We start from the raw sequence: 56,640 nt of genomic DNA on the forward strand, positions 1-56,640 counted from the left end.
GGTGAGATTGCCCGCCATCGCGTTGACGGAGTCGGTCAGGTCGGCCCAGGTGCCGGACACCCCCGGTACCTCGGCCTGGCCGCCGAGCGTCCCCTCGGTGCCCACCTCCCGCGCCACCCGGGTCACTTCCGAGGTGAAGACGGACAGCTGGTCGACCATGCCGTTGAAGACCTTGGCGATGTCGCCCATCAGCCCGTCGACGTCGTCGGGCAGCCGCGTACCGAAGTCGCCGTCCCGGACCGCCGTCAGACCGACCAGGAGTCTCTTCAGCTCCTGGTCGGCCGGGACCGGGTCCACGGCCTCGGTCGTGTTGCTGGTCATCCGTCCCCTCGTTCCCAAGTCACAGCGGTCCGCCCCACGGTGTCGTCGCAGTCCACGAGGACTGAAGCGGTGTGAGAAATACGCCGCAGATTAACCCACGCCGACACGCGGCGACACAGCATCCCGCCAACGAAAGGTCACACGGAAACCCCACGTCAGGCACTGTGTGTAGAGAGCGTGAATCCGGGTACACGGAACGGTTTTCCGGTGACCCGGCGAAGGGTGCCGGCGTCGTGCGGGTGAGGTTTCACCGGTCTCACAGACCGGCCGAAAACCGTCCCTTGCGGGCGGCGGCATGCGGGCGGCGGCATGCGGGAGGCGCCGGCGGGTGGGCACCGCTCTGCAGGGCGGGGGCCGGCCGGGGCGGACGTCCACGTCTGCGACGCGGGGGTGGGGGCGGCGTGCACGGCCACGGCGAGGTCGCCGTCGGACGGCGACAGGCGGGGGACAGGGCGATCGGCGTGCTGGTGCCGCTGCGCGCCGTGCCTGCCGAGGGGCCCGGGGGCCGAGGCGGCGCCCGGGGTCACCAGGGCAGGAAGACGTGCACGTCCTTGCCGTGGTCGTTCGTCACCACGCTGACCTGGGTGCACAGCGTCTGCACCAGGTACCAGCCGATGCCGCCGCCCCCGTGTCGGGGGTGGAAGGGGCGCGGAGTCGGCGGTGTGGTGCTGGTGTCGTGCAGGACGACGTGCACTCCGTCGAAGGTCCGCCGCAGGTGCAGCTCGAAGGGGCCCGGGGCGTACTGCACCGCGTTGGCGGCCAGCTCTGTGACGATCAACACGATGTCGTGCCAGCACTCCTCGGCGGAGGGCGGCTGGATCCTGGCCAGGGCACGGAGGAAGTCCTCAGCGGCCAGCCGGGCCCCCGTCACGTCCCGTGGCTCTCCCTCGAAACGTGTCGTGCGGTTCGGCATATCTCGGGTGGTCAGCGCATTGTCCCAACGCGGCTCGGTTGCCATGTCCCATCCACTACCCGGCGACAGCAGGGCGGTCGTCCCTTCTTGTGAGCATGTCGTTGACATCTGGAGGGTTCCCAGGGGTCAGGAAGGTACGCGTCTCGATCCCATCCGCACCATCGAAAACATATTCGTTTCCCCATGGAATGCGGACCCCCTCCGGGGGCACCCGGACGGCCGTACGGCACCAACACCCCTGACTCCAGGAGAAACTGATGACGAGTTACGGCAGTTCCCCTGCCGCGTCCTCCGGTTCGCGCACCAACGGCCTGGCGATCGCCGGGCTCGTCTGCGGCATCCTCGGCGTGTTCTTCGCCAGCGTGATCCTCGGCCCGCTCGCGATCGTGTTCGGAGCCGTCGGCCTGCGTCAGGCGCCCGCGAAGGGCGGCGGCGGCATGGCCAAGGCCGGCGTGGTGCTCGGCATCATCGACCTGATCATCTTCGTGGTGCTGATCTCCCTGGCCGCGTCCCACGGCGGCTTCAGCTGGTACGTCGGCAGCTGACGGCCGCGCCCCACTGTCAGGACCGGTGACCTCGTACGTCACCGGGACACGCGTCAGCGGAGCACGCGTCACCGGAACACATCGTCGGAGTCGTCCCAGCCGGGCGGCTCCGGCGTGTGGTGCCGCACCGGGCGTGAGCGGGCCGCGTACATCGCGTCGATCTCCGCGGCGTACGCCCGCACGATCGCGTCCCGGCGCAGCTTCAGCGACGGCGTCAGCAGCCCGCTCGCCTGGTCGAACGGCTCCGGCAGGATGCGGAAGACGCGCACCGACTCCGACCGCGACACCGCGCTGTTGGCCGCGGCCACCGCCCGCCCGATCTCCTCACGCAGCGCGTTCTCCTCGCGCGCCTCCCGCATCGGATGGCTGCCCGGCAGCGTCAGCGAGCGCCTCCAGTGCGCCAGGAACTCCGGGTCCAGGGTGATCAGCGCGCCCACGCACGGACGGTTGTCGCCCACGACGACGGCCTGATGGACCAGGGGGTGCAGCCGCAGCCGCTGCTCCAGGAAGGCCGGCGCCACGCTCTTGCCGCCGCTGGTGATGATCACGTCCTTCTTCCGGCCGGTGATGGTCAGATACCCCTCCTCGTCCAGGTGGCCGAGGTCGCCGGTGGCCAGCCAGCCGCCGCGCAGCACGGCCCGGCTGGCGTCCCGGTGGCCGACGTACCCCTGGAACACCGACGGCCCGCGCACCAGGATCTCGCCGTCCCCGGCGATCCGGATCTCCATGCCGGGCAGGGCCTGCCCGACCGTCCCCGCCTTCTCCCGGCCCAGCGGCTGCATCGTGATCCCGCCGCCGGTCTCGGTCAGCCCGTACCCGTCGTGCACATAGATGCCGATGCCCTCGTAGAACAGGGACAGCTCGCGGTGCAGCGGTGAACCGCCGGACGTCGCCCGCGTCACCCGGCCGCCCAGCGCGGCCCGCAGCCGGCGGTACACCGTCCGCTCGTACCGGGCGTGCTGCAGCCGCAGCTCGAAGCCGGGCCCCGGCCCGCGGCCCGTGCGCTGCCGCTCGCACGCCGCCGCGAAATCCCGCGCCGTCTGCGCCGCCCGCTCGAACACGGCGCCGCGCCCGGCCCGCTGGGCGGTGCGCAGGAACGTCTTGTACACCTTCTCGAACACCGACGGCACCGCGTAGAAGTACGTCGGCCGCAGGGTGCGCAGCGCCGAGGACAGCGCCTCCTCGCTCATGTCCGGCTCGTGCCCCATCAGCACCCCGCCGCGCAGGCACAGGCCCTGGATCATCAGGCCGTACACATGGGAGAACGGCAGGAAGGCGAGGACTGAGGGCCGCTGCCCCGCAGGCGCCGCCGTGTGCCCCCAGCCCGCCAGCAGGGTGTCACAGGGGTGCGCCAGCGCCCGGTGGCTCAGCGCGCACCCCATGGGCCGGCCCGAGGTGCCGGAGGTGTAGGCGACGACCGCGGTGGAGTCGGGCAGTACCAGCCGGCGCAGCGAGTCCACCGTGGTCGTCGCGACCGGGTCGCCACGCCGGGCGAGCTGCCCGAGCGCCCCCGCGTCCAGCTGCCACACGTGCCGCAGCCGCGGCAGCGAGGCGCACACCGAGCCGACCGTCATCACGCTCGGCTCGTCCTCGACGACCACGCCCACGCAGCCGGCGTCGCGCAGGATGAACGCCACCTGGTCCCGGGAGGCCGTCGTGTGCACCGGCACCACCTCGGCGCCCACCGCCCACAGCGCGTGGCACAGCACGGTCCACTCGTAGCGGGTGCGCGCCATGATCGCGACGCGGTCGCCCGGCCGGATCCCGGAGGCCACCAGGCCCCGGGCGAGCCCCAGCACCTGGTCGCGCAGTTCCACGGCGGTGACCTCGTCCCAGCCGCCGCCGGCGTTGCGGCGCGCCAGCACGGACCGTACCGGGTCACGGTCGGCGGCGGCGAAGACACTGTCGGCCAGCCCGCCGGTCAGCGGGGCGGCGGGCGGGGGAGCGAGGGCGGGCTCGGGCATGCGCGGCTCCAGGGGATGCGCGGGCGGCTCTGCCGCTGACCTGGGGGACCACCCAGGCCGACGGTGGTGGGACTCTAGCCCCGCCCGGCCGCGCGCGGTGCCCGCTTCGCGGAAGTGATGCCGCTCCGTTGATCTCGCCCGCTACGGGGGACTCGGAGCGCATGAGTTTCACGAATCCCGACCCCGAACCGGAACGCACCACCGGCCTGGAACCGGGCGGCGGCGCCCCCCCGGGCGAGACCCCGCCCGCGGAGAGCAGCCTGCCCGAGGCCGGCCCCCGCGAGGTCCACAACCCGCCCAAGGGCTGGGGGAAGACCCCGCTGGTGCTGATCATCGTCCTCGCGGTGCTGGTGGCGGCCTTCTTCCTGGCCTACGCCATCTCCCTGGCGCTGTGAGCGACGGCGCGGATCCCGGCCGGGCGACCGTGCCGCCGGGACCTCAGGCCTGCGTGCGGGACCTCAGGCCTGCGTGTGCCGTACGCATTCCGCGACCACGTCCCGCAGACTGCCGGTGCGCTCCAGCAAGGCGCGCTGGATCCGGGCGCCGTTGCCGTCGCGCAGCAGCCGGACGCACGACGCGCGGGCGCACTCGAGGTCCCCGCTGTCGGCGAGGGCCTCCTCGACATGGTCCAGCAGGGCCCGCACGACCTCCTCGGCGGGCGCCGGACGCATGGTCGCCGGGTGCAGCAGCTCACCGTCGATCCCGGAGCGCGCGGCCCGCCAGGCCGCCAGCCGCAGCAGGCTCACGCCGTGCCCGGCCGGCTCCACCCCCGCCCGCCACTCCCGTGCCGCGGTCTCCACCAGCCCCCGCACCAGCGTGGCGACCAGCACCGCCGTGTCCGCGTGCAGACACACGTCCGAGACCCGGACCTCCACCGTCGGGTAGCTCTCCGAGAGCCGGGCGTCGAAGTAGACCATCGCCTTGTCGAGGATCACCCCGGTCGCGACCATGTCGTCCACCCGCTGCCGGTACCCCGCCACCGACCCGAACAGCTCGGTCGGCCCCGCCGAGGGCCAGCGCCCCCACACCCGGCTGCGATAACTGCGGTAGCCCGAGTCCAGGCCCTGCCAGAAGGGCGAGTTGGAGCTCAGCGCGGACAGCACCGGCAGCCAGGGCCGGATCCGATCGAGGACGGCCACGCCCTCCTCGTCGGATTCCACCGACACATGGACGTGGCACCCGCACACCAGCTGCTCCCGGGTGGCGATGCCGTACTGCTCGGCCATCCACTGGTAGCGCTCGTTCATCCCGATCGACGGGCTGACGGGCAGGGGCGACGTGGCCAGCGCCGCGACGGTGCAGCCGATGCTCTCGGCGTGCCGGGCCGCTTCCTTGCGGCACCGCACGATCTCCTCGTGGAGATCCGCCATCCCGGACTGCGGCCGGGTGGCGAACTCCAGCATCTGGTCGTACAGCTCCTTCTCGAAGACCTCCTGACCGGCGTCCTCGTGCTCCGCGCGGGCCAGAGCTGCCGCGGACAGAGCCTTCGGATCACCGGTCTCCGGGTCGACGAGGAGCAGTTCCTCCTCCACACCGACTGTGCGCACCTTCAGGCCGCCCTTCCTGGCCGAACCGCTACGGGACGCACAGTCGGGTTCCCCGTGATCGTCAGATGGAACGCGGAGGATACGACGACATCCACACCGTCGCCAGCGGAGGCAGCGTGAGCCGGATCCTGCCGTCCTCCGGCTTGACCGGGTCCGGGAGCGTGACGTCGCTGCCGCCGTACTTCGCCGCGTCGGTGTTGAGGACCTCCTGCCAGGCCGTGACGTCGTCGCCGACGTGCAGGACGTAGTCGTGGCGGACGACGGGCGAGAAGTTGGACACCGCCAGCAGCGGAGCGCCCTCGGCGTCGTGCCGCACGAACGCGAACACGTTGTCGTCGGCGGCGTCGCACGCCACCCAGCGGAAACCGGCCGGGTCCGTGTCCCGCTGCCACAGCGCCGGCGTGGACAGGTACAGGGTGTTCAGATCCCGCACCAGCTCCTGCACCCCGCGGTGGTCCCCCGCCGCCATGTGGCCGGGGTCCATCAGCCACCACTCCGGACCGTGCTCCACGTTCCATTCGCCGCCCTGGGCGAACTCCTGCCCCATGAAGAGCAGTTGCTTGCCCGGGTGCGCCCACATGAAGCCCAGGTAGGCACGGTGGTTGGCGCGGCGCTGCCACCAGTCGCCCGGCATCTTCGACGCCAGGGCCTGCTTGCCGTGCACCACCTCGTCGTGGCTGATCGGCAGGACGTAGTTCTCGCTGTAGGCGTACACCATCGAGAACGTCATCTCGTGATGGTGGTACTTGCGGTGGATCGGCTCCTTGCTCATGTACTGCAGGGAGTCGTGCATCCAGCCCATGTTCCACTTCAGCCCGAAGCCCAGGCCGCCGCTGTCCGTGGGCCGGGTCACGCCGTCCCAGGCCGTGGACTCCTCCGCGATCGTCACGATCCCCGGGCAGCGCCGGTAGACCGTGGCGTTCATCTCCTGCAGGAACGCCTTGGCGGCCAGGTCCTCGTTGCCGCCGAAGATGTTCGGCGTCCACTGGCCTTCCTCGCGCGAGTAGTCCAGGTAGAGCATCGAGGCGACGGCGTCCACGCGCAGGCCGTCGATGTGGAACTCCTCGCACCAGTACACCGCGTTGGCGACCAGGAAGTTGCGCACCTCCGTACGGCCGTAGTCGAACTCGTACGTCCCCCAGTCCGGGTGCTCCGCCCGCTGGTCGTCCCCGGGTTCGTACAGCGGGTCCCCGTCGAAGCGGGCCAGCGCCCAGTCGTCCTTCGGGAAGTGCGCCGGCACCCAGTCCATGATCACGCCGATGCCGGCCCGGTGGCAGGCGTCGACGAAGTAGCGGAAGTCGTCCGGGGTGCCCAGCCGCGGCATCGGCGCGTAGTACGACGTGACCTGGTAGCCCCAGGACCCGCTGAACGGGTGCCCGGCGACCGGCATCAGTTCCACATGCGTGAAGCCCATGTCCCGCACGTACGCCGGCAGTTCCTCGGCCAGCTCGCGGTAGGTCAGGCCCGGACGCCAGGACGGCAGGTGGACCTCGTAGACCGAGAACGGCGCCTGGTGCACCGGCACGTCACCGCGGTGCGCCATCCAGTCCGCGTCGGCCCACTCGTGACGCGACGCCGTGACGATCGACGCCGTGTCCGGCGGCACCTCCGTGCACCGCGCCATCGGGTCCGCCTTGAGGAACCGGTGGCCGTGGCGCGAGGTGATCTCGAACTTGTACCGGGTGCCCTCGCCGACGCCGGGCAGGAACAGCTCCCACACCCCGGACGCGCCCAGCGAGCGCATCGGGAACTGGGTGCCGTCCCAGTAGGTGAAGTCCGCGGCGACCCGCACGCCCTGCGCGTTCGGCGCCCACACCGTGAACCGGGTGCCGGTCACGCCCTCGTGGGTCATCGGCTCCGCGCCGAGCGCCTTCCACAGCTGCTCGTGCCGGCCCTCCCGGATCAGGTGCAGGTCGAACTCGCCGAGCGCCGGCAGGAACCGGTACGGGTCGTCCACCACGTACTCGGCGTCCTCGTAGGCCACCGCCAGCTTGTAGGCCGGGATCTTCTTCAGCGGCAGCACGGCCGAGAACAGGCCGTCACCGTCCGAGGTCAGCGGATGCCGCTTGCGGCCGGCCACCACGGTGACCGCGCGGGCGAAGGGGCGCAGCGCCCGGAAGAGCACCCCGCCGGGTACGGGGTGGGCGCCCAGCAGGGCGTGCGGATCGTGATGGGCACCCGCCAGCAGCCTGCCCCGGTCGGCCGGGTCCAGGTCGGTGGCCGCTGTGCGGGCCGGGCCCGACGGCTCGGGGAGTGAGGTGTCGCGGAGCGCCACGGGTCAGTCTCCTCTCACGGCGAGTCGTTCGATCGCCGCCATGGGTACGGGAAGCCAGGCAGGACGGTGCTTGGCCTCGTAGAGCACTTCGTACACAGCCCTGTCGGTCTCGTAGGCGCGCAGCAGGGCGTGTTTCTTGCGTGGGTCCCAGCCCGCCCGCGCGGCATAGCCCGCGCAGTAGGCCTCCCGGCAGCGGCGCGCCCACTCGGGCCGCCACGGCCGGCGCTGGCGGGCCGCGTAGTCGAAGGAGCGCAGCATGCCGGCGATGTCCCGCACCGGTGAATGCGTGCTGCGCCGCTCGGCCAGCGGCCGCGACGGTTCGCCCTCGAAGTCGATGACGAACCACTCCCGTCCGGCGCGCAGCACCTGGCCCAGGTGCAGGTCGCCGTGGATGCGCTGGGCCGGGGGCCCCGGGTCGCAGGCCACGAGCGCGCCGAAGGCCGCCCGCAGTCCCGGCACGTGCGGGCGCAGCGCCTTCACCTGGTGGGCGGCGGCGTCCAGCCGCTCGGTCATCGCCGCCGCCAGCCGGGCGTTCTCCGCGTGGCCCCCGGCCGGGAAGGCCGCGGCCAGCGCGAGGTGCACCTCGGCGGTGGCGGCGCCCAGCGCGCTCGCCTCAGCCGTGAAGTCCTCTCCGCGGGAGAGGGCCTGCAGGGCCAGCGTCCAGCCGTCGGACGCGTTCGGCAGGAACGGCTGCAGCACGCCCAGCGTCGCCTCCTGGGGCTGGCTGGTGCGCACCCAGGCCACGGGGGCCGGCACCCGCGCACAGCCCTCCCGGGCGAGCGCCAGCGGCACCTCCAGATCCGGGTTGATGCCGGGCTGGATCCGCCGGAACAGTTTCAGGATGAACGCGTCGCCGTACACCAGCGACGTGTTGGACTGCTCGGCGTCCAGCAGCCGGGGCGCGAGACCGGACGGGATCGGCACCGACGGATCGGAGTCGAACAGCAGCGGCCCGAGCGTCCCGGTGTGCCGCATCCGCTCCAGCAGCAGATGCGCCGAGCGCGGGTCCAGCAGCGCGTCGTAGACCGTGAGACCGGCCATCGGGCCGCTCTCCGCCCGCCCGATCAGCGCCTTGCCCAGCCGGGGCGAGAGATGCTCCTGGAAGCCGAGCAGCAACTGGTAGCAGTCGCCGCCGGCCGGGGCCACCGTTCCGCCGGGCGCGGGCACACCGGCGTGCGGCGGAGGCGACCCGGCGTGCGCGGCATGGATGAGCACATGCAGACAGCCCGGGAACAGCTCGGTCATCGACAGCAGACGCAGATCCGTGACCGGCCGGTCCTTCCCGGCGAACCAGCGTTGCCGCGGCAGCCACTCGCGCAGCAGACCCGCGAGCGAGTCCAGATGCAGAGCGACGCCGGCAGTGCTCGGCTGGAGGGATGCGGTCTTCGGCATGGTGACGCGTCCTTTCCTCGGCGCGCTACTGTCGGCGGCCGATGCGGGATGCGACTCGGGCGAGCCGGAACCAGTAGAAGCCGTGGCCTGCGATGGTGAGCAGGTAGGGCAGCTCTCCGATGGCAGGGAAGCGCACCCCGCCGAAGAGTTCGACCGGATGGCGGCCGTTGTAGGCCCGCAGGTCCAGCTCGGTGGGCTGGGCGAAGCGGGAGAAGTTGTGCACGCACAGCACGAGGTCGTCCTCGTACTCGCGCAGGAACGCCAGCACCGCCGGGTTCGACGAGGTCAGCTCCGTGTAGGTGCCCAGTCCGAAGGCGGGGTTCTGCTTGCGGATCTCGATCATCCGGCGCGTCCAGTGCAGCAGCGAGGAGGGCGACGCCATGGACGCCTCGACGTTGGTGACCTGGTAGCCGTAGACCGGGTCCATGATCGTGGGCAGATAGAGCCGCCCGGGGTCGGCCGTGGAGAAGCCGGCGTTGCGGTCCGGGGTCCACTGCATGGGGGTGCGCACCGCGTCGCGGTCACCGAGCCAGATGTTGTCGCCCATGCCGATCTCGTCGCCGTAGTAGATGATCGGCGATCCGGGCAGGGACAGCAGCAGCGCGGTGAAGAGTTCGATGGTGTTGCGGTCGTTGTCCAGCAGGGGCGCGAGCCGGCGGCGGATGCCGATGTTGGCGCGCATCCGCGGGTCCTTGGCGTACTCGGCCCACATGTAGTCGCGCTCTTCGTCCGTGACCATCTCGAGCGTCAGCTCGTCGTGGTTGCGCAGGAAGATGCCCCACTGGCAGCCGGACGGGATCGGCGGGGTCTTCGCGAGGATCTCGGAGACCGGGTAGCGGGATTCCCGTCGCACGGCCATGAAGATGCGCGGCATGACCGGGAAGTGGAAGGCCATGTGGCACTCGTCGCCGCCGGCGGAGTAGTCGCCGAAGTAGTCGACCACGTCCTCCGGCCACTGGTTGGCCTCCGCCAGCAGCACGGTGTCCGGGTACATGAGGTCGATCTCGCGGCGCACCCGCTTCAGGAACTCATGGGTTGCCGGAAGGTTTTCGCAGTTGCTGCCTTCCTCCGCGTACAGGTACGGCACCGCGTCCAGCCGGAAGCCGTCGATGCCGAGGTCCAGCCAGAACCGCAGCGCGGCCAGGATCTCCTCCTGCACCGCCGGGTTCTCGTAGTTGAGGTCGGGCTGGTGGGAGAAGAACCGGTGGAAGTAGTACTGCTTGCGCACCGGATCGAAGGTCCAGTTCGAGACCTCGGTGTCGACGAAGATGATCCGGGCGTCCGCGTATCCCTTGTCGTCGTCGGCCCACATGTAGAAGTCCCCGTACGGCCCGTCGGGGTTGTTGCGCGACTCCTGGAACCACGGGTGCTGGTCGCTGGTGTGGTTCATGACGAAGTCGATGATCACGCGCATGCCGCGCTGGTGGGCGGCGTCGACGAACTCCACGAAGTCCGCCAGGTCGCCGAACTCGGGCAGTACCGAGGTGTAGTCGGCGACGTCGTAGCCGCCGTCCCGCAGCGGTGACTTGAAGAAGGGCGGCAGCCACAGGCAGTCGACGCCCAGCCACTGCAGATAGTCGAGTTTGGCGGTGAGTCCCTTGAGGTCGCCGACGCCGTCGCCGTTGCTGTCCTGGAAGGAGCGGACGAGGACCTCGTAGAAGACGGCGCGCTTGAACCAGTCGGGGTCCCGGTCCTTGGCCGGGGTGTCCTCGAAGGTGTCCGGGACGGGCGAGTTGACGGACATGGGGCTGATCGACCTCCGTTGCGTGGGGTGACTCACCGGACGTGGAACACGTGGGCCGGCGTCCGACCGGGGTCGAGGCGCACGTAGTTGGCGCCGGACCAGCGGTAGTCAGCACCGGTCAGTTCGTCGTGCACGGTCGTCTCGGCGTGCCAGTCCAGGCCGAGGTGCGGCATGTCCAACGAGACCGTGGCCTCCTGGGTGTGGTGCGGGTCGAGGTTCGCCACCACCAGAACCGTGTCGTCGCCCTCGCGCTTGCTGTAGGCGATGACCGCGTCGTTGTCGGTGGTGTGGAAACGGAGGTTGCGGAGCCGGCGGAGCGCCGGGTGGCCGCGCCGGATCTCGTTGAGGCGGGTGATCAGCGGGGCGATGGTGCGGCCCTCGCGCTCGGCGGCCCCCCAGTCACGCGCGACGAGCTGGTACTTCTCCGAGTCGAGGTACTCCTCGCTGCCCGGCTTCAGCGGCGTGTTCTCGCACAGCTCGTAGCCGGAGTAGACGCCCCAGGTGGGGGAGAGGGTCGCGGCGAGGACGGCACGCACCTCGAAGGCGGCCCGTCCGCCGTGCTGGAGGTAGCCGGGCAGGATGTCCGGGGTGTTGGCGAAGAAGTTCGGCCGCATGTAGGAAGCCGCCTCGCCGGACAGCTCCGTGAGGTACTCCGTCAGCTCCTGCTTGCTGTTGCGCCAGGTGAAGTACGTGTACGACTGCTGGAAACCGATCTGACCGAGGGTGTGCATCATGGCCGGGCGGGTGAACGCCTCGGCCAGGAAGATCACGTCCGGGTCGGAGGCGTTGACGTCCGCGATGACCCGCTCCCAGAAGACCACCGGCTTGGTGTGCGGGTTGTCGACGCGGAAGATCCGCACCCCGTGCTCCATCCAGTGCCGCAGGACGCGGACCGTCTCCGTGACCAGGCCGTCCATGTCCTGGTCGAAGGCGATCGGATAGATGTCCTGGTACTTCTTCGGCGGGTTCTCGGCGTAGGCGATCGTCCCGTCGGGCCGGTGGTGGAACCACTCCGGGTACTTGTGCACCCACGGGTGGTCGGGGGAGCACTGGAGCGCGAAGTCGAGGGCGATCTCCAGGCCATGGGAGCGCGCCTGCCCCACGAACCAGTCGAAGTCCTCGATCGTCCCCAGCTGCGGGTGGACGGCGTCGTGCCCGCCCTCCGGTGAACCGATCGCCCAGGGCACGCCCACGTCGTCGGTACCGGCGGTCAGGGTGTTGTTCTTCCCCTTGCGGAAGGTCGTGCCGATCGGATGGATCGGCGGCAGATAGACGACGTCGAAGCCCATCGCGGCGATCTTCGGCAGCCGCCGGGCGGCGGTGCGGAAGGTGCCGTGCGGCTGCTCCGGCGTGCCCTCCGAGCGCGGGAAGAACTCGTACCAGGACCCGAACAGCGCCCGCTCCCGCTCCACCAGCAGCGGCATGGCCTTGGACGCGGTGACCAGTTCCCGCAGCGGATGGCGGGCCAGCACCTCGTCCACCTCCGGCGCCAGGGCCGCGGCGTAACGCTCCTGCACCGGCAGCGAGTCGTCGAGGAGGGTCTTCGCGGTCTGCCGCAGCAGGACGCGCGCCGGGCCGCGCGGTGCCCGGGCCGCCGCCCGCTCGTACAGCTGGCCGCCCTCCTCCAGCACCAGGCCCGTGTCGATGTCCGCCGGGATCTTGATCGCCGCGTGCCGGCGCCAGGTGGTGACCGGATCGCTCCACGCCTCCACGGTGTACGTCCAGTGGCCCTCCGCGTCCGGCGTCACCTCGGCGCCCCAGCGGTCGCTGCCCTCGGCCAGTTCACGCATGGGTGTCCACGGCCCCTTGCGGCCGTCGGGACCGCGCAGGACGACGTTCGCGGCGACCGCGTCGTGCCCCTCGCGGAACACGGTCGCGGTCACCTGGAACGTCTCGCCCACGACGGCCTTCGCCGGTCGCCTGCCGCACTCCACGCGCGGATGGACATCCCGCACGGGGATACGGCCGATGGGCCTGGTGGACTTCATCGTGAACCTCCTGCGTGCTCGAAGCCGGGCCGTGGCCCGGCTGGTGGATGTCCAAGCTGCACCGGAGGAGGGCTAGTGCTCCGCCGGGAAACGCCGGGCGGAGCGTGATCCACTCCTGCGCGCCACGTTTTTCGTCCGTCGTCGCGGGGCGCCCTGCCACAGGGAGGTGGCCGCGTCCGACCGCAGATACCGTTCGGCTGCGTCGGCGGCCTCCCGGGCGCAACGCTTGCCCATCAGCACGCACAGGGTGTATCCGGTGTCCTCGAAGGTGGCCCTGACCGCGCTGTCGGCCGGGGAGGCGAGCATGGCCCGCTCCCACGCGCGGTAACGCTGCAGATGCCTGGCGACTTCGGCTTTCGCGGGTAGCAGCATGGCGCTGTTCACCTTCCAGGAGTGCGAGAGGTATGACGCCCGACGGACGGGCCGGCCGCGTACGCAGAGGGGCATCAGCCGAAAAACCTCTCGTGGCCTTCACTTATGGTGCACGCGCGATGACCTACCGTCCTGTTGGATCTTGGCCGTGGTGCGCTCGTGTTGCACGAATGGCGTATCACCCTCAGTGTGGGAGGTGACTCAGAAGCGAACATCGCTCACGCTTCGTGTTCGGGGTTCCGCCCGCCAGGGCGTTGGGAGCCTGAGCGTCGCCGGTGAGGAGCCAACGACGATGAAGACCGCAGTGCCCTGCTACTACCACCTCGACGTGGAAGTCAGCCCGGAACGGGTCGGACAGGTCAGGCGCATTCTGGCCGCGCACCTGAAGTACTGGGACCTGGAGAACCTGGTCGAGCCCGTGTGCCGCAGCACCGAGATGCTGCTGCAGGCCATCGACGAACACGCCACCGACAAGAACACCTCCATCGAGCTGTGGTGGAACGGTCAGCACCTGATCACCGCCATCGGGGAGAACGACTGCGACCTGCGCCCGGACCAGGACCTGCGCAGCTGCCTGGAGCGCCTCGCGGCGAGCAGCGACGGGTGGGGGTGCTGCGCCACCGACACCGGCAGCAAGGTCATCTGGTTCTCGCAGCGGGCCCGCGTCGGCGACCGCGAGCCCCTCATCCCGACCACACCGTTCCCGGCCCTGCGCGAGATGCTCCAGGTGCCGCGTGCGCTCAGGACCGTCGCCCTGGCGGGCGAACCGGTGGGCGACGTACTGGAGGCGAGCCGGTGACGACCACCGACCCGAAGAAGAAGGCAGGGGTGCCCGTCTGGAGCGGGCACCCCTACCCGCTGGGTGCCGTCCATGACGGCCAGGGCACCAACTTCGCGCTGTTCAGCGAGGTCGCCGAGCGCGTCGAACTGATCCTCGTCGACGACCGCGGCGCCCACCGCACCGTCCCGCTGACCGAGGCGGACGGCTTCGTCTGGCACGGCTACCTCCCGGGCGTCGGCCCCGGCCAGCGCTACGGCTACCGGGTGCACGGGCCGTGGGCGCCCGCCATGGGCCACCGCTGCAACCCCGCGAAGCTGCTCCTCGACCCGTACGCACGTGCGGTCGACGGCCAGATCGACAACCATCCCTCGCTGTACGAGCGCAACCCCCAGGGCCCCGACCCGGCCGACAGCGCCGGGCACACCATGCTCGGCGTGGTCACCGACCCGTACTTCGACTGGGGCGACGACCGGCCGCCGCGCACCCCCTACGCCGACAGCGTGATCTACGAGGCGCACGTGCGCGGCCTGACCCGCACCCACCCGGACGTGCCGCCCGAGCTGCGCGGCACCTACGCCGGCCTCGCCCACCCGGCCGTCCTCGACCACCTGACCTCGCTAGGGGTGACCGCGGTGGAGCTGATGCCGGTCCACCAGTTCGTCCAGGACGGCGTGCTGCAGGACAAGGGCCTGGCCAACTACTGGGGCTACAACACCATCGGCTTCTTCGCCCCGCACAACGCCTACGCCGCCCACGGCAGCCGGGGCCAGCAGGTCGCGGAGTTCAAGTCGATGGTCAAGGCGATGCACGAGGCCGGCCTCGAGGTGATCCTCGACGTCGTCTACAACCACACGGCCGAGGGCAACGAGAAGGGCCCGACCCTGTCCTTCCGCGGCATCGACAACGCCTCGTACTACCGCCTGGTGGACGGCGACTTCGCGCACTACTACGACACCACCGGCACCGGCAACAGCCTGCTGATGCGCCACCCGTACGTGCTGCAGCTGATCATGGACTCGCTGCGGTACTGGGTGACAGAGATGCACGTCGACGGGTTCCGCTTCGACCTCGCGGCCACACTGGCGAGGCAGTTCCACGAGGTGGACCGGCTCTCGGCCTTCTTCGACCTCATCCAGCAGGACCCGGTGATCAGCAGGGTGAAGCTGATCGCCGAGCCCTGGGACGTCGGCGAGGGCGGCTACCAGGTCGGCAACTTCCCGCCGCTGTGGTCGGAGTGGAACGGCAAGTACCGCGACACGGTACGCGACTTCTGGCGCACCGAGCCCGGCTCACTCGGCGAGTTCGCCTCCCGCCTGACCGGCTCCTCCGACCTCTACCAGCACAACCGGCGCCGCCCGCGCGCCAGCGTCAACTTCGTCACCGCGCACGACGGGTTCACCCTGCGCGACCTGGTCTCCTACAACGACAAGCACAACGAGGCCAACGGCGAGGGCAACCGCGACGGCGAGAGCCACAACCGCTCCTGGAACTGCGGCACCGAGGGCGAGACCGCCAACCCCGCCGTCCTGGAACTGCGCGCCCGCCAGCAGCGCAACCTGCTCGCCACCCTGCTGCTGTCCCAGGGCATCCCGATGCTGTCCCACGGCGACGAACTCGGACGCACCCAGCGCGGCAACAACAACGCCTACTGCCAGGACAACGACATCTCCTGGATCGACTGGCGGCTGACCGACGAACAGCGCGACCTGGCCGGCTTCACGCGCCGCCTCATCCAGCTGCGCGCCGAGCACCCGGTCCTGCGCCGCCGCCGCTTCTTCCGCGGCGAGACCGCGACCAACGCCGACCAGCCCCTGCCCGACCTGGTCTGGCTGCTGCCGGACGCCCAGGAGATGACCGACGAGGAGTGGCAGCGCTCCGACGCCCACTGCATCGGCGTGTTCCTCAACGGCGACGCCATCGCCGAACCGGACCGCTACGGCCGCCCGGTCGTCGACGACTCCTTCCTCCTCCTGCTCAACAGCTACTGGGAGCCAGTGGTCTTCACCCTCCCCGACCCCCCGTACGGCGACCGCTGGACGGCCCGCATCGACACCGCGGAACCGGACGGCACGCCCGACGAAACCGAGTACAAGGCGGCGACGGACGTCACGGTCGCCCCCCGCAGCCTGGTCGTCCTCTCCCGCCCGTCCCGGGGCCGGAGGAACCCGGCGCCGCCGCGCGAACGCTCCTGACCGCACAAGGCGCCGCCGCCCCCCACCAAGGGGAGCGGCGGCGCCTCGCGTGCCGGGGGGCGACGTCCTCAGCGCAGCGAAGCCCCGCGGGAGGTGATCGTGAACTGAGCGCCGTCGGGATCCCGCAGCACGGCCTCGTCCGCGCCCTTGCCCAGCACGCTCCCCCCGTGCTGCTCCGCGGTCAACGCGCACGCCGTCACGTCGGCGACGGCGAAGTGGACCTGCCAGTGCGGCCGGATCGTCGGATCGGGCGCCGCCTCCAGCGCACCCGACTCGATGCGCGCCACGATCTCCCCCTCGCTGCGCAGCACCACCTCGTCACCCTCGTACCCCACCTCGCAGCAGCCGGGCAGCCGGGACGCCCAGTCGAGGATCTCGCCGTAGAAGATCGCCGCGTCGAACGCGTCGCGGGTGTGCAGCCGGATGAAGGCCGGCGAGGCCTGCCGCCAGCTCTCCCAGTTGGTGAAGAGCTCGCCCTCCCAGATCCCGAACGTCGCGCCGTCCCGGTCCGCGATCAGCGCGGCCCGTCCCGGCGGCAGCGAGATCGGCCCGACGGCCACCGTCCCGCCCCGCTCGCGCGCCCGTGACACGGCCTCGTCGGCGCTCGGCACCGCGAAGTACGGCGTCCACGCCACCGCCATCTGCCACATCGTGGCGACCGCGGCGATCCCGGCGACCGGCACGTCGTCGGCCAGCGCGATGCGGAACCGGTCACCCAGCTTCCCCTTGCGCCACTTCCACCCCAGCACCGCGGAGTAGAAGTCCTGGGTGGTCTCCAGATCACGGCTGGTCAGGCTCACCCAGCAGGGCGCGCCGAAGACGTGGTGGGACGAGACGACCTCGGTCGCTCGCGGGGACGGTGGGGAGGGTGGCGTGTCGTGGTTCATGGCGCTCGCGTCCTGATCTCTTCGGCCGGTCGGCCACCGGTCCACCTCCAGTGTCCGGCCGGACCCCTGCGGGCCGCCTGTCGAATACCCCCGGTGGCGGCGGGCGGCCCCCGGGGGCAACGTTGGAGAGGTGGCACGAGTACCGCGGGACCCGGACGACGAAACCGGTCGGCTCTTCGAGCTCCAGGAAGAAGTGGATCAGCTCAAGGAAGCGGTCACCTCGCACGCGGTGGTCGACCAGGCGATCGGAATGATCGTGGCACTCGGCCGGATGACACCCGATCAGGGCTGGCAGGTCCTGAAGGAGGTCTCCCAGCACACCAACATCAAGCTCCGCAACGTCGCGGAGCTGATAGTGATTTGGGCCCGCACCGGGGAGATGCCGCCACAGATCCGTGCGGAGCTCGAGGACGCCATGGACCGCCACGGCCCCACGCAGATCCCGGGGACGCCACCGACCGGGTGACGCCCCCGTCTCCGGAATCCGGAATACCGCGGAGTCTCCGGATCACCGCGGACCGCTGCCCCGGCCCGCGTCCGCTGGTCACTGACGCTCGGCGAGGATCTCCTCACGCAGCTGGGCGAAGCAGCCGCTGAGCAGCCGCGAGACGTGCATCTGGGAGATGCCCAGCTGCTCGGCGATCCGGCTCTGCGTCATCCCCTGGAAGAACCGCAGGTAGAGGATGGTCCGCTCGCGCTCCGGGAGGGCCTGCAGGCAGGGCTTGACCGCCTCGCGGTCCACGACGGTGTCGAAGCCGGGGTCCGGGCCGCCGAGCGCGTCGCCGAGGGCGTAGCCGTCGGTGCCGGGCATCTCAGCCTCCAGCGACAGCGCGGAGAAGCACTCCAGCGCCTCCATGCCGGTCCGTACCTCCTGCTCGGTGAGCTGGGCGTACGCGGCGATCTCGGCGATGGTGGGCTGCCGCCCCGGGATGGTCTGGCCGAGTTCCTTGACCGCGCGCCGGACGCGGTTGCGCAGGTCCTGGACCCGGCGCGGCACGTGCAGCGTCCACATGTGGTCACGGAAGTGCCGCTTGATCTCACCGGTGATCGTCGGCACGGCGTACGCCTCGAAGGCTCCGCCGCGGTCCGGGTCGAAGTGGTCGACGGCCTTCACGAGCCCGAGGGCGGCGACCTGGTAGAGGTCCTCGAGGGACTCCCCGCGGCCGCGGAAACGTACGGCGATCCGCTCGGCCATGGGCAGCCACTGGCGGACCAGCTCGTCGCGCAGAGCCTTGCGCTCGGCGCCGTCGGGCAGCGTCGCCAGGCGGGCGAAATCGGCGGCGGTGTCGGGGGCGTCGTCGTGCGGATGCTGCTGCGTCCTGATGGCGGTACGCATCGATGCGCGCCTCCCTCAGCGGATGCTGGGTGGACAGACACCGTGGGACGGGCGCGCGGACCGGACATGGAGGGCGTCGGGTCCGGTACACCGGGCCCACGGAGGTGCCTCCTGTCCGAAGCACTGAGATGCAGATTCCCTGCTTCCATCCGGGTGAAACCCGATACGCGGAGAACATCACGATTTGCGACTGGTCGAGGCCGCTGCGTGAATCCGGGAACGCCGTATTTCTTGACCTGCCCTTGGCCCGGAATACCTCTGACACAGAGCTAATCTGGGGAGTGTGGACCAGGACCCCCTCCCGGAGGAACTCGCCGGCGCCCTCGTGGGGGTGCACCGGCTGACCCGTCGCCGCCTGCGTGCCGGACTGACCGCCCCACGGCTGCGCGGCGCCGAGGTCGAACTGCTGCGACTGGTCGAGGCCCGACCCGGCATCGGCATCTCCGAGGCGGCCAAGGAGCTCTGCCTCGCGGGCAATTCCGTCTCCACACTGGTCAACCACCTGGTCCGGGACGGCTACCTGGTCCGCGAGACCGATCCCGCCGACCGGCGCGCCGCCCGTCTGCTGCCGACCGACGCCGCGCTCAAGCGGCTGCGGGACTGGCAGGAGCGCCGCGCCGCTCTGCTGGACCGCCACCTCGCCGAGCTGCCCGAGGCCGACCGGGAGGCGCTGCGCGCCGCGGTACCGGCCCTGCGCCGGCTGGCCGAGAGTCTGAGGCAGGAGGGGGAGACCCCATGACCGACCCCGCGACCCGTCCCACGACCGTGACCGGCCCCCCGGCCGATCCCGCCCCCGACGCCGTGACCTGCACCGGCCTGGTCCACGCCTTCGGTGCGACGAAGGCGGTCGACGGGCTCGACCTGACCGTCCGGCAGGGCGAGGTCTTCGGTCTGCTCGGGCCGAACGGCGCCGGCAAGACCACCGCGATCCGCTGCCTGACCACCCTGCTCCCCGTCCCGCCGGACACGATCCGCGTCTTCGGCCACGACGCGGCCCGCGCGCAAATGGCGGTACGGCGCCTGCTCGGTTACGTGCCGCAGCAGCTGTCCGCCGACGCGAGCCTGACCGGCCGCGAGAACGTCGCCCTGTTCGCCCGCGTCTTCGACGTGCCGCGCCGTGAACGCGCCGCCCGGGTCACCCAGGCGCTCACCGCCGTCGACCTCGCCGACGCCGCCGACCGACTCGCCGGGACGTACTCCGGCGGCATGGTCCGCCGCCTCGAACTCGCCCAGGCCCTCGTCAGCGCGCCCCGCCTGCTCATCCTCGACGAGCCGACCATCGGCCTGGACCCCATCGCCCGTACCGGCGTGTGGGAGCACATCAACGCCGTACGGGCCGCCACCGGCATGACGGTCCTGGTGACCACGCACTACATGGACGAGGCCGATCAGTACTGCGACCGGGTCGGCCTGATGCACCGCGGCCGCATCCGGGCCCTCGGCACCCCCGCCGAACTGCGCGCCGGGCTCGCCGCACGGCGCGGCACGGCGACCCCGGCCACGCTGGAGGACGTCTTCCGCGACGTCGCCGGCAGCGGCCTCGACGACACCTCAGGAGACTTCCGCGATGTCCGATCGACCCGCCGCACCGCACGCCGCGTCGGCTGACCCCGCGCTCGGCCTCCTGCTGCGCCCGCCAGCGCCGAGGGCGCCCTGGCGGCTGGTGCCCGCGCGGGTGTTCGCGATGTGCGCGGTCGAACTGCAGAAGCTGCGCCACGACCGCACCGAGCTGTACACCCGGGCCGTGCAGCCCGCCCTGTGGCTGCTGATCTTCGGTCAGACCTTCACCCGCATCCGGGCGATCCCGACCGGCGGCATTCCCTACGTCGACTACCTGGCGCCCGGCATCATCGCCCAGTCCGCGATGTTCATCGCCATCTTCTACGGCATCCAGATCATCTGGGAACGCGACGCGGGAGTCCTCAACAAGCTGCTGGTCACGCCGACTCCGCGCGCCGCGCTCATCACCGGCAAGGCATTCGCCGCCGGGGTCAAGGCACTTGTGCAGGCGGTCGTCGTCCTCGTCATCGCCGCGGCGCTCGGCGTCGCCCTGACCTGGAACCCGCTGAAGCTGCTCGCCGTCGCGGCGGCCGTGGTCCTCGGATCGGCCTTCTTCTCCTGCCTGTCGATGACCATCGCCGGCATCGTGCTCAGCCGCGACCGGCTGATGGGCTTCGGGCAGGCGATCACCATGCCGCTGTTCTTCGGCTCCAACGCCCTCTACCCCCTCGCCGTCATGCCCGGCTGGCTCCAGGCGGTCAGCCGGGCCAACCCGCTCAGTTACCAGGTCGACGCCCTGCGCGGACTGCTGCTGGGCACCCCCGCGCACCTGGGCGCGGACTTCGCGGTGCTCCTGGTGGCCGCCGCGCTCGGCATCGCCGCCGCCTCCTCGCTGCTGGGCCGGCTGGCCCGCTGATCATGACTCACCGTCAAGATCGATGATCATGGCCGCGGACGTGATGTGCGGCACGCCCCTGAAAACAGGCCGAACGACCGGAAACCGATTCTCCCTGCGCACGGCTTGATCACCGATCACCGACGCCGAATCCGCTGGCCACAGCGCCTGAGGCGCATTTGACAGTGCCCTGACCGCCTGGATAGGAAGCAGCTCTCAGAAGTCGAGAGGTGGACTGTGTACGAGCCGAACGTGGTCGGGGACTGGCACGAGTACGAGGAGCATGCCGGTCTGCGCGTCCGCGTCCACCGTCTGGAGCAGGCGGAGCCGCCGCGCGGACGGGACGACGCGGCCGAGGGGCTGACGTACTTCGCGCTGCGGGTGACGGTCGAGAACCGCGGACCCGAGCGGTTCGGCGTCCACCTCGAGGACGGCCAGATCGACGTGCGCGTCGGGGCCGACGGCGAGGGCGCGTTCATCGACTGGCGCAACTCGCAGTTCATCGAGGGCTTCGACGTCTACCCGCTGCGCCGGGTCACCGCCGTGCTGTACGCCGCCGGCGCCGAGGACGCGCTGAGCCAGGTGGACGTCCAGGTCCAGCTGCGGGTCGACGAGGAGTGGGCGGAGCGCCGGATGTGGACCGGCGGGCTGGGCGTGAAGGCGCAGCCCTCCCACGTCCCGACCGGCGCGGGCCGCGACTGCCTGGCCCACCAGGTCAGCACGTTCCTGCGCGACCAGGCCGAAGAGGGCACCGCCTGACGCTCCGGCCGCCCGCGCGGTGACGTGCGACGGTGTCCGCTCAGTGCGCGATGCCGTCGATGATCTCGCGTGCACCCTGCCGCAGCAGCGCCACCGCCACCGACGTGCCCAGCGTGGCCGGGTCCAGCCGCCCGGCCCACTCGTGGGCGTTCAGACGGGTCTTGCCGTCCGGGGTGAAGACACAGGCGCGCAGCGAGAGTTCCCCACTGCGGTCCACGCGGGCGAAGCCGGCGATCGGGCTGTTGCAGTGGCCCTGCAGCACATGCAGGAACATCCGCTCCGCCGTGGCCTCCCGGTGTGTGCCGGGATCGCCGAGCGCGCTGACGGCGTCGATGAGGTCGCCGTCGTCCTGCCGGCACTGCAGGGCGAGGATGCCCGCGCCGATCGGCGGCATCATCACGTCGGGGGAGAGCACCTCGCTGATGACGTCCGGCCGCCCGATGCGCTCCAGTCCCGACACCGCCAGCAGCAGCGCGTCGGCGTCCCCGGCCGCCAGCTTCTCCAGCCGGCGGTTGGCGTTGCCGCGGAACGGCACGCACGTCAGGTGCGGGTGAGTGGCCGCCAGTTGGGCGATCCGGCGCACCGAGGAGGTGCCGACGCGGGTGCCGGCGGGGAGTTCGTCGAGGGTGAGCCCGTCCGGGTGCACGAGGGCGTCCCGGATGTCGTCCCTCTTCAGGAACGCGGCGAAGACCGTCCCGGCCGGCAGCGGCCGGTCCGCGGGCACGTCCTTGACGCAGTGCACCGCGAGGTCGGCCTCCCCGGCCAGCAGCGCGGCGTCGACCTCCTTGGTGAAGGCGCCCTTGCCCTCGACCTGGGACAGATCGCCGAGCCACTTGTCCCCGGTGGTCCTCACCGGTACGACCTCGGTGCGCACTCCGGGGTGCAGTGCGGCCAACTCGGCGCGCACGCGCTCCACTTGGGCCAGTGCCATCGGCGAGTCGCGGGAGACGATGCGCATCAGTTCCGGAACGGACATGCGGGCCACGATAGACCCTCCAGGCCGCTCAGCGCGCCACGGCCAGGCTGTGGCGCAGACTCTGCCGGGCCCGGGCGCCGAGCCGGTCGTGGAAGCGGTGCGGGTATTCACGCGCCTCTCAGCAGCTCGGCACCCGATCCGCCGGACGGACGGGCCCCGGGCCCCGGGGAGCCGGACGAACCCGGCGTCGCGCCACGGGGCTTGAGCCGGGTCAGTGCGGCGTCCGGGGCCACGCAGGTCAGGCGTTCGGGTCGAAGGGGAGGCCGGCGGGCTCGGCCGAGGCCAGGTGGGAGGCGAAGCTGCCGTCCTTCAGGCCGAAGTGCGCACTGCCGAAGTCGTAGGCGCTCAGCTTCTCGCGGATGCCCGGCGGGTAGCCGTCCCAGCCGACGAGCGGCGGGTACTGCCAGGTGTGCCGGTGGTTCTCCGGCGGCTCGTCGTTCGTGTTGGCCAGGCGGAAGCAGTGCGTGCCGATGCCGTCCTTGTGATAGACGACCTTGGCGTGGGTGCCCTCGAAGCGCACCTCGGACGCCGGGTGCACGGTGAACGAGCCGTGGTTGGACGTGGAGACGTACTTGACCTGGTCGTCCTGCACCCACACCGCCACGTGCTCCCAGTCGTGGCGGTGTCCGCCGATGCTGCTGCCGGGCAGAGCCTGGTCCTTCTCGAAGTACAGGCCGTAGAGGATGACGCACCAGCCGTTGTTGCACTTGGAGCGGGAGTAGCCGTTGGTGTTGTCCAGGTCGGCGGCGTCATGGCAGTTGCCGTTGAGGGCGCCGGTCGGCTTCAGCCCGCCGTTGACGGTGCCGTCCGGGCCGATGGCCGGCGTGGGATAGCAGCCGTCGGTGTCGTAGTCGAACGCCGGCTGGAAGGTGCGCTCCAGGCTGTCGGCGTTGGCAGGCAGGGCCTGCGGCGGGGCGGCGAAGGCGGCGGTGGGGAGGGCGACGACGAGCGCGAGCGCGCCGCCGAGTCCGGTGAGCCATCTCCTGCGGTGGACCTTGAACGTCACTGCGTCCTCCTCCTGGCGCGGGGGCGCCGGGCGGCCGTGGGGGCGTCCAGCGTCCCGCGTCTTACATGTCCGCGCCAAGAGGGGCGGGGTATCTCCTCGGTGAAGTCCCGCCGAACGCAAGGATCATGACGAGGGGTCGGGCAGATCGGCGGCCGACTCCTCGGGGGTGAGGTCCTGCCGCAGCCGCAGCCAGGACGGCTGGCGCAGCATCCCGGCCCGGGTCCGGGTGCTGTAGCGCACCTCGCCGACGAGCCGGGGCAGCACCCATCGAGCCCCCGCCACCTTCGGGCGGGGTGCGAACGGGCAGGCATCGGTGGCCAACTCGTCGAGCAGTGCCGCCAGATGGGTCCGCTCCTGCTCGCTCCAGCCGGTGCCCACCCCGCCCACGTACCGCAGGGCGCCGGCCGCGTCGCGCTGGCCGACCAGCACCGCGCCCGGCAGCCCCGACAGCCGTCCCCTGCCCGGCAGCCAGCCGCCCACGATCACGTCCACGCCGTGCATATTGCGGATCTTGATCCAGGCACGGGAGCGCACCCCCGGCTCGTACACGGAGTCCAGGCGCTTGCACACCAGGCCCTCCAGGCCGTGTTCGCGGGTGGCCGCCAGCGCCTCGGCGCCATGCCCGGCGAGCGCCGCCGGGGTCGACCAGTACGGTCCGTCGAGGCCGAGCGCCTCCAGCCGGGTGCGCCGCTGCCGGTACGGCAGGGCCAGCAGCGAGCGGCCGGCGAGGTGCAGAACGTCGAACAGGACGAGGTGGACGGGCTGCTCGGCCGCCTTGCGTGCCGCGCGGGCCGGGGCGTGGGCGAGCCCCATGCGGGACTGCAGCAGCTGGAAATCCGCCCGGCCCCGCGCGTCCAGGGCGAGCACCTCTCCGTCCAGCACGGCAGGAGTGGCGCCGAGCGCGTCGCCCAGCGCGTGCAGCTCCGGGTAGGCGGCGGTGATGACCTCACCGGAGCGGGCCCGCAGCACCACGCTGCCGTCCCCGGCCAGATAGGCCACGACCCGCTGCCCGTCCTGCTTCGTCTCGTACGCCCAGCGGGAGTCCTGGGAGGCGGGCGGCAGGGTGCCGGGGGTGGCGAGCATGGGAACGATCAGTGGCAGGGTCACGTCCTGAAAGGTGGACGCGCAGGCAGGCGCTCACGCGCGCGGCGCGGGGGATTCGCCTGAACGGGTCGGCGTGCGGCTCCTCGGAGCGCAGCGGACCGTCCCGGGCGTGAGATTACTTGACTTACGCAAGTATATGGTACCGTGGATGCATGGCATCATCACCGCTTCCCGCCGCCCCCGCCGCGTCCCCGGAAGTCGCCGAGATCGAGCGCGCTCTGAACCGGATCACGTATCTCAGCACCCGGGCGCGGCAGCACGAGCGGCTGATGGCCCTGGCGGGCGTCCCGCTGGACCGGGCCGCGGTAGCCCTGCTGCGCCAGGTCGCCGACTCCGAACCCCTGCGCTCCGGCGAGCTGGCCAACCGGCTCGGCGTGGAAGCCTCGCACGTCACGCGCACCGTGCAGCAGTTGCAGAAGTCCGGGTACGTCACCCGGGTGCCCGATCCCGACGACGGGCGCGCCCAGCGCATTGAGCTGACGGAGGCGGGGCGCCGTGCGGTGGACGCCGTCCGGGACGCGGGAGCGCGGGGGATGCAGCTCGCGTTGGCCGAGTGGTCCACGGACGATCTGCGCCGGCTCGCCACGCTGTTCCACCGCATGGTGGACGACTTCCTGGCCCGGGCCGCGCTGGTGGAGGAGGACGGCGACGCCTGATCGTCGCTCTCGGGTGCCGGCGGCTCGTTCCCGTCCGGCGGCGGGCTGTACCAAGCGAATTACTCTCCAGTAATATCGCGCGCCTGGTCGTCCTCAGGAGGAACCGTGCCCGAACGCTCACCCCTGCTGCTCGCCGGTCTGCTGGCCGCGGCGGGTGTCGCCCACTTCGCCGCGCCCCGTCCGTTCGACGCGACCATCCCGCGCGCGCTGCCCGGGCGGCCACGCACCTGGACGTACGCCAGCGGCGCCGCCGAACTGGCCCTCGCGGCGGGTCTGGCGGTTCCGCGCACCCGGCGCACCGCCGCGCTGGCGGCGGCCGGGTTCTTCGTCGGGGTCTTCCCGGCGAATGTGAAGATGGCCGTCGACTGGCGTCGGCGTCCGGCACCGCAGCGGACCGCGGCCCTCGCGCGGCTGCCCCTTCAGGTGCCGCTCGTGCTGTGGGCGCGGGGTGTCGCGCGCGCCGCGGAGGTGCGGCCGTGATCACCGTGGGAGACCGGGTCGAGGACTTCGCCCTGCCCGATGAGACGGGCACGGTCCGGCGGCTCACCGAGTTCCTCGCCGACGGGCCGGTCGTGCTCTTCTTCTACCCGGCCGCACTCACGCCCGGCTGCACCGCCGAGGCCTGTCACTTCCGGGATCTCGCCGCCGAGTTCGCCGCCGTCGGGGCCCGCGCGGTCGGGATCAGCGGTGACGCCGTGGACCGGCAGCAGGAGTTCGCCGCGCGTCATGCGCTGGGTGTGCCGCTGCTCGCCGACGTCGACGGCGCCGTGCGCGAGCGCTTCGGGGTGAAGCGCGGGTTCTCCCTCGCGCCCACCAAACGGGTCACCTTCGTCATCGCCGAGGACCGTACCGTCGTCGAGGTCGTCCGCAGCGAACTGCGGATGAACACGCACGCGGACCGGGCACTGGCCGCGCTGCGCAAGCACCGGAAGTGAGGGCTCACCCGTCCGCGGCGACCTGGGCCAGGGTCCGGCCCGTGCGGACCGAGCGGGCGCGGCGCGGATCGGGAGTGCCGCGGCCGGGGGCCGGGTGTCCGGCCTTGACCAGCAGCCAGTCACCGTCCCGGAACCGGGTGAGCGCGTACTCCCCGCGCAGCTTGCTCCCCTTCAGCCGGAACGTGGCGTGCCCGCGCACCAGCGACTCCGCGAAGTCGACGGGACGGCCGCGGCGGTCGTGGCTCAGCGGTTCGTAGGTCCCGGCGTCCCAGACGATCACCGTGCCGCCGCCGTACTCGCCCTTGGGGATCACCCCCTCGAAGTCCTCGTACTCCAGCGGGTGGTCCTCGGTGGGCACGGCCAGCCGCTTGTCGTGCGGGTCACCGGACGGCCCCTTCGGCACCGACCAGGACTTCAGCACGTCGCCGACCTGCAACCGGAAGTCGAAGTGCATCCGCCGCGCGTCGTGGATCTGGACCACGAACCGGGGCTCGTCACCCGAGGCCGTGGTACGGCCCCGCGGCTCCGCGGTGCGGTCGAAGTCCCGTTTGGCCTGGTACTCCCGCAAGCGCTCCACCGGATCCTCCTTCCGACGACGGCGACGGGTACCCCGCGCGTCGGCTCAGAACTCCTCGTGCGTCTCCGGGTCGCCGCCCAGCCGGCGCGTGCCGTGGTGGTGGCCCACGGCCTCCATCTCCTCGGCGTCCAGCTCGAAGCCGAAGACGTCCAGGTTGTCCCGCCGGCGTTCGTGGTCGGCGGACTTGGGGATCGGCAGGGCGCCCAGCTGGACGTGCCAGCGCAGCACGACCTGGCCGGGCGACACCCCGTACTTCCGGGCGATGCCCGCGATCCTCGGGTCGTCCAGCAGATGGCTGCCCCGGCCGAGCGGGCTCCAGCTCTCGGTGACGATGTTCCGCTCGGCGTTAAAGGCGCGCAGCTCGCGCTGCGGGAAGAGCGGGTGCAGCTCGACCTGGTTCACGCTGGGCAGGACGCCGGTCTCCTTGTGCAGCCGTGCGATGTGCTCCGGCGTGAAATTGGAGACGCCGATCGAGCGGACCAGGCCGTCCTCCCGCAGTTTGATCATCGCCCGCCAGGAGTCGACGTACTTGTCGACGCGGGGGAGCGGCCAGTGGATCAGATAGAGGTCCACGTGGTCGAGGCCGAGACGCCGGCGGGACTCCTCGAAGGAGGCGAGGGTCTCCTCGTAGCCGTGGTGGCGGCCCGGCAGCTTCGTCGTCACCACCACGTCCTCGCGGGGCACGTCACTGCCCGCGATGCCCCGGCCCACGCCGGTCTCGTTGCCGTAGTTCGCCGCCGTGTCCACCAGGCGGTAGCCCAGGGCGAGCGCGTCGCGCACGGCCTGCTCGGCCAGCGCGTCGTCCATCGGCCAGGTGCCGAGCCCGAGGGCCGGGATCACCATGCCGTCGTTGAGGGTGTACGTCGGGATCTCGCTCACGGGTCGGACCTTCCCCTCGGCTGTGTCGTCCTACCAGCGTCACGGATAGGGTGAGCAGTGATCAACCGGACCGGGTGGGGATGAGGACAGCGGACGGCATGGGCGGCACCGAGGAACAGCGCCCCGCGGGCACGCGCGCCACGTCACGCGACGTGGCACGGCTCGCCGGGGTGTCGCACACCGCGGTCTCCTTCGTCTTCAACGGCCGGGCCGAGGGCAACCTCTCGCCCGCCACCCAGGAACGCATCCGCCAGGCCGCCGCCCAGCTCGGCTACCGGCCCGACCCCGTCGCCCGCGGACTGCGCCGCCGCCGTACCGCCGTGATCGGACTGGTCACCGACGAGATCGCGTCCTCGCCGTTCGCCGGGCGGCTGCTGCGCGGCGCCATGGAGACCGCGTGGGGCCGCGAGCACCTGGTCCTCACCGTCGACTCCGGCGGCGACCCGGCCAAGGAGGACGCGGCCGTCGCCGAACTGCTCCACCGGCGCGTGGACGGCATCATCTACGCGGCGATGTCCCTGCGCCGCGTCCGCGTCCCCGAGGGGCTGCACCGGACGCACTCGGTGCTGGCCAACTGCCTGCCCGAGGACGACTCCCTGCCCGCCGTCATCCCCGCCGAACGCGCCGGCGGCCGCACGGCGGCCCGGCTGCTGCTCGACCAGGGCCACCGGCGCCTCGCGCACATCGGCGGCCTCGACGACATCGCCTCCGTCGAGCGGCTGCGCGGCTTCCGTGACACGCTGCGCGCCGAGGGCATCACGGTCCCCAAGGAGTGGGTGGTGCGCACCGGCGGGGAGATCGCCGGCGGCTACGAGGGCGCCGTGCGCCTCCTCGAGGGTGCAGCGGCCGACCGCCGCCCGACCGGGATCTTCGCCTACAACGACCGGGTCGCGGCGGGCGTCCTGCACGCCGCGACCCGGCTCGGGATCGATGTCCCCGCCGACCTGTCCGTCGTCGGTTACGACGACCAGGAGCACATGGCCGCCTTCCTCACTCCCGCGCTGACGAGCGTGGCCCTGCCGCACCGGGAGATGGGCGAGGCCGCCGCCACGCTGCTGCTGGACGCGATCGACACGGGCCGCACCCCGGCGGCGACGGTACGGCGGATCGCGTGCCCGGTGGTCAGCCGTGCGTCGGTGGGACCAGCGCCCATCCGGTGACCGTCGCATCTCCACCGGCGACGGTCAGCTCGGGCACATCGCCGGGCCGCCGGTAGACGCGCTCGGTGACCATGGCGTGGCCGTCGGCGAACAGCTCCAGCAAGGAACCGTCGGCCAGCACGCGGACCGCGCGGGCCTCGGTCCGCACCACCAGGGGTGCCGAGCCCTCCCGGCCCGCACGGGGCCAGGCGGAGCGGTCGAGGGTCACGGTGCCCGCCTGGGGGTCCAGCCGGACGGTCAGCTCCTCACCGGACGGCGACCGCAGCAGCGACAGGGTGACCGGCGCACTCGCGGTGACCTCCAGGTCGTACGCCTCCGGCAGCGGTGCCCGGGCCGGAGCCGTCACGAACGGCTCGGGGGCGCGCAGGAGGGCCAGCTCCGGGGCGGGGGAGAGGCACAGGGCGCCGTCCTCGGCCACGTCGAGGATCCGGGGTGCGGTGAGCACGCCGGCCCAGCCCGCGCGCTCGGCCTCGGCCGGGTCCCGTGCCTCCCAGGACCAGCCCCACATCAGGGCGCGGCCCGGTTCCTGGAGCACGGCGGGCGCGTAGAAGTCGCGGCCGTGGTCGAGGCGGCCGCCCGAGCCCGCCTCGAACCGCAGGCCGCCCTCCGCGTCGTCCACCACACGTCCCGTCAGGTAGCCGGTGGAACAGGGGTCGCCGTCCCACAGCGACAGCACCAGCACCCACGCGCCGCCCGGCGTGAGGGCGAGCTGCGGGCACTCCCAGCCCACCGCCTTGTCACCGAACGCGTCCGCCGCGACCGGGTCGTTGCCGTCCAGGAGCACGCCCGCGAACCGCCACGCCGTCAGGTCGTCGCAGTCGTACAGCAGGACCGAGGGCGTACCGTCGGCGTGGCCCGCGCCGACCAGAGCCCAGCGGTGGCCGGCGTGGCGGAAGACGAACGGGTCGCGGAACATCACCACGTCCAGGCCCTCGGGCGGGCCGGACAGCACGGGTTCGGGCAGGACCTTCCACTCGGTCAGCGTGGCGTCGTCCGGGTCGGCGGCGCGGGCCAGGCAGATCGCGCCGAGGCCGGTGTGATGGTGGTCGATCCCGGTGTACACCGCGGTCGGCACACCGCCGTCGTCGACCAGGCACCCCGACCAGCAGCCCGCCTCGTCGGGGCCGCCGGGGGTGGGCGTCAGCGCGATCGGGTGGTGCGTCCAACGGGCCAGATCGTCACTGGAGGCGTGCCCCCAGTGGATGTCTCCGTGCACCGGAGCCCCGGGGTTGTGCTGGTAGAAGAGGTGGTACCGGCCACGCCAGCGGAAGGGCCCGTTGGGGTCGTTGACCCAGTGGGCGGGCGGGCGGACCCGGAAGCGCGGGGCATGGGCGAGGCTCAACGGTTGACTCCTGCGGAGGTGATGCCCTCACGGAGAGGGCGCTGGCCGACGAGGAACACGGCGACGGCGGGGATCATGGACAGCACGACTCCGGCGAGGACGACGGAGATCGAGCCGGTGCCGAGGTTGCCCTGGAGGGAGACCAGGCCCAGCGGCAGCGTGTAGTTCTGGCTGGAGGTCTCCAGGATCAGCGGCCGGAAGAACTCGTTCCAGTGATAGTTGAAGGCGAGGACGCCGACGATGGCGAGGCCGGGCGCGGCCAGCGGCGCGTAGACGGAACGGAACGTCCGCCACGGTCCCGCGCCGTCCAGCATCGCCGCCTCGCCCAGGTCCTTCGGCATGCCGAGGAAGTACTGGCGCATCAGGAAGGTGCCGAACGCGGTCGGGAAGGCCGGGACGATCAGGCCGAGCAGGGTGTCGGTCAGCCCCATCGACTTCAGCACCAGGAAGACCGGCACGATCGTCACCTGGAGCGGCACCATCATCGTCGCCAGCACCAGGGCGAACAGGGGCTTCTTGAAGCGGAACTCCAGGCGCGCGAAGGCGTAGCCCGCGAGGCCCGCCGTGATCATCTGGCCGGCCGCGACCAGCGCGGTCACCAGCGTGGAGTTCAGCGCCAGCAGCCATACGTCGATCTGGTCGAACACCCCCCGGTACGCCGCGGCCGTGGGGTGCGCCGGAATGATCCGCGGCGGCAGGTCGAAGGACTCGGCGGGGGTGCGCAGCGAGGTGGACAGGGTCCAGATCACCGGCCCCAGCGTCAGCAGGGCGCACACCGTCAGACCGGCGACGCGCGCCCAGGGCGCGAGGGAGTGGCGGGTACGGCTCAGGGTCGGGGTCGCTTGGCTCATGTCGCTCACCGGGCTCACTGGTAGTGGACGAAACGCCGGCTGAGCCGGAACTGGAGGGCGGTGACGGCCATGATCAGCACGAACAGCAGCACGCCGACCGCGGACGCCTCACCGAAGCGCAGCTGCTCGAACGCGGTCTCGTAGATGACCATCACCACGGTGCGGGTGGAGTCGCCCGGCCCGCCGTTCGTCAGCACATACGGCTGCTCGAAGACCTGGAGGGCGTTGATGATGCCCACCACGGACGCGACCAGCAGCGTGGGCGACAGCAGCGGCAGCGTGATGGCGAGGTGTTTGCGCAGGCCGGTCGCCCCGTCCAGCGAGGCCGCCTCGTGGACCTCCTTCGGGATGTTGTTCAGACCGCCCACGAACAGCAGGAAGGAAAACCCGAACTGCTGCCAGACGTAGACCAGGATCACCGCCGCCATCGCCGCGTGCTCCGACGTCAGCCACGGCACCGGGGCGATCCCGATCAGCCCGAGCGCCCAGTTCACGACACCGAAGTCCTGGTTGAACAGGTACTTCATCACCACCGAGATCGACGCCGCGGACAGCACCAGCGGGAAGAAGAACGCCGAGCGGAACACCGAGCGCAGCCAGAGCGGCATGCGGCCGTTCACCACGATCGCCAGCACCAGCGCGATCAGCAGTTGCAGGGCCACGGCCAGCACCATGAAGACCAGCGTGTTGCGGAAGGAGACCAGCACGGTGGAGTCGCCGAACACCTCCCGGTAGTTGGCGACGCCCGCGAAGCCGGGGGAGTCGATGACGTTCCAGTGGAACAGGCTCAGCACCACCGAGCCGACGATCGGCACGACCGTGAAGACGACGATGCCGACGATCGTGGGCGCGAGGAACAGGGTGGCCAGCAGCCGGGTGCCGCGCTCGCGCGGGCCCGGCCGTCCGGGGGCCGGGTGCCGCGCTCGCGCGGGCCCGGCCGTCCGGGGGCGGCGGGCGGCGCCTGGGGGTGTGCCGCGCGCGCAGGCGGGACCTGGGTGTTCGTCATATCGCACGCTCCATGGCCTTCTCCAGATCGCCCTGCATCCGGCGCAGCGCCGGGCGCACCGCACGCGGGGAGGACAGGGCCGTGCCGGTGTGTTTCAGCAGCACCTGCTCCACCTCGGCGACCTGCGGGGGCGCCGGGATCGGCCCGGTGCCGGGGAACCGGTCGAGGGTGTCGTAGAAGACCCGCCAGTGCGCCGGGCCGGTCTGCCGGTAGCGGTCGGCCGTCAGCATCGAGCGGCGTGCCGGGGTCGTCTGGTTGGTGCTGAACAGCTCGGTCAGGGTGTCGCGGCGGGCGGAGTACTTGATGAACTCCCAGGCCTCGTCCTGCCGCTTGGAGGTGCGCAGCATGGCGTAGCCGGCCGCGCCGTACTGCATACGGTGGGTGCGCCAGCGGGGGAAGTACTGGGTGTCGAAGCCGTCCCGCCCCACCCCCGCCAGATGCAGGCCGCCCGCCCAGAAGCCGCCCGCGGGGGTGACGCCGACCCGGCCGGTGGAGAACACACCGATCAGGTTCTGCCCGTTGCCGCCCTCGGGGCGGCTGCACAGCCCGTCGCGGACCAGGGAGGCGAGGTAGTCGTACGTCTCCTCGACCCGGTCGGAGGTGGCCTGCGGCGTGGTCCAGCGGAAGCCGCCGCCGCGCCCGCGCCGCTGTCCGGCCGGGTAGAAGGCGTTCCACAGCCAGTCGCCGCCCGGGGCCTTGGACTCGGCCAGCAGGTTGGTGTCGTTCGCGAACAGCCAGGGCACGACACCGCCCCACAGCCGGTTGGTCCAGAAGTACGGCGTGAAGTGGGAGTCGCTCGCCCGCTTCATCCGGCGCAGCAGCGCGGTGAAGTCGTCCCGGGTCCACTCGGCGTCCGGGAATCCGGCGCCGGCCCGCCGCAGCACCTGCGTGCTGAGGTACATGTCGGCGGCGTTGAACTCGATCGGCAGCTGGTACAGGCTCCCCTCGTACATCATCGACTCGACCAGCGAGGGGTGGACGTCGGCGAAGTACTCGCGCAGCTCGGCCGCGTCCCGCTTCACCCACCTGTCGAGCGCCACGCCGAGGCGCTGCGCGAACAACTGCACGCCCTCGGTGGCCACATAGACCAGGTCGGGCGCGGTGCCCGCGGCGATCTGGGTGAGGATCTTGGCGAAGAAGTCCGACCAGTCCACGGCCTGTACGGCGTTGATGCGGACCTTGATGCCGGGGTGCAGCCTGCGGAATCCGTCCAGCAGGGTGCGCACGCCGTCCGGGGAGAACGCGGAGCCGAGCGTCGCGACGACGAGGGAGCCGTCGTCGCGGCCGGGGATGTCGGCTCCGGTGAGCCGGTCCCAGCTCGCGGCGGTACCGGCGACGGCGGCTGCGGCCGTGCCGTAGGCGCCGTACCGCAGCAAGGTGCGGCGTGGGAGGTGCGGGTCGGTCATCGACGGGCCTAACTCGTGTTAGTCGAGCAGTGATGCCCAGATGATGGGAACCGGGTCGCGCCTGTGTCAAGACCGTTGCGCGCCTTGACCTTTAACGAGTTAGGTCTACAGTCCTGGTCCACACGAGCCGCCGTTTTCCCGACGAGAGGAACGAAGAGTGATGCGTGGCATGTCCAGAAGGGCCCTGTTCGCCGGTTCGGCCGCGGGAGCGACAGCGGCGCTCCTGCCGGCCGCGGCTCCGGCGGCGGCGCGACCGAGGCCCGCGGCGGGCTGCGCGAGCTACCGCGCCCGCTACCACCTCACCGTGCCCGACCAGTGGAAGAACGACCCGCAGCGCCCGGTCTGGATCGACGGCGAGTACCGGTACTACTACCTCTACAACGCGGACTACACGACCGGCGCCGTCGGCACCGCCTGGCGCCTGGCCACCAGCTCCGACCTGGTCTCCTTCACCGACCGCGGTATCGCCGTGCCCAAGGACACCACCCCCAACGGCGACGTCTGGTCGGGCTCGGCGGTCGTGGACACCGAGGGCACGGCGGGCTTCGGCAAGGGCGCGGTGGTCGTCCTCGTGACCATGTCGCCCGACGACGGCCCGACCTCCCAGGCCCAGTTCCTGTACGTCTCGACCGACGGCGGCCGCACCTTCCGGCCGCACGGCACCGCGCCCGTCCTGCCGAACCCCGGGGTGCGCGACTTCCGCGACCCGAAGGTGATCCGCGACGACGAACGCGGCCGCTGGGTGATGGTGCTCGCCGAGGGGAACAAGCTCGGCTTCCACCACTCACCCGACCTGCGCAACTGGACCTCCGCCGGCTCCTTCACGCACGACGGCACCGGCGTGCTGGAGTGCCCCGACCTGTTCCGCATCACCGCCGACGACGGCACGCCCAGGTGGGTCCTGGGCGCGAGCGCCAACGGCAAGGGCGCGGGCCTGCCGAACACGTACGCCTACTGGACGGGAGCCTTCGACGGCGCGCACTTCACCCCCGACGCGACCGAACCGCAGTGGCTCGACCACGGCTGGGACTGGTACGCGGCCGTCACCTTCGACAAGCGCGACGCCCAGGGCACCCTCGACGAGCGGGCACGCTACGCGCTGGGCTGGCTGAACAACTGGGACTACGCGCACACCACACCCACCATCGACTGCGACGGCTTCAACGGCACGGACTCGATCGTCCGCGAGATCCGCCTGGTGCGGGCCGGGACGGGCGGCTACTACCTGGCGTCGAGCCCGGTGTCCGCGCTCGACAGGTACGTCTCCCGGACGGTGCGGCTGGGTGACGTACCGGTCGACGGCACCCGGCTCCTCGACTACCGGGGCACGTCCTACGAGATCAGCTGCGAGATCACCTGGGACCGGCTCACCGGCGCCGGTCTGCAACTGCGCCGCTCACCCGACGGCGTCCGCCACATCGACGCCGGGATCTACGGCGACTACGCCTTCCTCAACCGCCGCGCCACCGTGAACCCCGACGCCTCGTCCCGCTGGCAGGAGAGCCACAGCCCCTTCGATCCGGCGGCACGCTCGGTACGGCTGCGCATCCTGGTGGACCGCACGAGCGTGGAGATGTTCGTCGGCGACGGCCGCCACGTCCACTCGTCGGAGGTCTTCCCCTACCTCATCGACTCCGGCGTGGCCCTGTTCACGGTCGACGGCCCCGCGGTGTTCCGGGACGTGGTCGTCCGGGAGTTCACGGTGTGAGGCCGGCGTCGGGCCTCGCACGCGGCGGCCTCGGCCGGATCCGGCAGGCGCGCTCTCGCCCCCGCGGGCGTTCCCTGTCACGATCTTCGATGACGGGAACGCCCACGAGCACCGGAGTGCGTATGACGGCGGACAGCACGGGGACGGACGGGACCACGCCGGGGGCCGGAGTGGAGGTGCGGCCGGTCGCCGGACACATCGGGGCCGAGATCGACGGCGTCGATCTGGCCGGGGAGCTGAGCGCGGAGGCGGTCGCCGCGATCCGCGCGGCCGTGCTGCGCTGGAAGGTGGTGTTCTTCCGCGGGCAGCGCCTCGACCACGCCACCCATGTCGCCTTCGCACGCCGGTTCGGGGAGCCGGTGCTGCTGCCCCGGCGGGGCAGTGCCTCCCCGGCCGGCGTACCCGAGATCGAGACCACCGCCGACCGCCTCGAACTGGGCGGACGGTTCGGGATGGAGCACGACGAGTGGCTGCGGCGCCGCCGCCACACCCTGCTGCGCGGCTGGCACTGCGACCACGGCGCCCGCGTCGACCCGCCGGCCGCGACGATCCTGCGCGCCGAGACCGTACCGCCGTACGGCGGCGACACCACCTGGTCCAATCTGGCCGCCGCGTACGCAGGACTGTCCGCACCCGTGCGGGAGTTCGTGGACGGGTTGCGAGCCGAGCACCGCCTCGGCGTCGGCTACCAGCCTCGGCCCGGTGACGACGCCTACGTCCGCCATCTGCTCGACCACCAGACCGCGACCGTGCATCCGCTGGTGCGGGTCCACCCGGAGACCGGTGAGCGGATCCTCTTCGTCAACGGCTACTACGTCGAGCAGATCAGCGGGCTCTCCCGTCACGAGAGCCGGGCCGTCCTCGACATGCTCCTGGAACAGGCGGTCCGGCCCGAGTACACGGTGCGCCTGCACTGGGAGCCGGGCACCGTCGCCTTCTGGGACAACCGGGCCACCATCCACCTCGCGCCCGGCGACACCGCCCACCTCGGCTTCCCGCGGATCATGCACCGGGTGATGCTCGCCGGGGACGTGCCCACCGGGGTCGACGGCCGGCCCTCGGAGGCGATCACCGGGAGCGCGCCTGGCCGCTGGTAGGTCAGCCCGCGGGCCGCCACCCCAGGGCCGGTCCCAGCCTGGTCGCCGTGTCGGTGAGGATCTGCACGTAGTCCTCGTGCCCGAAGGTGAACGGCAGCGCGAACGCCACCTCGTCCACCTCACGGAACGCGGGGTCGGCGTGCAGACGCGCGGCGATCTCCTCGGACGGGCCGACCAGATCCGGGGCGAACAACAGCCGCCCGGGACCCTGCGGGGACGCCGTACGCGGCAGCCGGGCGGCCGCGTACGCCTCGTACCGGGCGCGCTGCGCGGGGGTGGCGGAGTCCGTCGGGACGACGACCAGCCCCTGCGAGACCCGGGCGGCCGCGCCGTCCGGATGGGCCGCCCGGAAGGCGCGGATCAGCTCCCGCTGGATGCGCGCGAAGTCCCACGGCCCCTGTGCCTCCTCGGCCTTGACGACGCTGCTGGTCAGCAGGTTCATCCCGTGCTCACCGGCCCACCGGGCCGAGCGCAGGCTGCCGCCGCCGTACCAGAGCCGGCCGCCGAGCCCGGGGGAGTGCGGCTGGACCCGGTCGGAGTAGATCTCGAACCCCTCCCGCCCGCTGAAGTCGGTGACCGGCTTGCCCCGCACCGCGTCCAGCAGCCGTTCCAGCCGCCCGTAACCGAAGTCCTCCACCTCGGCGCTGTCCGGGTACAGGGCGCCCTTCACCTGGTCGAAGTGGGTCGGCGGCCCCACACTCACGCCGGGGTTGAGGCGGCCGCCGGACAGGACGTCCACGGTCGCCAGGTCCTCCGCCAGCCGCAGCGGGTTCTCCCAGCCCAGCGGGATCACCGCGGTGCCCAGCTCGATCCGCCGGGTGCGCTGCGAGGCCGCCGCCAGCACGGCGACCGGTGACGAGATGCCGTACTGCAGGTGCCGGTGCCGCACCCAGGCGCTGTCGAACCCGAGCCGTTCACCGAGCTCGATCAGTTCCAGCGTCGAGGCGTGACCGCGGCCCGGATCGGCCTCGTCGAACAGGCCGATCGTCAGGAAGCCGAGCTTGCGCAGGGGGCGTGCGGCGGGTGGCACGGGCACCTCCGTCGTCCGGGCACCTGGGTGCCGTCCAAGGCCTCGCGACGATCCTACGATCCGGACATTGCGACGGTATGAACGGTTTCGGCCGAGGTCAGTCCAGCGGATCCAGCGTCAGATACGCCTGCTGCGGAGCGCCGTCGTGCACCAGTGACTCGTGGTGCCCCACATCGTCGAAGGCGAAGGCGTACGCCGTGCCGTCGGCCATGCGGTCGTGGATGATCCGGGCGTAGTGGTTGGTCACCGCGTCCTGGTAGAAACCGGCGGCCGAGGTGTCCGGCTGACTGGGGTTGGTCAGCAGCGTGGTGCGGTTGAAGCCCGCGCACAGCGTGCGCGAGATCGGTCCGCGCACCGCGTCGTTGGGGGCGTCCAGCAGCTTGTGGCAGCCGAAGACGCTGTCCGCGTCCGGCTTGCTGAACGACGTCACGACCGCGCCCGTGCCGTCGGTGAAGTTCATGACGCCACCGGAGACCCTGCCGTAGAACTTCTTGCCGGGCTGGTCGGCGAACGGGGTCACGGTCAGCGTGGCGCCGGTGTACTTCTGCCAGACCCGGTTGATGTAGTCGTCCATGACGGACGCCGGCAGCGCGCCGCTCTCCAGCCCGTGCCCCGGGGACAGCGCCCGCAGCGCCGTACCGTCGGACCGGGTCTGGATCAGCTTGCCCCAGCCGCCCGCCTGGGCGCGCAGCGCGTCGAACACCGCGTGGTACCCGCCCGCCTTGAGGTGCCCGGTGCTCACCGTGCTGCCGTCGGACCGCCGCACCCCGACGGCGTACGGCGCGGAGAACATGTCCACCTGGGTGCTGTTGAGCCACAGGCCGCCGTCGTCGAGCGTGTACTCCGACCAGTTGAACAGCGTGTCCCGGTTGGGGTCGCTGGGATTCTGCACGGCCGGCTGCACCAGGCCGCCGGTCGCCAGCCGGAAGTCCAGCTTGCGGCCGTAGGAGAAGTAGATCCGGCCGGACAGCTTCGGAATGCGGATCGTCTTCGACTGCCCGGCGGCGGGCCCGGGGATCGACGCGTCCGGTGCGGGCACGGGCGGTATGCCGCCGCCCGGCCAGGGGTGGAAGCCGCCATCGGCATCCGCCCATCCCTGCTGACCGGTCGTCAGCAGGGTGCCGAGCGTGTAGACGTACACGGACTCCGAGCGGCCGGAGTTGTTGGTCAGTTTCAGCGGGATCGTGTCCGGCACCGAGGCGTGCGCCGCCGACGGCGCCTGTACGGCGACGACGCCACCGATCAGGGCTGCCGTCGCCGTCGCGGCGAGGACCCGGTGCTTCAGGCGTGCGAGCACGCTGCACCTCCGTACGGTGTGGGGGAAGGGGCGGTCGGGACTTGGTCCGGACCGCTTTGAGAGCGCTCTCAGAGTTGCGTCGAGACGCGCTCATGTCAACAACCCGCACAGAGAAAGACGCCCGTGCCGCTACGGCCACGGGCGTCTTGCCCAGATCACCGTTCGCCGAACGTGCGCTCCAGGAGACCGAACAGCGCGACCCAGTGCCGCTCCGCACCTTCCTTCTGGTACGCGGCGGTGTCGGCCTGGGTGTACCCGTGCGGCGCACCCGGGTAGACCTCGCAACGGTGCCGGACGCCCGCCGCGGTGAGCGCGTCCTCCAGCCGCCGTATCTGCTCGGGGTCCATGGACGGGTCCTGGTCGGCGTGCCCGAAGTACAGCTCCGCCTTCACCCGGTCCGCCACCAGGTGGGGGCTGTCCGCGGCGTCGGTCGCGAGCCGCCCGCCGTGGAAGCCGGCCGCCGCGGCGACCCGGTCCGGATACGCCCCGGCCGTGCGCAGCGCGAGCCGCGCGCCCATGCAGTAACCGGTGATCGCCACGGGCCCCTCGGCCACGTACGGCGATGCGGCAAGCCACTCCAGGTAGGCGCCGGCGTCCCGCATCGAGCGCTCGGCGGTCAGCGACTGCATGATCGGACGCAGCTGCTGCCACATCCCCGGACGCGCGTCCGGATCGATGAACTCGGGCAGCTCCACGACCGGCGCCCGCCCATGCCGGTAGAAGACGTTGGGCACCAGCACGGTGTACCCGGCGCCGGCGATCCGGTCGGCCATGGACCGCAGGTGCGGGCGCAGCCCGAAGGCGTCCTGGTAGAGCAGGACCGCCGGACGCGGCCGCCCGTCGGAGGGACGGGCCAGGTAGGCGTCGGCGGTGCCGTCGGCGGCGGGGATCTCGACGTCGGTGCCCTGCACGGAGGTCATGGTGCGGTACCTCATCACGGTCGGCGGGTCCTGGATCCGGAGGACCGGAACCCCCACATCGTTGCACACACCACGGACTTGCCCCGCCCGGCCCTCCTACTCGAAGCGGCTGACGTCCCCGGCGCCGCGCCGCACGATCTCGGCCTCGCCACCGGAGAAGTCCACGACGGTCGTCGGCTCGGTGCCGCACTCACCGGAGTCGAGCACCGCGTCCACCACGTGGTCGAGGCGGTCCTTGATCTCCCACCCCTGCGTCATCGGCTCCTCCTCGCCGGGCAGCAGCAGCGTGCTCGACACCAGCGGCTCCCCGAGCTCGGCGACCAGCGCCTGGGTGACGGTGTGGTCGGGGATGCGCACGCCGACGGTCTTCTTCTTGGGGTGCTGCAGCATGCGCGGCACCTCCCTGGTCGCCGGCAGGATGAAGGTGTAACTCCCGGGCGTCGAGGCCTTGACCGCCCGGAACACGTCGTTGTCCACCCGTACGAACTGGCCCAGCTGCGCGAAGTCCTGGCACACCAGGGTGAAGTGGTGCTTGTCGTCCAGCTGCCGGATGGAACGAATCCGCTCCATGCCGTCACGGCTGCCGAGCCGGCAGCCCAGCGCGTAACAGGAGTCCGTCGGATACGCGACGAGCGCGTCGTCGTTCCGGATGCTCGCGGCGACCTGCGCGATGGTGCGGGGCTGCGGGTTGTCGGGGTGCACGTCGAAGTACTTCGCCATCCGCCGAGCTTATGCCCCCGGCGGCACACCCGCCGACGCGCCCCGCGGCCCGCCTCGCGCTGCGAGCCCCACCCACCGTCAGCCCCTGGGCGGCCGGCACCGGGTCCTTACAGGTGCGCCGTGACTGTCCTCGGGCCCGACCCACCGCACACCGCAGGCGTGACACCAGCCCACCACCCGCAACGGACCGGCACAGGCGGAGAACGTCAGGGGTGGCGAGGGCGACGTGTGCAGGGGGGACGGACGGGTACCCGCCCGTCGCATCGACGGCAACCGCTGAATCGGACGGAGGGTGCCCGCATGACCAGCAACACGGAGACCGGCGGCGTCACCGGCACGCAGGACAAGGACTACAACCTGATCTGGTACGTCGAGGCGTGCCTGAGCAACGCGCTCCGGCTGGAGAACTACATCCAGGACGCCGAGCGCGAGAAGGACACCGAGGTCGCCGACCTGTTCCGCAAGGCCCAGGCGGACAGCCGCAAGGGCGCCGAGCTGGGCAAGGAGCTGCTGCGTGCGCGGCTGAGCGGCAGCTGAACCCCGCGGACGAGAACGGGCCCGTATCCGGAGAAGGGTGCGGGCCTCTTCGCGTACCGGGCCCGCCCCCGGCGGTGTGGTCGAAACCACGCCGTCCACGGGGACCGGGGCGGCGGGGTCACGGGCTACCGTTTTGTGCATTCCCCTTCCCCCAGCGGCTTCGGACGGCCCCGCAGTGCACGCAGACCTCTCCCCGCTCATCGCGGCGACCTCCCACTGGCTGACCAGCGCCTACCCGGCATGCGGCGGCGCGCTCTCCTCCGTCCTGTGCGAGGTCCAGGCCCGGCAGGCCGTGACGGTCGCCGCCTGGCTGCGCTACCCGACGCTGATGGACGCGGCCCTGGTCGGCATGGCCGGGCCCGGTGGCTCCGGCCGACTCGACTGGATCACCGGCGCGGACGGCACGGCCACCGACGGCGTCGAGGACGCCTGGCGGAGCTGGGTCGACGAGGTCGTGGCCAGCTGGGCGGCCTGCCTGCTGGTGGACGAGGACCTGGCGGCGCTGGCGGTGGCCGCGCTCATGGAGGGCGACCACGCCCTCGGTCTTCCGGTGGAGTTCCGCCGCCTGGTCACCCCCGACGACGGCGACCGCCGCGCAGCCGCACTCCTGCGCCACCCGGATCTCCTCGCCCCCGTGGCCGAACTCCACCACGCCCCGCTGCTGGACCTCCTGCGACCGGGCCAGGCCCTCGTCGCCTGAACCCGTCGTTGACGACGCCCCGCACCCGCGTACGGCGGGAAGGGGCCGGGGTGGGGGGTGTCCGCCCGCAGCGTCCGGCACCGGCACAGGGCGCCGTACCAAGCGACGGCCGGCCGGACCGAGGACGGACACCCCCCACCCCGGCCCCGCCGTGGGAACCGGCCGCAGGCGAGACCGCAACCGACCACGCACCGGCACGGGCCGCCGCAGGCAAAAAAAGGGGCGCGGGGAACGGCGCGACCAGCCACAACGAACCCGCACAGGCGCCGCAGGCAACGGCGCCCAGCCACAGGGAACCGGCACAGGCGCCGCAGGCAACGGGCGCCGCAGGCAACGGCGCCCAGCCACAGGGAACCGGCACAGGCGCCGCAGGCAACGGGCGCCGCAGGCAACGGCGCCCAGCCCCCACGCACCCGCAGAGCAACAACGCACCCCGCGCCGCAGGCACAACGCACAGGCTCCGCAGGCACCCGCACCCGCTCAAGCCGCCGTACCCAAAGCCTCCCGCCCCGTCAGGTCCCCCTCCTGCGGCCGAAGAGCCACCGGCACGGCCGCACGGCGGTCCCGCAGCAGCATCCCCGCACCGATCGTGCCCGCGATGAGAAGACCCCCCGCGACGAGGGCCCCCCGCGCGCCCGCCCACTCCATCAGCAGGCCGAGCGCCGGCGGTCCGCCGAGACCCCACACCGTTCCGATGCTGCCCCATACGCCCAGCACCCGGCCGCGCAGATGGGCCGGCGGGTCCGTCTGGAGCACGGCCGTGCCCGCGGTGTCGGAGACGGACTCCACCACGGCCATCGGCAGCACCATCACCAGCAGCACCGCCAGCGACGGCGACAGCCCGGCGACCACCTGCAGCAGCCCGCCCACGGCGGCCAGCATGCCGACCAGCCGCACCGACGGCCGGTGCAGCCGCGCACCCAGGACCGCGCCGAGCATGCCGCCGACCGCGAGCACGGTGGAGACGGTGCCGAAGGAAGCCGCGCCGCCCGCGAGGGGGCCGGTGACCAGGACGGCGAGCGTCAGCTGGTAGTTGCGGCCGAAGACCGCGCTGATGCCGGTGATACCGGCCAGCGCCAGCAGCCGGGGCCGTCGGGCGAAGAAGGCGAGCCCCTGCCGCACGGTCATGTCCTGTCCCTGCTCACGGCGCGGCGCCGCGGCGGCCGGGCGCGCGGCACCTTCGCCTCGCCCGGGCGCCCCGGGTGCGGGCCGCAGGAAGGGGATGACGGCGGCGACGAACAGGAACGACAGCCCGTTCCCGGCGTACGCGGCGGCCGTCCCGAGGAATCCGACGGTGACGCCCGCCAGGGCCGCGCCGGTGAGCCGGCCGGCGTTGTGCACGAGGGCGCCCACGCCGATCGCGGAGGGCAGGTCCTCCGCCGGCACGAGGTCGTTGCCGAGCAGGGCGCACGCCGGTCCGTCGACCGTGGCGACGATGCCCGTGACGGCCGCGAGGATCATCAGCGAGGTCATGTCCAGCCGGTCCAGCGCCACGAGCAGAGCCGTGACGAAGGCGACGGCCCCGAGCAGCGCCTGGCTGACGGTCGCGGTCAGCTTCCGCGGCCAGCGGTCCACGGCCGCGCCGCCCAGCAGGCTCATGAACAGCGCGGGCGCGGCCTGCACCGACATCGACAGGCCGGTCGCGGCGGCGGACCCGGTGATCTGCAGGACCAGCAGGTTCTGCACCGTGAGCTGCATCCAGGTGCCGGCGTTGGAGACGAAGTTCGCCAGCGACCACCAGCGCATGCCGCGGTGACGCAGGGCGCGCCAGGGCGAGCGGGACACGCGGGGGCCCGGCGCGGCGGCGGGAGCGGGCAGGGCGGAGTCAGGAGGGGAAGACAAGGAAGACACAGTGCGGCACTCGAAGACGAGTCGGGGCCCCTGAGGGGCGGTCGGCGGTCACGGGGAACGCCGGCTGCGCTGCACGGTCGTTCGGATGCCGGATCACGGCGCCGACCATCGTGGCAGAAGGGGGTACCGAGTGCTGGCCACCGTCCGCCCGGTGATCGTGCCGGGTCCTGTAAAACGACCCGCGGACACCGCAGTTGAGGGTCGAGTGGGTTTGCTCACAGAGATCGGAGCGCCGCTTCGACGGCGCCGGACGACGTGGCGCCCGTCACCCACGTGAGCCCACCCTGAATGCCACCCGCCCCCTCCGCATCAGACGTCAGAGCATGAAAGCGACTCGCAGGGGCACCCGGGAGCGGCCCTCAGTGCAGAGCACGCACCGCCGGGGAAGGAGTGTCCTTCTCATGACGTCGGAACCCACGCTCGCCTCTCCGCCCCCGTGGCGGCGGGCCCTGGTCACGGGCGGGGCCGGATTCCTCGGCTCGCACCTGGTGACGCGCCTGCTGGATTCAGGGGTCGAAGTCGACTGCCTCGACGATCTCTCGACGGGCCGCCCGGAGAATGTCGCCCCCGTGGCCGACCGCCAGGGCTTCCGCTTCCTTGAACTGGACGTGGCCGACCCCGGTTGCCCCGACGTCCTGACCGGCCCTTACGACCTCGTTCTGCACCTGGCCGGGCCCGCCTCGCCCGCCGACTGTCGGCGCCGCCCGCTGGAAACGCTCGACGCCGGCAGCCTCGGCACCCGCCACGCGCTCGCCGTCGCCGAACGGGACGGTGCCCGCTTCCTGCTGGCCTCGGCGTGCGAGGCCTGCGAACTCACCGGCGGCGCCCTCGGGGCCCCCTGTACCGGCGACGGACACGCCTACGCCGATCCGGTCGACCCGTGCGGCGCCTACGCCGAGACCAAGCGCTTCTCCGAGGCGCTGGTCGCCGCCCATGCGGGCGCCCGCGGCAGCAACGCCGGCATCGTGCGGGTCTTCGACACCTACGGTCCGCGGATGCGCCCCGACGACGACCGCCCGCTCTCCCGGCTGCTCGCCCAGGCCGAGCACGGTGACCCCGTCACGGTGGCCGGTGACGGCAGCCGGACGGTGTCGCTGTGCTACGTCGACGACGCCGTGGACGGGCTGCTGCGGGTGGCCGCCGGCCGCTCGGTGCGGCCGCTCGACATCGGCGGCGAGGAGCAGGTGCCGCTCGCCGAGCTGGCCCGCCGGGTGATCGAGCTGACCGGCTCCGACGCGCCGCTGCAGTTCACGGACGGCACGGTCGGCGCGCCCGGTCCGCATCGGCCGGACACCGGTTTCGCGCGCGAACTCTTCGGCTGGCGTCCCAGGGTCTCCTGGCAGGAGGGCCTGGAACGCACCCTGGCCGCCGCACGGCCGGCGCCCACTCCCGCGATCGTGGGTGCCGGCGGCAGCGGATGGCTGTCGTGACGGCACTGGTCGTACGGCTCGACGGATTCGCCGGCGTCCTGCTCGCGGGGCCCGCCGTGCGCGCGGTGGCCGCCCGGACCGGTGACGTCACGATGCTGTGCAGCCGTGCAGGCGCACCGGCGGCCCGGCTGCTGCCGCACGTGGGGGACGTCGTCGTTTGGGAAGGGGACGCGCCGGAGGGCGTGGGGGAGCGGGGGGAGGAGCTGCTGCGGCGGCTGCGGGAGACGGCGTACGACACCGCGGTGGTCCTCACGCCGCCCGGGCACAGCCCGCTGCCGGTCGCCCGGCTGCTGCGCTCGGTGCGCGGCGCGGCCCGGATCGGGGCCGACGGGGACGAGCCCGCCGGTGTCCTCGACGTCTGCCACCGGCGCGAACCCGGCCGCCACGAGGCCGAGGCGGCCCTGGACACGGCCGCCGCCATGGGCTTTCGGCCCCGGAGCGGGGACGACGGCCGGCTGCGGGTACTGCCCGCGCCGGACACCGCTCAGCTCGCCGGTGGCAACGGACCCTACGTCGTGCTGCACCCCGGCGCCGCGGCGCGGTCCCCCGAGTGGGGCGCCGAGCGCTGCGCGCGGACCGCCGCCCTGCTCGCGGACGCCGGGCACCGGGTCGCCGTGACCGGGACCGCGCGGGAGGCCGCCGTCACCCGGCGGGTCTCCGCCGACACGGCCGTGGACCTGGGCGGACGGACCTCACCGCGCACGCTCGGCGGTGTGCTGCGCCAGGCCGACTGCGTCGTCGCCGGGGACGCGGACACCGCGCACCTCGCGGCGGCCGTCGGCACGCCCGTCGTCTCGCTGCCCTCGAAGGCGGCACCGGTGGGGGACCGGGCGCCGTACAGGGTGCCCACGGTCCTCTTCGCGGACGACACCTGCGCCGGAGCGGAGCGGGAGGCCACGCCGGGGGACGTGGTCCACGCCGTGCGGCGGCTGCTGACCGGGGCCGGATGAGGCACCCGCGAGGGGCACCCGTACACGACGTATGCCCCCATGACTCGCCCTGCCCCGCCACTTCTCCCACGCCGTGGGTCCCTGGCAAAGCTCCCCCCACCCAGCTTCCCCTGCACAAACCCCCGGCACAGGTCCCCCGCCACAGGTCCTGCGGCACGGGGAAGGGCCCGCCGTCCCCGAAGCGGCGGGCCCTTCGACGTGCGAGGTGAGCGTGCTCGGTCGGGCGAGGTGAGGCGTGCTCGATCGGGCGAGGTCAGGCGTGCTTGCCGCGTCCGGACAGCGCGTCGCGGATCCGGTCCACCAGGCCCGCGCCGGGCGCCAGCATCTTGTTGGCCGGCGGCTTGTCCGGTGCCATGGGGTGCGGGCGGGTCGGGGCCGTCTTCTTCGCCTGACGCACCTTGTCGCCCAGCTGGTCCAGCGCCTCCGGAGGGCACGCGGCGCGCAGCTTGGGGAAGAGGTTGGCCTCCTCGTCGGCCACGTGCGAGCGGATCTCCGTCATGAGCCTGCCGACGAGGCGGTCGAACTCCGGGTCGGTCGCGTCGCAGCCCTCCAGGTCCTTCATGATCTGCTCGGCCTCGGCGTGGTCCTCGAGCTCCTTGTCGGCGATGGCGTCACCGCCGGGCACGTGCTCGCGCACGGCCGGGTAGAGGTAGGCCTCCTCCGCCACCGAGTGCCGCACCAGTTCCATCGTCACCTTGTCGGCGATGAGCTTGCGGTCCTTGCTGCCGGGCGGCAGCGCCTCCATCTGGCCGAACATCTCCTCGACTTCCCGGTGATCGGTCACCAGTTCGTCGATGACGTTTCCACCATGGCCAGCCATGTTCCTTCACCTCCGGGGCAGGGCACGCGGCGGTCCCGGACGGAACCGCCGTCCGCCACGGGTGCCCCGGGGCTCCCGGGGCTAACGCGCCGCCGGGGCGCGTGGCACGTCCGGAGGAAGCCGCGAAGCGCCCCGTCGGAGAGAGGGTGCGGCCGTCCAGCGGCCGTCCATTGGCCACAGCGGCGTGCGGGGAGGGGGCGGTGCGGGACATTCCGTCGAGTGCGCCCCCGGTCGTCCACCCGGAGAATGACCGCCGCACGCCCCACGCCCCGCCCCCGCCCGGGCGCGATGAGCGCCCGTTCCGAAAGGATGCCGATGCCGCACAGCGCAGCAGCCCGCAGCCCGCTGGCCGGAGTCCTCGTCGCCGACTTCGGACGCGTCCTGGCCGCCCCGTACGCCACGATGCTGCTGGCGGACCTCGGTGCCGACGTGATCAAGGTGGAGCATCCGGACACCGGCGACGACACCCGGGCCTGGGGGCCGCCGCACGCCCACGGTGAAGCCACGTACTACCTGTCCGTCAACCGCAACAAGCGTTCGGTCGGACTCGATCTGCGCGACGACGGCGACCGTGCACGCGCCCGGGAGCTGGTGCGCCGCGCCGATGTCCTGTTCGAGAACTTCCGCCCCGGCACGATGGACAAGTACGGCCTCGGGCCGGGACCGGCGCTGGAGCTGAACCCGGGCCTGGTGTACTGCTCGGTGACCGGTTTCGGCAGCGGACCGGGAGCGGCCCTGCCCGGGTACGACCTGCTCGTACAGGCGGTGGGCGGGCTGATGAGCGTCACCGGAGCCGAGCCCGGGCGGCCCGTGAAGACGGGCGTCGCCGTCGTCGACGTCCTGACCGGGCTGCACGCGGCCGTCGGGGTGCTGTCCGCCCTGCGTCACCGCGACGCCACCGGCGAGGGGCAGCACGTCCAGGTCGACCTGCTGTCCTGTCTGCTCTCCAGCCTCGTCAACCAGGCCGGCGGCTACACCCTCGCCGGCAGAGTGCCGGGCATCCTCGGCAACCGGCACCCCTCGATCGCGCCCTACGAGGTGTTCCGGGCGAAGGACCGGCCGTTCGTCGTGGCCGTCGGCAACGACCGCCAGTTCGCGGCGCTGTGCCGGGGCCTCGACGCGCCGCACGTCGCCGCCGACCCGCGCTTCACGAGCAACGCCGGCCGGGTGGCCCACGTCGACGCGCTCGCCGGGCTGCTGGGCACGCTGCTGGCCGAGCGCACCGCGGCCGACTGGTTCGACCGGCTCACCCCGCTCGGCGTTCCGTGCGGACCTGTCAACGACGTGGCCCAGGCGTTCGACCTGGCCGACTCGCTCGGCCTGCGTCCCCGCGCGACGGTCACCGGGCCCGACGGTGCCCCGATGGACCTGGTCGCCAACCCGATCGGCCTCTCCCGCACGCCGCCCCGCTACGACCGCCGTCCGCCCCGGCTGGGCGAACACACGGACGACATCCGGGCGTGGCTGGACAGCTGACGGCGGGCCCGGGGCAGGGGGTCACTCGGGGCCGTCGCCGCCCGATCGCCACAGCCGCCCGGTCAGTCCCACCGGGTTGCCGGCCGGGATCAGGCGGCTGCCGACGACCCGCCGGGCCAGGGGTTCCAGCAGGGCCGCCAGGCGCAGCGCCGCGTCCTCGCCGAGGGCCTGCCACGGCTGGTGGGCGGCCGCGTCGGTGCGGGCCTCCACCGCCTCGCGCAGCGCCGTGCCCTCGGCGGTGAGGGCGCCCGCCGGGTCCAGCAGGCCGCGCACGCGCAGTTCCTCCTCCGCGGCCCGCCAGGTCGCGAGGTCCCACTTGCGGCCCTCCCGCAGCAGCGCGGCGTCCGACTCGCCGGCCGCCGCTTTGAGGACCATCGCCGCGACGGGGCCCAGCCCGCTGGTGACCAGCGCGGCGACATGGCCGTCACCGCGGTGTTCGCGGAGCGTGGTCAGCGCCTGCCACAGCCGTACGTGCGGCAGCCGGGGGGCGGGCAGGGCCTGGTTCGCGGCGCCGAGCACCCGGCCGGCCGTGTCCGCGCCCGCCGCCGCGGCCCAGGCCAGCTCCGCCGCCTCGGCCACCTCGGGCGAGGCCACGGTGTCCGCGCCCAGCACCCGGGTCATCGCGGCGTCCATGGCCTGCTCCCGCGCCGCGAGCACGGCCCCGGGAGCGGCGTACCGCCACGCGTCCGGCAGCGCCCGTGCCACCCGGTCGGCGTGGAAGACGTAGAAACTGCTGGTCACGACCGGGGCCGCCACGGGACCGAGGGGGGCGGCCCGCAGCGCGAAGTAGCCCATCCAGAAGCCGCGCAGACCGAGGCCGTCGGTGGCCTCGCGGGCCTCGGGAGCGAAGTAGAGCAGGTCGTGCACCGGTTCGTACCGCTCCCACAGCACCCGCGCCAGTCCGTCGCTCATGCCGGCCTCCCGTTCCTCGGCTCCCGTCGCCCGGCACCGGGCCGGACTTCCTCGCTGCCAGCAGCATCCGCCATGACAGCCGTCATAACAAGCGCCCTCACCGTGGGCGCCGTCGGCGCTCTGTCGGCCGGGCGGCGCGGGCCGTACACTCCCAAAGCGCCCACAAGCGGGCGTAGTTGACGGGGGGAGCCGCCATGTCCGGGTATCCGTACGGCCCGAGCGGGCCGCAGGCCGTGCCGCCACCACCGCCCATGCCTCCGAGGCCGCCCGCCCCGCCGCCCGTGCCCGCGGACGGTCTGCGGGCCGCCGCCGTGGCCCTGCTCAACCTCAGCGGGCTCGGGCTCGGCTACGCGCTGCTGCGCCGATGGCTCCCCATGGCCGCCTGCTGGGTGGCGACCGCCGCGCTGCTCCTGGTGGCGCTGCCCGCCGACGCGGACGGTGTGCCGGGCGCCGCCGTCGTCCTGTACGCCGCCTCCCTGGCCGCCGCCGCCGTCCACGGCGCCCTCGCCGGGCTGCGCACCCCGCTCACCCGGCCGCCCCGTGCACCCGTCGCCCTGCTGCTCGGCCTGGTCCTGCTCGCCGTACCCGCGGGGGGAGTGGTGCTGTACGACCGTGCCCGCGACGAGGCCGTGGAGCGGATGCTGCTCGACCGGCTGGCGGAGGCCGACCGGCTCGTGCGGACCGGCGGCACGCAGTCCTTCACCGTCGCCGAGCCCGCCTACCGCCAGGCCCTCACCGCCTACGACGACCTCGACGCCAACCACCCCGGCTCCCGCGCCGCCCACACGGTGCCCGAACGGCTGCGCACCTACTATGCGACGATCGGAGCCCCGTACGACCGCGAGGACTACTGCGGGGCGATCGCCCCTCTGACCTACCTGCGCACGGTGCCGCGGACGATGTCCGCCAAGAGTGTCGGCACGCTGGCCGCCTGGCCCGACGACCGGCTGGCCACCTCGCTGTACGAGTGCGGGGCGACGGCGCTCGCGGGCGGCGACGCCACCTGGGCGGACCGGTTCGGGGATCTGCTGAGCGCCTTCCCCGGCTCACCGCAGGCCGCCCGGGTGGAACCGGCGGTGCGAGGCGCCGTGGGCCGGGCCGAGCAGGACGTGCGCGGCACCGACCCGTGCGCGGCCGTCGAGCGGTTGCGCGCTCTCGGCACCCGGATCACCGGTCTGTCCGACCGGGGCGCGGGCGCCCGCGAGGCGCTGGCCAAGGACGCCGGGCGCGCCTCCACCGGTGCGGACGCGGGCGCCTACCCCTGCGGCGTCGACCAGTACAAGGACGGTGACTTCGCTGCGGCGCAGAAGACCATGGAGGACTTCGCCGCCGGGCACCGCGGCGACCGCAACCGTGCCCTCGCCGAGAAGATCGCCATCGCCGCGGAGGTCGCCCAGACCCTGCCCGCGGCCGGCAAGCACCTGCCCACCACCGCCGGCGGCGGCAGCGTCTCCGTGACCGTCAAGAACGACAGCCCCGACGACATCCGGGTGCTGTACACCGGCCCGGTCACCGGCTCCTTCACCCTCAAGGGCTGCGGCAGCTGCACCGCGTACTCCTGGAGCAGCACCCTCAACCCGGCGTTCAAACCGTGCGACGACAGCGGCAGGGACTATCCGCAGCGCACCCTCCACCTGCCGCCCGGCACCACCTGGTTCGTCCACAAGCCGGTCGGCGGGACCAGCACCGCGGGCTCGGACACGGCCAAGCTGTCCTCCGACTACATCTACACGGAGTGCGCGTACACGACGCAGGGCCTGGGCACCGGCACCACGTCCTGACACCCGGCCGGGAGCGGGGCCGGCTCCGCCGCCGGTGCGGACCCGGCCCCTCCTAGGCGGTCGCACAGGGCGGGTCGTACGGCAGTGGGCGAACGTAGCGGCTCCACTGCTGCCGGCTCAGGGCGCCGGAACTCGCTGCGCAGATACGGCTGACGGCGGACTCGACCTTCAGGTCCCACAGCGTCGCCACGCCGTCGTCGGTGGTGGCGGCCAGGGTGTGACCGTCCGGGCTGAACGCCAGCACGGCGACGAATCCGGTCTCCACGGTCAGCGGCACGCCGATGGGGGCGGGGTGGTCGGGATCGGTGACGTTCCACAGGTTGATGGTGCCGTTGTCGGTGTGGCCGGCCGCTGCGAGGGTGCGCCCGTCCGGGCTGAACGCCACCGACCACAGGCTGCCGCCCGGCACGGTCAGGGGACTGCCCCTGCGCGTCAGGTGGTTGGGGTCGGTGGCATTCCACAGGGTGACGGTGCCACGGCTGTTCCCGGTGGCGAGAGTGCGGCCGTCCGGGCTGAACGCCACCCAGGTGCTGGTGGTGGTCGGCTGGTCGATCTTCCCTCCGACGCGGACGCCGGCGTCCGTCGTGCTCCACAGACCGACCTCGCCGTTGCCGTTGCTGCCGGCGCCGGCCGCCAGCATCGTGCCGTCGCGGCTGAACGCCAGGGACCGGACGGAGGTCGTGTGGTCGTTGGAGATGCCGGGCCGGCCGGCGGGGTGCGCGGGGTCGCTGACGTCCCACAGCGCGATGCTGCCACGCCACAGTGCGTCGCCGGCCGCGGCCAGGGTGTGGCCGTCCGGGCTGAACGCCAGGGCGAAGACCGGGCCGCCCGCCCCGGTGAGGGGCTCACGGAGACGAACGGGGTGACCGGGGTCGGAGGTGTTCCACAGCGTGACGGTGCCCCCCTTGTCGCCTGCGGCCAGGGTGCGGCCGTCCGGGCTGAACGCCACGGCCTCGACCGGTTCCCTGCGACCGGTGAGCGGAACACCGCGGGGCGCGGGGTGGTTGGGGTCGGCGGTGTTCCACAGGGACACGGTGCCGTTCTGGTTTCCTGCGGCCAGGGTCCGCCCGTCGGGGCTGAACGCCACGGAGGCGACCGTGCCGCCGGCGCCGATGATCCGGGTCGGCGGCAGGTTCCACAGATCGACGTTGCCGTCGGTGTTCCCCGCGCCGAGGGTGCGGCTGTCCGGGCTGAACACCACCTCGGTCACCGCGTCGCCGGGGCCGGTCAGCGGCCGTCCCAGAGGGACGACGGCCCCGGGGTGGGTGACGTTCCACAGATGGACGGCGTGGTCGGCGCTGCCGGCCGCCAGGGTATGACCGTCCGGGCTGTACGCCACCGACATGACGGCCTGGGCGGGCCCCGTCAGCGGCTTGCCCTGGGGGGCGGGCCGGCCGGGATCGGCCACCTGCCACAGGTGGACCGTGCCGTCCTTGCATCCGGTGGCCAGGGTGCGGCTGTCGGGACTGAACACCAGGGCGTTGACGTGTTGACCCGCCTTCAGCGAACGGCCGCGGGCGGGATGGGCCGGGTCGGACATGTTCCACAGGCTGACGGCGCCGGCGTCGTCGTCGCACGCGGCCGCCAGGGTGCGCCCCGTGGGGCTGAACGCGATGCGACCGGAGAAGACGTCGGGGCAGTCGAGGTCCAGGGGCGCCCCGGCGGGTCTGACGTCGTCCGGGCGGGTGACGTCCCACAGGCTGACGAGTCCGGCGTGCCAGCCGGCGGCCAGCGTACGGCCGTCGGGACTGAACGCCAGCGATTCGATGGCGGACGCCGCGTCCCAGTCTTGAATGGCGGGAGCCTTCGGCCGGCCGAGCAGGACCGGGTGGCTGGGGCTGGTCAGGCTCCACAGGTCGACGAATCCGCCGGAACCGGCGTCGCCGTTGTGGCTGGTGTGGCCGCCGACGGCCAGCACCCGGCCGTCCGGGCTGAACGCGAGCGAGAGGACCGAATTGACGGAAGGGTCCTCGGGCACAGGCCGGCCCAGCACCACCGGACGACCGGGATCGGAGACGTCCCACAGCCGGACGAGGTTCTGGTGGACGTTCCCGGCCGCCAGCATGTGCCCGTCGGGGCTGTAGGCCACGGTGTACACCGCGCCGCGCGGGCCGGGGAGCCGGGTGTCCAGCGGTGTGTTCTCGGTCGAGAGGAGCCGGGACGCCGCCTCGGGGGTCGGGTCCATGCGATAGGCGGTCAGCGCGAGTTGGGCCGACAGTGAAGGGTCGGTCGACGCCAGCTGCACGGCCTCGGAGGTGACGGCGGCGTTGACGGCCTGGTCGCGGGCTCGCAGCGCCCGGGCGGCGGCGGCCCGGGCGTGGGACTCCTGCCGGAAGGCGAACACCGCGGCCAGCGAGGCGACCACGGCCAGGACGGTGATGGTGGCGACGGCGGCACGCCGCAGCCGCTGCCCGCGCCGTCGGTGGTGGCGGGCGGCCGCCAGGAACGCCCCGGCGGCGCCGCTGAGTTCCGGCCCGTGCGTCTCGGCCCAGGCGAGGGCGGCCTCCAGGCGGTTGCCGCGGTACAGCGCGGCTGCCTCCCGGCCGGCCCGCTCCCAGAGCGCGGCCGCCTCTTCCAGATCCTGCCGTACGAGGTTGCCGTTGCGGTCGTGCTCGATCCAGTCCCGCAGCCGGGGCCAGGCGCGGATGAGCACCTCATGGGTCATCACCACCGTGTCCTGGTCGCGGGTCAGCAGCCGGCCGCGGGTGAAGTCGTCCAGGACCCTGACGGCCGCCTCCCGGTCCGGCGCGTGACGCAGCAGCTCGTCGTACGGGACGCGCCGGCGGCTGTCGTCGGCGTCGCGTCCCACGATGACCAGCCGCAGGAAAACCCACCGCGCGGCCTCCCGGGACGACGGCGGCAGGGCGTCGTAGAGCCTGTTGGCCGTGGTGGCGATGGCGCCCTGGATGCCGCCGGTGACGCGGTATCCGTCCACGGTGAGCGTGTGGCCGTGGCGCTGCTGCCAGGTGGCCCGCAGGGCGTGGGCGAGCAGCGGCAGCCGGCCGGTGGTGCTCGCACCGGCCGGCCCCCCGACCGCGCCCAGGTCCGCCAGCAGCAGCTCGACCAGGCCGTCTTCGACGTCGAGCCCCACATGGCCGGCCGGGCGGCGGATCACGTCCTTGAGTTCGTCCTGGGTCATCGGCTCCAGCAGGACCGGTCCGGCCTGCAGCGCCGCCCGGAGCTGTGGGTGTGCCGTGCACGCGGCGTAGAAGTCCGCGCGCACGCCCAGCACCACGATCGCACCGCCCGTGGGCCGGGCCAGCCGGTCGAGCAGGTCGATAAACCACTTGCGTTCGCTCTCGTCGCCGCAGGCCGTGAAGACCTCCTCGAACTGGTCGACCACGACGACCAGGCCCGCGGCGGGCGACTCCCCGGCGGGCGCCGGGTCGCCGGCTCCGGTGATCTCGCGCAGCTCGGCAAGGCACCCCGCCGGGTCGGCCCGCCACGCCGGTGCGGTACGCCGGGCGGTCTGGGCGTCGAGCCCGGCGGCGGCCGCCAGCGCCAGGGCCGGGGAGGCCGTCGGGGTCAGCAGCAGCCGCGGCCAGGTGCTCGAGCCCGCCACCGGAAGCCGGCCCTCGTCCAGGGCCGGCAGTACCCCGGCCGCGAGCAGGGAGGACTTCCCTGCTCCCGAGGGGCCGATCAGCACCAGCGGGCCGCCCTCGTGCATCCGGGCGTCCATCCGCTCGCACACGAGGTGAACCATGCGCTCACGGCCGTAGTACCACTGCTTGTGCTGCGCGCCGAACGGAGCCAGGCCCGGGTACGGGCACAGCACGTGGCCGGCGCCGGGGCCGGACAGGGTTCTTCGTCCCTCGTCGCCGACGCGGACGTGGATGTCGCGGCCGGCCTGGAAGACGCTGCCCCCGCCGGTCGCGCTCGCCTCCAGCCCTTTCGGCTGCCACAGGGGCGGCCCGTCGGGGGGCGGGGCGCCGGTGCCGCGTTCCGTCACGCCTGTCCGCCCCGGGTGACGGTCATGTCCCGGCCGGCCTGGAACGCGTCACCGCCGAAGACATGTGCCTGCTGCGTCATCGAGCCGGTGATCCGCTGTTCCGGGGTCCCGGCAGCGAGCGGTTCCCCTCCGAACAGTGCGCGCAGCTCGTCGACGGCGTCCGGCCGCGTCGCCATCAGCCGGATGAGGCGGGCCTGCCACTCGGCGACCAGCAGCCCCTCGAGCTCCTGGGCGCCGCCCGCCTCCCGTGCCCGCAGCAACTCGCCCCGCGCATCGGTCAATTCCCCCTCGACACGCTCCGGGTGCGCGGACCGCCACAGCGACAGCACCGAGGACTTGACCGCGGCCCAGCCGTCCGTCGCCAGCAGATCGATCAGGCACGCCGCGGCCGCCGATGCCAGACCGGCGAGTTCCACGCTCGTCTCCATGTCCTCTCCTTCTCCCTTACCGCCCGTGGGCCTCGATCGCGGTCAGCGTCAGGTGGGAGGCGATGAACACGCGGTCGCCGCCCACCGTCCACCGGAATCCCACGTCGGGCTGCCCGGGGTCGCTGTACCTCCACCGGGCCCTGCCGGTGGCCGCGTCGATGGCCCACAGCGTCTTGGCGGCGTCGGTGGCGAAGACGGTGTCGGCCGAACACTGCGCGCTCTTGCCGGAGATCCTCAGGGAGGCGTTGAACATGTTGGAACCGCCGAGGTCGTTGGCCCCGTCGAGCGTCGCGACCCACCGGGGCGTGCCGTCGGCCACAGCCAGGGCGACCAGGTCGGCGCCGACCGGTACGTAGACGGTCGCGCCGTCCGGGGCGGCGAAGGGGGCGCCGATCTGGACCTGGTCGCCGCTCTTCGCGTCGAAGCGCTGATGCCATTTCTCGCTGCCCTTGGCCGCGTCGACGGCGAACAGCGTGTCGCCGTTGCCGCCGGCGAACAGGAACAGCCCGGCGGCGTAGCACGTCAGCGGCCAGCCGGGGGTGAAGTAGTACGCGGCGTGCGGGACGGACACCTTCCAGCCGCGGGCGCCTTTCCGGCCCGCGTCGATCATCTGGACCCGGCCGGGCTTGTCGCCCGCGACGGCCGAGGTGGCCAGCAGGTGGGAACCGGAGGGCGGCACCAGCACGTTGTTGATGTCCGTGCCCTTGACCCGCCACAGCCCTTTGCCGGTCGCGGCGTCGAACGCTCGGATGTAGCCGTTGCTGGGAGCCTCGGCCGAGAACGACCCGGACAGGTCCAGCAACTGCCCGCACACATATACCGTGTTCCCCGCGACAGCCACATAGTGACTGAGGTACATCGCCGCACGCGCGCCGCCGCCGGGGTCGGCGTCGGCCATCTTGGTCGCCCACTTCACCTTTCCGGTTGCGGCGTCGAACGCCGCCAGCAGGCCTGACTCGCTCGGTGTGTCGCAGAGCAGGTAGAACACTCCGTCCGCGTACGCCGTCAGGTATTTGTCGCTGCTCGTGCCGAAGCTGTTGGTCGTGTTCAGCGGGGAGAACACGGTCTTTCCGGTCGCGGCGTCCAGGAAGGACGTGGCGGTGTTCGTGACCACCATGACCACCTTGTCGGACGCCTCCAGGCAGGTGGGGGCGTGCTTCCCGGCGCCCGACCATGCCTTGGCGGCGTCGGGTCCGGCCAGCACGATCGATTCCGGGCCGTCCGTCGAGGACGGCGACGTGGAGGGGGACGGCGTGGGGCGCCCGGCAGGCGCGGAGGCGGGCCGCCTGGCGGATCCGGGCTCGCCGGGCAGGCCGTCGGCTGCCGGCGACGAGTCCCCGGAGTAGGCGAGTGCCGCCGCGGCTCCGCCGAGCACGGCCGCGCCGCCGGCCAGACCGATGATCAGTTTCCGCCGGCTCACGCCTGTGCCGGCGGCGGTCACCGGCGGTGGAGGCAACAGGTGCCTGCCGCCGCTCCCGGCGGACACCGAGGGAGGGGGTGACAGGTGTCCGCCGACACCCCCGGCGGACACCGAGGGAGGCGGTAACAGGCCCGCGCCCCCGCCGCCGGCGGACACCGCTCCCACCGACGCGGTCGCGGCGGCCATGTCGGCGGTCACCGCCGGCGGCAGCCAGCAGCCCGTCAGGGCCGGCAGGTCCTGACGCCTCAGATACTCGACGAGTTGCTCCGCGGTGGGACGGTCCGGCGGGTCCGGGTACAGGCAGC

General features: G+C 72.6%; 51 protein-coding genes (2 of these 51 only partly in view). 21 read left to right on the plus strand and 30 right to left on the minus strand.

Features of this window, described 5'->3' with window-relative positions:
- Both AB0E88_RS21120 and AB0E88_RS21125 read right to left on the minus strand, forming a co-directional pair.
- Positions 1-321: the beginning of a HAMP domain-containing protein gene (locus tag AB0E88_RS21120; RefSeq protein WP_361632507.1), read on the minus strand. 3,957 nt of this gene lie to the left of the window's left edge; only the first 321 of its 4,278 coding nucleotides appear in the window; its start codon is at positions 319-321; the stop codon falls past the left edge of the window.
- Positions 322-844: 523 nt separating this feature from the next.
- On the minus strand, positions 845-1,279 hold the full coding sequence (locus tag AB0E88_RS21125) for an ATP-binding protein (protein WP_361632509.1): 435 nt from the start codon (positions 1,277-1,279) through the stop codon (positions 845-847).
- A gap of 212 nt (positions 1,280-1,491) precedes the next feature.
- On the opposite strand from AB0E88_RS21125, the gene AB0E88_RS21130 reads away from it, so the two are divergent.
- Complete coding sequence (locus tag AB0E88_RS21130; RefSeq protein ID WP_361632511.1) at positions 1,492-1,779, plus strand: DUF4190 domain-containing protein; 288 nt, start codon at positions 1,492-1,494, stop codon at positions 1,777-1,779.
- 68 nt (positions 1,780-1,847) lie between these two features.
- Here the strand turns inward: AB0E88_RS21130 and AB0E88_RS21135 are convergent, their stop codons facing one another.
- Positions 1,848-3,743: an AMP-dependent synthetase/ligase gene (locus AB0E88_RS21135; protein ID WP_361632513.1), complete on the minus strand. Its 1,896-nt coding sequence runs from the start codon at positions 3,741-3,743 to the stop codon at positions 1,848-1,850.
- 161 nt (positions 3,744-3,904) lie between these two features.
- On the opposite strand from AB0E88_RS21135, the gene AB0E88_RS21140 reads away from it, so the two are divergent.
- Entirely contained in the window at positions 3,905-4,138 is a 234-nt protein-coding gene (locus AB0E88_RS21140; RefSeq protein ID WP_361632515.1) for a DUF6480 family protein, read from the plus strand.
- 63 nt (positions 4,139-4,201) lie between these two features.
- On the opposite strand, the gene AB0E88_RS21145 is transcribed toward AB0E88_RS21140, so the two are convergent.
- The 6 genes from AB0E88_RS21145 to AB0E88_RS21170 all read right to left on the minus strand — a co-directional run bounded on the left by AB0E88_RS21145 (position 4,202) and on the right by AB0E88_RS21170 (position 13,061).
- Positions 4,202-5,290 carry a glutamate--cysteine ligase gene (locus AB0E88_RS21145; protein WP_361632517.1) on the minus strand — a complete coding sequence of 363 codons (1,089 nt, stop codon included), beginning with the start codon at positions 5,288-5,290 and terminating at the stop codon, positions 4,202-4,204.
- 61 nt (positions 5,291-5,351) lie between these two features.
- The gene (gene glgB / locus AB0E88_RS21150) at positions 5,352-7,565 is read right to left on the minus strand and encodes a 1,4-alpha-glucan branching enzyme (RefSeq protein ID WP_361632518.1); all 2,214 of its coding nucleotides are present in this window, start codon (positions 7,563-7,565) and stop codon (positions 5,352-5,354) included.
- A 3-nt stretch (positions 7,566-7,568) separates the two neighbouring features.
- Positions 7,569-8,957: a maltokinase gene (locus AB0E88_RS21155; protein ID WP_361632519.1), complete on the minus strand. Its 1,389-nt coding sequence runs from the start codon at positions 8,955-8,957 to the stop codon at positions 7,569-7,571.
- A gap of 25 nt (positions 8,958-8,982) precedes the next feature.
- On the minus strand, positions 8,983-10,701 hold the full coding sequence (treS, locus tag AB0E88_RS21160) for a maltose alpha-D-glucosyltransferase (protein ID WP_361632521.1): 1,719 nt from the start codon (positions 10,699-10,701) through the stop codon (positions 8,983-8,985).
- Between the two features lie 32 nt (positions 10,702-10,733).
- The gene (locus AB0E88_RS21165) at positions 10,734-12,689 is read right to left on the minus strand and encodes an alpha-1,4-glucan--maltose-1-phosphate maltosyltransferase (protein ID WP_361632523.1); all 1,956 of its coding nucleotides are present in this window, start codon (positions 12,687-12,689) and stop codon (positions 10,734-10,736) included.
- Positions 12,690-12,761: 72 nt separating this feature from the next.
- Positions 12,762-13,061 carry a DUF5133 domain-containing protein gene (locus AB0E88_RS21170; protein ID WP_361632525.1) on the minus strand — a complete coding sequence of 100 codons (300 nt, stop codon included), beginning with the start codon at positions 13,059-13,061 and terminating at the stop codon, positions 12,762-12,764.
- A gap of 292 nt (positions 13,062-13,353) precedes the next feature.
- On the opposite strand from AB0E88_RS21170, the gene AB0E88_RS21175 reads away from it, so the two are divergent.
- Together AB0E88_RS21175 and glgX are read left to right on the plus strand one after the other, a co-directional pair.
- Positions 13,354-13,860: a pep a2 gene (locus AB0E88_RS21175; protein WP_361632527.1), complete on the plus strand. Its 507-nt coding sequence runs from the start codon at positions 13,354-13,356 to the stop codon at positions 13,858-13,860.
- Positions 13,861-13,889: 29 nt separating this feature from the next.
- The gene (gene glgX, locus AB0E88_RS21180) at positions 13,890-16,034 is read left to right on the plus strand and encodes a glycogen debranching protein GlgX (RefSeq protein ID WP_361632629.1); all 2,145 of its coding nucleotides are present in this window, start codon (positions 13,890-13,892) and stop codon (positions 16,032-16,034) included.
- Between the two features lie 68 nt (positions 16,035-16,102).
- Here the strand turns inward: glgX and AB0E88_RS21185 are convergent, their stop codons facing one another.
- Entirely contained in the window at positions 16,103-16,921 is an 819-nt protein-coding gene (locus AB0E88_RS21185; protein ID WP_361632529.1) for a VOC family protein, read from the minus strand.
- A gap of 130 nt (positions 16,922-17,051) precedes the next feature.
- Between AB0E88_RS21185 and AB0E88_RS21190 the strand changes: the two genes are divergently transcribed.
- The gene (locus AB0E88_RS21190) at positions 17,052-17,387 is read left to right on the plus strand and encodes an ANTAR domain-containing protein (RefSeq protein ID WP_361632531.1); all 336 of its coding nucleotides are present in this window, start codon (positions 17,052-17,054) and stop codon (positions 17,385-17,387) included.
- A gap of 78 nt (positions 17,388-17,465) precedes the next feature.
- Here AB0E88_RS21190 and AB0E88_RS21195 read toward each other — a convergent pair whose 3' ends face one another.
- Positions 17,466-18,257: an RNA polymerase sigma factor SigF gene (locus AB0E88_RS21195; protein WP_361632533.1), complete on the minus strand. Its 792-nt coding sequence runs from the start codon at positions 18,255-18,257 to the stop codon at positions 17,466-17,468.
- A gap of 283 nt (positions 18,258-18,540) precedes the next feature.
- Between AB0E88_RS21195 and AB0E88_RS21200 the strand changes: the two genes are divergently transcribed.
- The 4 genes from AB0E88_RS21200 to AB0E88_RS21215 all read left to right on the plus strand — a co-directional run bounded on the left by AB0E88_RS21200 (position 18,541) and on the right by AB0E88_RS21215 (position 21,411).
- The gene (locus AB0E88_RS21200) at positions 18,541-18,996 is read left to right on the plus strand and encodes a MarR family transcriptional regulator (RefSeq protein ID WP_361632535.1); all 456 of its coding nucleotides are present in this window, start codon (positions 18,541-18,543) and stop codon (positions 18,994-18,996) included.
- Positions 18,993-19,865, plus strand: a complete 873-nt coding sequence (locus tag AB0E88_RS21205; RefSeq protein ID WP_361632537.1) for an ATP-binding cassette domain-containing protein — start codon at positions 18,993-18,995, stop codon at positions 19,863-19,865. The genes AB0E88_RS21200 and AB0E88_RS21205 overlap by 4 nt, the downstream gene beginning before the upstream one ends.
- Positions 19,825-20,673, plus strand: coding sequence for an ABC transporter permease (locus AB0E88_RS21210; RefSeq protein ID WP_361632539.1), 849 nt, complete (start codon positions 19,825-19,827; stop codon positions 20,671-20,673). The genes AB0E88_RS21205 and AB0E88_RS21210 overlap by 41 nt, the downstream gene beginning before the upstream one ends.
- A gap of 216 nt (positions 20,674-20,889) precedes the next feature.
- Entirely contained in the window at positions 20,890-21,411 is a 522-nt protein-coding gene (locus tag AB0E88_RS21215) for a hypothetical protein (RefSeq protein ID WP_361632541.1), read from the plus strand.
- A gap of 40 nt (positions 21,412-21,451) precedes the next feature.
- Here the strand turns inward: AB0E88_RS21215 and hemC are convergent, their stop codons facing one another.
- The 3 genes from hemC to ligD all read right to left on the minus strand — a co-directional run bounded on the left by hemC (position 21,452) and on the right by ligD (position 24,500).
- Entirely contained in the window at positions 21,452-22,387 is a 936-nt protein-coding gene (hemC, locus tag AB0E88_RS21220) for a hydroxymethylbilane synthase (RefSeq protein WP_361632543.1), read from the minus strand.
- A 238-nt stretch (positions 22,388-22,625) separates the two neighbouring features.
- On the minus strand, positions 22,626-23,393 hold the full coding sequence (locus AB0E88_RS21225; RefSeq protein ID WP_361632545.1) for an NPP1 family protein: 768 nt from the start codon (positions 23,391-23,393) through the stop codon (positions 22,626-22,628).
- Between the two features lie 123 nt (positions 23,394-23,516).
- Positions 23,517-24,500, minus strand: coding sequence for a non-homologous end-joining DNA ligase (ligD, locus tag AB0E88_RS21230; protein ID WP_361632547.1), 984 nt, complete (start codon positions 24,498-24,500; stop codon positions 23,517-23,519).
- Between the two features lie 149 nt (positions 24,501-24,649).
- Between ligD and AB0E88_RS21235 the strand changes: the two genes are divergently transcribed.
- From AB0E88_RS21235 to AB0E88_RS21245, 3 genes are all read left to right on the plus strand, one after another.
- Complete coding sequence (locus AB0E88_RS21235) at positions 24,650-25,153, plus strand: MarR family transcriptional regulator (RefSeq protein ID WP_361632549.1); 504 nt, start codon at positions 24,650-24,652, stop codon at positions 25,151-25,153.
- Positions 25,154-25,258: 105 nt separating this feature from the next.
- Positions 25,259-25,633, plus strand: coding sequence for a DoxX family protein (locus AB0E88_RS21240; RefSeq protein WP_361632551.1), 375 nt, complete (start codon positions 25,259-25,261; stop codon positions 25,631-25,633).
- Positions 25,633-26,088 carry a peroxiredoxin gene (locus AB0E88_RS21245; RefSeq protein WP_361632631.1) on the plus strand — a complete coding sequence of 152 codons (456 nt, stop codon included), beginning with the start codon at positions 25,633-25,635 and terminating at the stop codon, positions 26,086-26,088. The genes AB0E88_RS21240 and AB0E88_RS21245 overlap by 1 nt, the downstream gene beginning before the upstream one ends.
- A gap of 4 nt (positions 26,089-26,092) precedes the next feature.
- Here the strand turns inward: AB0E88_RS21245 and AB0E88_RS21250 are convergent, their stop codons facing one another.
- Both AB0E88_RS21250 and AB0E88_RS21255 read right to left on the minus strand, forming a co-directional pair.
- On the minus strand, positions 26,093-26,665 hold the full coding sequence (locus AB0E88_RS21250; RefSeq protein ID WP_361632553.1) for a DNA polymerase ligase N-terminal domain-containing protein: 573 nt from the start codon (positions 26,663-26,665) through the stop codon (positions 26,093-26,095).
- Positions 26,666-26,710: 45 nt separating this feature from the next.
- Positions 26,711-27,544, minus strand: coding sequence for an aldo/keto reductase (locus tag AB0E88_RS21255; RefSeq protein WP_361632555.1), 834 nt, complete (start codon positions 27,542-27,544; stop codon positions 26,711-26,713).
- An 80-nt stretch (positions 27,545-27,624) separates the two neighbouring features.
- Here AB0E88_RS21255 and AB0E88_RS21260 point away from each other — a divergent pair, with 80 nt between their 5' ends.
- Positions 27,625-28,704 carry a LacI family DNA-binding transcriptional regulator gene (locus AB0E88_RS21260; RefSeq protein ID WP_361632557.1) on the plus strand — a complete coding sequence of 360 codons (1,080 nt, stop codon included), beginning with the start codon at positions 27,625-27,627 and terminating at the stop codon, positions 28,702-28,704.
- On the opposite strand, the gene AB0E88_RS21265 is transcribed toward AB0E88_RS21260, so the two are convergent.
- Genes AB0E88_RS21265 through AB0E88_RS21280 form a run of 4 tightly spaced genes read right to left on the minus strand, consistent with a single transcriptional unit; the run spans position 28,667 to position 33,309 of the window.
- A complete protein-coding gene (locus AB0E88_RS21265; RefSeq protein ID WP_361632559.1) occupies positions 28,667-30,046 on the minus strand; it encodes a glycoside hydrolase family 32 protein in 1,380 nt (459 codons plus the stop codon). The two genes, AB0E88_RS21260 and AB0E88_RS21265, sit on opposite strands and share 38 nt — an antisense overlap.
- The gene (locus tag AB0E88_RS21270; RefSeq protein WP_361632561.1) at positions 30,043-30,897 is read right to left on the minus strand and encodes a carbohydrate ABC transporter permease; all 855 of its coding nucleotides are present in this window, start codon (positions 30,895-30,897) and stop codon (positions 30,043-30,045) included. The genes AB0E88_RS21265 and AB0E88_RS21270 overlap by 4 nt, the downstream gene beginning before the upstream one ends.
- Before the next feature lie 14 nt (positions 30,898-30,911).
- Positions 30,912-31,910 (minus strand): sugar ABC transporter permease, encoded by a 999-nt coding sequence (locus tag AB0E88_RS21275; protein WP_361632563.1) that lies wholly within the window; start codon positions 31,908-31,910, stop codon positions 30,912-30,914.
- Positions 31,900-33,309, minus strand: coding sequence for an extracellular solute-binding protein (locus AB0E88_RS21280; RefSeq protein WP_361632565.1), 1,410 nt, complete (start codon positions 33,307-33,309; stop codon positions 31,900-31,902). Before AB0E88_RS21280 ends, AB0E88_RS21275 begins: the two co-directional genes overlap by 11 nt.
- A gap of 160 nt (positions 33,310-33,469) precedes the next feature.
- Between AB0E88_RS21280 and AB0E88_RS21285 the strand changes: the two genes are divergently transcribed.
- A complete protein-coding gene (locus AB0E88_RS21285) occupies positions 33,470-35,017 on the plus strand; it encodes a glycoside hydrolase family 32 protein (protein ID WP_361632567.1) in 1,548 nt (515 codons plus the stop codon).
- 122 nt (positions 35,018-35,139) lie between these two features.
- Positions 35,140-36,114 carry a TauD/TfdA family dioxygenase gene (locus AB0E88_RS21290; RefSeq protein ID WP_361632569.1) on the plus strand — a complete coding sequence of 325 codons (975 nt, stop codon included), beginning with the start codon at positions 35,140-35,142 and terminating at the stop codon, positions 36,112-36,114.
- Position 36,115: 1 nt separating this feature from the next.
- Here the strand turns inward: AB0E88_RS21290 and AB0E88_RS21295 are convergent, their stop codons facing one another.
- The 4 genes from AB0E88_RS21295 to AB0E88_RS21310 form a co-directional block, all read right to left on the minus strand.
- Entirely contained in the window at positions 36,116-37,144 is a 1,029-nt protein-coding gene (locus AB0E88_RS21295) for an LLM class flavin-dependent oxidoreductase (protein ID WP_361632571.1), read from the minus strand.
- Positions 37,145-37,241: 97 nt separating this feature from the next.
- A complete protein-coding gene (locus AB0E88_RS21300) occupies positions 37,242-38,441 on the minus strand; it encodes a glycoside hydrolase family 64 protein (protein WP_361632573.1) in 1,200 nt (399 codons plus the stop codon).
- A 155-nt stretch (positions 38,442-38,596) separates the two neighbouring features.
- Positions 38,597-39,361 carry a dienelactone hydrolase family protein gene (locus AB0E88_RS21305; RefSeq protein WP_361632575.1) on the minus strand — a complete coding sequence of 255 codons (765 nt, stop codon included), beginning with the start codon at positions 39,359-39,361 and terminating at the stop codon, positions 38,597-38,599.
- A gap of 96 nt (positions 39,362-39,457) precedes the next feature.
- Entirely contained in the window at positions 39,458-40,081 is a 624-nt protein-coding gene (locus tag AB0E88_RS21310) for an L-threonylcarbamoyladenylate synthase (protein WP_361632577.1), read from the minus strand.
- Positions 40,082-40,381: 300 nt separating this feature from the next.
- Between AB0E88_RS21310 and AB0E88_RS21315 the strand changes: the two genes are divergently transcribed.
- Both AB0E88_RS21315 and AB0E88_RS21320 read left to right on the plus strand, forming a co-directional pair.
- Positions 40,382-40,618 (plus strand): hypothetical protein, encoded by a 237-nt coding sequence (locus AB0E88_RS21315; protein WP_361632579.1) that lies wholly within the window; start codon positions 40,382-40,384, stop codon positions 40,616-40,618.
- 175 nt (positions 40,619-40,793) lie between these two features.
- Positions 40,794-41,318 (plus strand): hypothetical protein, encoded by a 525-nt coding sequence (locus AB0E88_RS21320; RefSeq protein ID WP_361632581.1) that lies wholly within the window; start codon positions 40,794-40,796, stop codon positions 41,316-41,318.
- Positions 41,319-41,798: 480 nt separating this feature from the next.
- On the opposite strand, the gene AB0E88_RS21325 is transcribed toward AB0E88_RS21320, so the two are convergent.
- A complete protein-coding gene (locus tag AB0E88_RS21325; protein WP_361632633.1) occupies positions 41,799-43,103 on the minus strand; it encodes an MFS transporter in 1,305 nt (434 codons plus the stop codon).
- Positions 43,104-43,570: 467 nt separating this feature from the next.
- Here AB0E88_RS21325 and AB0E88_RS21330 point away from each other — a divergent pair, with 467 nt between their 5' ends.
- Together AB0E88_RS21330 and AB0E88_RS21335 are read left to right on the plus strand one after the other, a co-directional pair.
- Positions 43,571-44,599, plus strand: a complete 1,029-nt coding sequence (locus AB0E88_RS21330; RefSeq protein WP_361632583.1) for an NAD-dependent epimerase/dehydratase family protein — start codon at positions 43,571-43,573, stop codon at positions 44,597-44,599.
- Positions 44,587-45,549, plus strand: a complete 963-nt coding sequence (locus AB0E88_RS21335) for a glycosyltransferase family 9 protein (RefSeq protein ID WP_361632585.1) — start codon at positions 44,587-44,589, stop codon at positions 45,547-45,549. Before AB0E88_RS21330 ends, AB0E88_RS21335 begins: the two co-directional genes overlap by 13 nt.
- 253 nt (positions 45,550-45,802) lie before the next feature.
- Here AB0E88_RS21335 and AB0E88_RS21340 read toward each other — a convergent pair whose 3' ends face one another.
- Positions 45,803-46,369 carry a hemerythrin domain-containing protein gene (locus tag AB0E88_RS21340; RefSeq protein ID WP_361632587.1) on the minus strand — a complete coding sequence of 189 codons (567 nt, stop codon included), beginning with the start codon at positions 46,367-46,369 and terminating at the stop codon, positions 45,803-45,805.
- Between the two features lie 309 nt (positions 46,370-46,678).
- Here AB0E88_RS21340 and AB0E88_RS21345 point away from each other — a divergent pair, with 309 nt between their 5' ends.
- Positions 46,679-47,845, plus strand: coding sequence for a CoA transferase (locus tag AB0E88_RS21345; RefSeq protein ID WP_361632589.1), 1,167 nt, complete (start codon positions 46,679-46,681; stop codon positions 47,843-47,845).
- A 21-nt stretch (positions 47,846-47,866) separates the two neighbouring features.
- Here the strand turns inward: AB0E88_RS21345 and AB0E88_RS21350 are convergent, their stop codons facing one another.
- On the minus strand, positions 47,867-48,757 hold the full coding sequence (locus tag AB0E88_RS21350) for a hypothetical protein (protein ID WP_361632591.1): 891 nt from the start codon (positions 48,755-48,757) through the stop codon (positions 47,867-47,869).
- 194 nt (positions 48,758-48,951) lie between these two features.
- On the opposite strand from AB0E88_RS21350, the gene AB0E88_RS21355 reads away from it, so the two are divergent.
- On the plus strand, positions 48,952-50,538 hold the full coding sequence (locus AB0E88_RS21355) for a hypothetical protein (RefSeq protein WP_361632593.1): 1,587 nt from the start codon (positions 48,952-48,954) through the stop codon (positions 50,536-50,538).
- Between the two features lie 52 nt (positions 50,539-50,590).
- Here the strand turns inward: AB0E88_RS21355 and AB0E88_RS21360 are convergent, their stop codons facing one another.
- The 3 genes in view from AB0E88_RS21360 to AB0E88_RS21370 are tightly spaced (at most 16 nt apart) and all read right to left on the minus strand, a layout consistent with a single transcriptional unit that may run on beyond the window.
- Positions 50,591-54,487: a hypothetical protein gene (locus AB0E88_RS21360; protein WP_361632595.1), complete on the minus strand. Its 3,897-nt coding sequence runs from the start codon at positions 54,485-54,487 to the stop codon at positions 50,591-50,593.
- Complete coding sequence (locus AB0E88_RS21365) at positions 54,484-54,915, minus strand: hypothetical protein (protein WP_361632597.1); 432 nt, start codon at positions 54,913-54,915, stop codon at positions 54,484-54,486. Before AB0E88_RS21365 ends, AB0E88_RS21360 begins: the two co-directional genes overlap by 4 nt.
- A gap of 16 nt (positions 54,916-54,931) precedes the next feature.
- Positions 54,932-56,640, minus strand: partial view of a PQQ-binding-like beta-propeller repeat protein gene (locus tag AB0E88_RS21370; protein ID WP_361632599.1) — the 3' portion only. Its footprint extends 592 nt past the window's final position; 1,709 of the gene's 2,301 nt are visible here — the last part of the coding sequence; its start codon lies off the right edge, out of view; it ends in the stop codon at positions 54,932-54,934.

The organism is Streptomyces sp. NPDC028635 (assembly GCF_040637635.1).
Lineage (GTDB): Bacteria > Actinomycetota > Actinomycetes > Streptomycetales > Streptomycetaceae > Streptomyces.

What these genes read in the sequence shown, in the direction of transcription:
- AB0E88_RS21125 (WP_361632509.1), bottom strand. Translation starts at nt 1,279, where the DNA reads ATGGCAACCGAGCCGCGTTGGGACAATGCGCTGACCACCCGAGATATG.
- AB0E88_RS21130 (WP_361632511.1), top strand. Translation starts at nt 1,492, where the DNA reads ATGACGAGTTACGGCAGTTCCCCTGCCGCGTCCTCCGGTTCGCGCACC.
- AB0E88_RS21135 (WP_361632513.1), bottom strand. Translation starts at nt 3,743, where the DNA reads ATGCCCGAGCCCGCCCTCGCTCCCCCGCCCGCCGCCCCGCTGACCGGC.
- AB0E88_RS21140 (WP_361632515.1), top strand. Translation starts at nt 3,905, where the DNA reads ATGAGTTTCACGAATCCCGACCCCGAACCGGAACGCACCACCGGCCTG.
- AB0E88_RS21155 (WP_361632519.1), bottom strand. Translation starts at nt 8,957, where the DNA reads ATGCCGAAGACCGCATCCCTCCAGCCGAGCACTGCCGGCGTCGCTCTG.
- treS (WP_361632521.1), bottom strand. Translation starts at nt 10,701, where the DNA reads ATGTCCGTCAACTCGCCCGTCCCGGACACCTTCGAGGACACCCCGGCC.
- AB0E88_RS21165 (WP_361632523.1), bottom strand. Translation starts at nt 12,689, where the DNA reads ATGAAGTCCACCAGGCCCATCGGCCGTATCCCCGTGCGGGATGTCCAT.
- AB0E88_RS21170 (WP_361632525.1), bottom strand. Translation starts at nt 13,061, where the DNA reads ATGCTGCTACCCGCGAAAGCCGAAGTCGCCAGGCATCTGCAGCGTTAC.
- AB0E88_RS21175 (WP_361632527.1), top strand. Translation starts at nt 13,354, where the DNA reads ATGAAGACCGCAGTGCCCTGCTACTACCACCTCGACGTGGAAGTCAGC.
- AB0E88_RS21185 (WP_361632529.1), bottom strand. Translation starts at nt 16,921, where the DNA reads ATGAACCACGACACGCCACCCTCCCCACCGTCCCCGCGAGCGACCGAG.
- AB0E88_RS21195 (WP_361632533.1), bottom strand. Translation starts at nt 18,257, where the DNA reads ATGCGTACCGCCATCAGGACGCAGCAGCATCCGCACGACGACGCCCCC.
- AB0E88_RS21205 (WP_361632537.1), top strand. Translation starts at nt 18,993, where the DNA reads ATGACCGACCCCGCGACCCGTCCCACGACCGTGACCGGCCCCCCGGCC.
- AB0E88_RS21210 (WP_361632539.1), top strand. Translation starts at nt 19,825, where the DNA reads ATGTCCGATCGACCCGCCGCACCGCACGCCGCGTCGGCTGACCCCGCG.
- hemC (WP_361632543.1), bottom strand. Translation starts at nt 22,387, where the DNA reads ATGTCCGTTCCGGAACTGATGCGCATCGTCTCCCGCGACTCGCCGATG.
- AB0E88_RS21235 (WP_361632549.1), top strand. Translation starts at nt 24,650, where the DNA reads ATGGCATCATCACCGCTTCCCGCCGCCCCCGCCGCGTCCCCGGAAGTC.
- AB0E88_RS21260 (WP_361632557.1), top strand. Translation starts at nt 27,625, where the DNA reads ATGAGGACAGCGGACGGCATGGGCGGCACCGAGGAACAGCGCCCCGCG.
- AB0E88_RS21270 (WP_361632561.1), bottom strand. Translation starts at nt 30,897, where the DNA reads ATGAGCCAAGCGACCCCGACCCTGAGCCGTACCCGCCACTCCCTCGCG.
- AB0E88_RS21280 (WP_361632565.1), bottom strand. Translation starts at nt 33,309, where the DNA reads ATGACCGACCCGCACCTCCCACGCCGCACCTTGCTGCGGTACGGCGCC.
- AB0E88_RS21285 (WP_361632567.1), top strand. Translation starts at nt 33,470, where the DNA reads ATGCGTGGCATGTCCAGAAGGGCCCTGTTCGCCGGTTCGGCCGCGGGA.
- AB0E88_RS21290 (WP_361632569.1), top strand. Translation starts at nt 35,140, where the DNA reads ATGACGGCGGACAGCACGGGGACGGACGGGACCACGCCGGGGGCCGGA.
- AB0E88_RS21305 (WP_361632575.1), bottom strand. Translation starts at nt 39,361, where the DNA reads ATGACCTCCGTGCAGGGCACCGACGTCGAGATCCCCGCCGCCGACGGC.
- AB0E88_RS21310 (WP_361632577.1), bottom strand. Translation starts at nt 40,081, where the DNA reads ATGGCGAAGTACTTCGACGTGCACCCCGACAACCCGCAGCCCCGCACC.
- AB0E88_RS21315 (WP_361632579.1), top strand. Translation starts at nt 40,382, where the DNA reads ATGACCAGCAACACGGAGACCGGCGGCGTCACCGGCACGCAGGACAAG.
- AB0E88_RS21330 (WP_361632583.1), top strand. Translation starts at nt 43,571, where the DNA reads ATGACGTCGGAACCCACGCTCGCCTCTCCGCCCCCGTGGCGGCGGGCC.
- AB0E88_RS21335 (WP_361632585.1), top strand. Translation starts at nt 44,587, where the DNA reads ATGGCTGTCGTGACGGCACTGGTCGTACGGCTCGACGGATTCGCCGGC.
- AB0E88_RS21340 (WP_361632587.1), bottom strand. Translation starts at nt 46,369, where the DNA reads ATGGCTGGCCATGGTGGAAACGTCATCGACGAACTGGTGACCGATCAC.
- AB0E88_RS21345 (WP_361632589.1), top strand. Translation starts at nt 46,679, where the DNA reads ATGCCGATGCCGCACAGCGCAGCAGCCCGCAGCCCGCTGGCCGGAGTC.
- AB0E88_RS21350 (WP_361632591.1), bottom strand. Translation starts at nt 48,757, where the DNA reads ATGAGCGACGGACTGGCGCGGGTGCTGTGGGAGCGGTACGAACCGGTG.
- AB0E88_RS21355 (WP_361632593.1), top strand. Translation starts at nt 48,952, where the DNA reads ATGTCCGGGTATCCGTACGGCCCGAGCGGGCCGCAGGCCGTGCCGCCA.
- AB0E88_RS21365 (WP_361632597.1), bottom strand. Translation starts at nt 54,915, where the DNA reads ATGGAGACGAGCGTGGAACTCGCCGGTCTGGCATCGGCGGCCGCGGCG.